Source organism: Sphingoaurantiacus capsulatus, from assembly GCF_042648405.1.
Taxonomy (GTDB): Bacteria; Pseudomonadota; Alphaproteobacteria; order Sphingomonadales; family Sphingomonadaceae; genus Sphingoaurantiacus; species Sphingoaurantiacus capsulatus.
Genome location: NZ_JBHRXV010000004.1, coordinates 1 through 54,898, shown reverse-complemented (window position 1 = coordinate 54,898; position 54,898 = coordinate 1). Strand labels below are relative to the sequence as shown.

The 54,898-nt window shown below is 68.2% G+C and carries 58 protein-coding genes (1 of these 58 cut by a window edge); 20 read left to right on the top strand and 38 right to left on the bottom strand.

Annotation, left to right across the window (positions count from 1 at the left end; all coding sequences use genetic code 11):
• Positions 1-252 carry the 3' end of a cytochrome b/b6 domain-containing protein gene (locus tag ACFOMD_RS05475; protein ID WP_380858072.1) on the top strand. 558 nt of this gene lie to the left of the window's left edge, so only the last 252 of its 810 coding nucleotides appear in the window; its start codon lies off the left edge, out of view; the stop codon is at positions 250-252.
• Complete coding sequence (locus ACFOMD_RS05470; RefSeq protein WP_380858069.1) at positions 249-989, top strand: molybdopterin-binding protein; 741 nt, start codon at positions 249-251, stop codon at positions 987-989. The genes ACFOMD_RS05475 and ACFOMD_RS05470 overlap by 4 nt, the downstream gene beginning before the upstream one ends.
• A 90-nt stretch (positions 990-1,079) precedes the next feature.
• Here ACFOMD_RS05470 and ACFOMD_RS05465 read toward each other — a convergent pair whose 3' ends face one another.
• The 4 genes from ACFOMD_RS05465 to ACFOMD_RS05450 form a co-directional block, all read right to left on the bottom strand.
• Positions 1,080-2,042 (bottom strand): alpha/beta fold hydrolase, encoded by a 963-nt coding sequence (locus ACFOMD_RS05465; RefSeq protein WP_380858066.1) that lies wholly within the window; start codon positions 2,040-2,042, stop codon positions 1,080-1,082.
• A complete protein-coding gene (locus ACFOMD_RS05460; RefSeq protein WP_380858063.1) occupies positions 2,042-2,950 on the bottom strand; it encodes a glutathione S-transferase family protein in 909 nt (302 codons plus the stop codon). Before ACFOMD_RS05460 ends, ACFOMD_RS05465 begins: the two co-directional genes overlap by 1 nt.
• Positions 2,951-3,057: 107 nt before the next feature.
• Complete coding sequence (locus ACFOMD_RS05455) at positions 3,058-3,375, bottom strand: hypothetical protein (RefSeq protein ID WP_380858060.1); 318 nt, start codon at positions 3,373-3,375, stop codon at positions 3,058-3,060.
• A 17-nt stretch (positions 3,376-3,392) separates the two neighbouring features.
• On the bottom strand, positions 3,393-4,304 hold the full coding sequence (locus ACFOMD_RS05450) for an EamA family transporter (RefSeq protein ID WP_380858057.1): 912 nt from the start codon (positions 4,302-4,304) through the stop codon (positions 3,393-3,395).
• 134 nt (positions 4,305-4,438) lie between these two features.
• Here ACFOMD_RS05450 and ACFOMD_RS05445 point away from each other — a divergent pair, with 134 nt between their 5' ends.
• A complete protein-coding gene (locus ACFOMD_RS05445) occupies positions 4,439-7,129 on the top strand; it encodes an adenylate/guanylate cyclase domain-containing protein (protein WP_380858054.1) in 2,691 nt (896 codons plus the stop codon).
• 97 nt (positions 7,130-7,226) lie between these two features.
• Entirely contained in the window at positions 7,227-7,775 is a 549-nt protein-coding gene (locus ACFOMD_RS05440; RefSeq protein ID WP_380858051.1) for a hypothetical protein, read from the top strand.
• Here the strand turns inward: ACFOMD_RS05440 and ACFOMD_RS05435 are convergent.
• From ACFOMD_RS05435 to ACFOMD_RS05370, 14 genes are all read right to left on the bottom strand, one after another.
• Positions 7,756-8,451: an ATP12 family chaperone protein gene (locus ACFOMD_RS05435; protein ID WP_380858048.1), complete on the bottom strand. Its 696-nt coding sequence runs from the start codon at positions 8,449-8,451 to the stop codon at positions 7,756-7,758. The genes ACFOMD_RS05440 and ACFOMD_RS05435 overlap by 20 nt on opposite strands.
• Positions 8,448-8,678, bottom strand: coding sequence for a hypothetical protein (locus ACFOMD_RS05430; RefSeq protein ID WP_380858044.1), 231 nt, complete (start codon positions 8,676-8,678; stop codon positions 8,448-8,450). The genes ACFOMD_RS05435 and ACFOMD_RS05430 overlap by 4 nt, the downstream gene beginning before the upstream one ends.
• A complete protein-coding gene (locus ACFOMD_RS05425) occupies positions 8,675-9,340 on the bottom strand; it encodes an HAD-IA family hydrolase (protein WP_380858041.1) in 666 nt (221 codons plus the stop codon). The genes ACFOMD_RS05430 and ACFOMD_RS05425 overlap by 4 nt, the downstream gene beginning before the upstream one ends.
• Positions 9,337-9,948 (bottom strand): FMN-binding negative transcriptional regulator, encoded by a 612-nt coding sequence (locus ACFOMD_RS05420; protein ID WP_380858039.1) that lies wholly within the window; start codon positions 9,946-9,948, stop codon positions 9,337-9,339. Before ACFOMD_RS05420 ends, ACFOMD_RS05425 begins: the two co-directional genes overlap by 4 nt.
• Positions 9,949-9,963: 15 nt before the next feature.
• Positions 9,964-11,061: an RluA family pseudouridine synthase gene (locus ACFOMD_RS05415; protein WP_380858037.1), complete on the bottom strand. Its 1,098-nt coding sequence runs from the start codon at positions 11,059-11,061 to the stop codon at positions 9,964-9,966.
• Positions 11,058-11,426: a CrcB family protein gene (locus ACFOMD_RS05410; RefSeq protein WP_380858035.1), complete on the bottom strand. Its 369-nt coding sequence runs from the start codon at positions 11,424-11,426 to the stop codon at positions 11,058-11,060. The genes ACFOMD_RS05415 and ACFOMD_RS05410 overlap by 4 nt, the downstream gene beginning before the upstream one ends.
• A 153-nt stretch (positions 11,427-11,579) precedes the next feature.
• On the bottom strand, positions 11,580-12,425 hold the full coding sequence (locus ACFOMD_RS05405) for a hypothetical protein (protein WP_380858032.1): 846 nt from the start codon (positions 12,423-12,425) through the stop codon (positions 11,580-11,582).
• 5 nt (positions 12,426-12,430) lie between these two features.
• Positions 12,431-12,769 carry an MmcQ/YjbR family DNA-binding protein gene (locus ACFOMD_RS05400; protein ID WP_380858029.1) on the bottom strand — a complete coding sequence of 113 codons (339 nt, stop codon included), beginning with the start codon at positions 12,767-12,769 and terminating at the stop codon, positions 12,431-12,433.
• On the bottom strand, positions 12,762-14,081 hold the full coding sequence (locus tag ACFOMD_RS05395; RefSeq protein WP_380858026.1) for a replication-associated recombination protein A: 1,320 nt from the start codon (positions 14,079-14,081) through the stop codon (positions 12,762-12,764). The genes ACFOMD_RS05400 and ACFOMD_RS05395 overlap by 8 nt, the downstream gene beginning before the upstream one ends.
• 30 nt (positions 14,082-14,111) lie before the next feature.
• Positions 14,112-15,602 carry a GGDEF domain-containing protein gene (locus ACFOMD_RS05390; protein ID WP_380858023.1) on the bottom strand — a complete coding sequence of 497 codons (1,491 nt, stop codon included), beginning with the start codon at positions 15,600-15,602 and terminating at the stop codon, positions 14,112-14,114.
• A gap of 129 nt (positions 15,603-15,731) precedes the next feature.
• Positions 15,732-16,337 (bottom strand): 50S ribosomal protein L9, encoded by a 606-nt coding sequence (gene rplI / locus ACFOMD_RS05385; protein ID WP_380859567.1) that lies wholly within the window; start codon positions 16,335-16,337, stop codon positions 15,732-15,734.
• A gap of 16 nt (positions 16,338-16,353) precedes the next feature.
• Entirely contained in the window at positions 16,354-16,578 is a 225-nt protein-coding gene (gene rpsR, locus ACFOMD_RS05380; RefSeq protein WP_380858020.1) for a 30S ribosomal protein S18, read from the bottom strand.
• Between the two features lie 6 nt (positions 16,579-16,584).
• Complete coding sequence (gene rpsF / locus ACFOMD_RS05375; RefSeq protein ID WP_380858017.1) at positions 16,585-17,073, bottom strand: 30S ribosomal protein S6; 489 nt, start codon at positions 17,071-17,073, stop codon at positions 16,585-16,587.
• 156 nt (positions 17,074-17,229) lie between these two features.
• Complete coding sequence (locus tag ACFOMD_RS05370; protein ID WP_380858014.1) at positions 17,230-18,345, bottom strand: tetratricopeptide repeat protein; 1,116 nt, start codon at positions 18,343-18,345, stop codon at positions 17,230-17,232.
• 279 nt (positions 18,346-18,624) lie between these two features.
• Between ACFOMD_RS05370 and fabD the strand changes: the two genes are divergently transcribed.
• From fabD to mltG, 5 genes are all read left to right on the top strand, one after another.
• Entirely contained in the window at positions 18,625-19,563 is a 939-nt protein-coding gene (gene fabD / locus ACFOMD_RS05365; RefSeq protein WP_380858011.1) for an ACP S-malonyltransferase, read from the top strand.
• 118 nt (positions 19,564-19,681) lie between these two features.
• The gene (gene fabG / locus ACFOMD_RS05360) at positions 19,682-20,419 is read left to right on the top strand and encodes a 3-oxoacyl-[acyl-carrier-protein] reductase (RefSeq protein WP_380858007.1); all 738 of its coding nucleotides are present in this window, start codon (positions 19,682-19,684) and stop codon (positions 20,417-20,419) included.
• A gap of 88 nt (positions 20,420-20,507) precedes the next feature.
• Positions 20,508-20,747 (top strand): acyl carrier protein, encoded by a 240-nt coding sequence (locus ACFOMD_RS05355; RefSeq protein ID WP_380858004.1) that lies wholly within the window; start codon positions 20,508-20,510, stop codon positions 20,745-20,747.
• A 93-nt stretch (positions 20,748-20,840) separates the two neighbouring features.
• The gene (fabF, locus tag ACFOMD_RS05350) at positions 20,841-22,109 is read left to right on the top strand and encodes a beta-ketoacyl-ACP synthase II (protein ID WP_380858001.1); all 1,269 of its coding nucleotides are present in this window, start codon (positions 20,841-20,843) and stop codon (positions 22,107-22,109) included.
• A gap of 144 nt (positions 22,110-22,253) precedes the next feature.
• On the top strand, positions 22,254-23,219 hold the full coding sequence (gene mltG, locus ACFOMD_RS05345; protein ID WP_380857998.1) for an endolytic transglycosylase MltG: 966 nt from the start codon (positions 22,254-22,256) through the stop codon (positions 23,217-23,219).
• Here the strand turns inward: mltG and ACFOMD_RS05340 are convergent.
• From ACFOMD_RS05340 to serS, 7 genes are all read right to left on the bottom strand, one after another.
• Positions 23,214-24,056 (bottom strand): C40 family peptidase, encoded by an 843-nt coding sequence (locus ACFOMD_RS05340; protein ID WP_380857995.1) that lies wholly within the window; start codon positions 24,054-24,056, stop codon positions 23,214-23,216. The genes mltG and ACFOMD_RS05340 overlap by 6 nt on opposite strands.
• Positions 24,057-24,060: 4 nt before the next feature.
• Positions 24,061-24,462 carry a MarR family winged helix-turn-helix transcriptional regulator gene (locus ACFOMD_RS05335; RefSeq protein WP_380857991.1) on the bottom strand — a complete coding sequence of 134 codons (402 nt, stop codon included), beginning with the start codon at positions 24,460-24,462 and terminating at the stop codon, positions 24,061-24,063.
• A gap of 113 nt (positions 24,463-24,575) precedes the next feature.
• Complete coding sequence (locus tag ACFOMD_RS05330) at positions 24,576-25,967, bottom strand: leucyl aminopeptidase family protein (protein ID WP_380857988.1); 1,392 nt, start codon at positions 25,965-25,967, stop codon at positions 24,576-24,578.
• Positions 25,964-27,310, bottom strand: coding sequence for a 30S ribosomal protein S12 methylthiotransferase RimO (gene rimO / locus ACFOMD_RS05325; protein ID WP_380857985.1), 1,347 nt, complete (start codon positions 27,308-27,310; stop codon positions 25,964-25,966). Before rimO ends, ACFOMD_RS05330 begins: the two co-directional genes overlap by 4 nt.
• 109 nt (positions 27,311-27,419) lie before the next feature.
• Positions 27,420-28,430: a peptidoglycan DD-metalloendopeptidase family protein gene (locus tag ACFOMD_RS05320; protein WP_380857982.1), complete on the bottom strand. Its 1,011-nt coding sequence runs from the start codon at positions 28,428-28,430 to the stop codon at positions 27,420-27,422.
• A 2-nt stretch (positions 28,431-28,432) separates the two neighbouring features.
• Complete coding sequence (gene surE / locus ACFOMD_RS05315; protein WP_380857979.1) at positions 28,433-29,221, bottom strand: 5'/3'-nucleotidase SurE; 789 nt, start codon at positions 29,219-29,221, stop codon at positions 28,433-28,435.
• A complete protein-coding gene (serS, locus tag ACFOMD_RS05310) occupies positions 29,218-30,498 on the bottom strand; it encodes a serine--tRNA ligase (protein WP_380857976.1) in 1,281 nt (426 codons plus the stop codon). The genes surE and serS overlap by 4 nt, the downstream gene beginning before the upstream one ends.
• Positions 30,499-30,592: 94 nt before the next feature.
• Between serS and ACFOMD_RS05305 the strand changes: the two genes are divergently transcribed.
• From ACFOMD_RS05305 to ACFOMD_RS05295, 3 genes are all read left to right on the top strand, one after another.
• The gene (locus tag ACFOMD_RS05305) at positions 30,593-31,054 is read left to right on the top strand and encodes a host attachment family protein (protein WP_380857973.1); all 462 of its coding nucleotides are present in this window, start codon (positions 30,593-30,595) and stop codon (positions 31,052-31,054) included.
• Between the two features lie 219 nt (positions 31,055-31,273).
• Complete coding sequence (gene dksA, locus ACFOMD_RS05300) at positions 31,274-31,750, top strand: RNA polymerase-binding protein DksA (RefSeq protein WP_380857970.1); 477 nt, start codon at positions 31,274-31,276, stop codon at positions 31,748-31,750.
• A gap of 320 nt (positions 31,751-32,070) precedes the next feature.
• The gene (locus ACFOMD_RS05295; RefSeq protein ID WP_380857967.1) at positions 32,071-32,691 is read left to right on the top strand and encodes an outer membrane protein; all 621 of its coding nucleotides are present in this window, start codon (positions 32,071-32,073) and stop codon (positions 32,689-32,691) included.
• A gap of 74 nt (positions 32,692-32,765) precedes the next feature.
• Here ACFOMD_RS05295 and ACFOMD_RS05290 read toward each other — a convergent pair whose 3' ends face one another.
• The gene (locus ACFOMD_RS05290) at positions 32,766-32,930 is read right to left on the bottom strand and encodes a YdcH family protein (RefSeq protein WP_380857964.1); all 165 of its coding nucleotides are present in this window, start codon (positions 32,928-32,930) and stop codon (positions 32,766-32,768) included.
• 298 nt (positions 32,931-33,228) lie between these two features.
• Between ACFOMD_RS05290 and ACFOMD_RS05285 the strand changes: the two genes are divergently transcribed.
• Together ACFOMD_RS05285 and ACFOMD_RS05280 are read left to right on the top strand one after the other, a co-directional pair.
• Positions 33,229-33,426: a YdcH family protein gene (locus ACFOMD_RS05285; protein WP_380857961.1), complete on the top strand. Its 198-nt coding sequence runs from the start codon at positions 33,229-33,231 to the stop codon at positions 33,424-33,426.
• 55 nt (positions 33,427-33,481) lie between these two features.
• Entirely contained in the window at positions 33,482-34,051 is a 570-nt protein-coding gene (locus tag ACFOMD_RS05280; protein WP_380857958.1) for a hypothetical protein, read from the top strand.
• A gap of 165 nt (positions 34,052-34,216) precedes the next feature.
• On the opposite strand, the gene ACFOMD_RS05275 is transcribed toward ACFOMD_RS05280, so the two are convergent.
• From ACFOMD_RS05275 to ACFOMD_RS05240, 8 genes are read right to left on the bottom strand one after another with little or no spacing between them, the layout of a single operon-like run.
• Positions 34,217-35,194, bottom strand: coding sequence for a type II secretion system F family protein (locus ACFOMD_RS05275; protein WP_380857955.1), 978 nt, complete (start codon positions 35,192-35,194; stop codon positions 34,217-34,219).
• Positions 35,194-36,147 (bottom strand): type II secretion system F family protein, encoded by a 954-nt coding sequence (locus ACFOMD_RS05270; protein ID WP_380859564.1) that lies wholly within the window; start codon positions 36,145-36,147, stop codon positions 35,194-35,196. The genes ACFOMD_RS05275 and ACFOMD_RS05270 overlap by 1 nt, the downstream gene beginning before the upstream one ends.
• Positions 36,148-36,164: 17 nt before the next feature.
• On the bottom strand, positions 36,165-37,844 hold the full coding sequence (locus ACFOMD_RS05265; protein ID WP_380857952.1) for a CpaF family protein: 1,680 nt from the start codon (positions 37,842-37,844) through the stop codon (positions 36,165-36,167).
• 21 nt (positions 37,845-37,865) lie between these two features.
• Positions 37,866-39,137 carry an AAA family ATPase gene (locus tag ACFOMD_RS05260; RefSeq protein ID WP_380857949.1) on the bottom strand — a complete coding sequence of 424 codons (1,272 nt, stop codon included), beginning with the start codon at positions 39,135-39,137 and terminating at the stop codon, positions 37,866-37,868.
• Positions 39,138-39,148: 11 nt separating this feature from the next.
• Positions 39,149-39,769, bottom strand: a complete 621-nt coding sequence (locus ACFOMD_RS05255; RefSeq protein WP_380857946.1) for a CpaD family pilus assembly protein — start codon at positions 39,767-39,769, stop codon at positions 39,149-39,151.
• Between the two features lie 11 nt (positions 39,770-39,780).
• Positions 39,781-41,337: a type II and III secretion system protein family protein gene (locus ACFOMD_RS05250; protein ID WP_380857943.1), complete on the bottom strand. Its 1,557-nt coding sequence runs from the start codon at positions 41,335-41,337 to the stop codon at positions 39,781-39,783.
• The gene (gene cpaB / locus ACFOMD_RS05245) at positions 41,337-42,317 is read right to left on the bottom strand and encodes a Flp pilus assembly protein CpaB (protein ID WP_380857940.1); all 981 of its coding nucleotides are present in this window, start codon (positions 42,315-42,317) and stop codon (positions 41,337-41,339) included. The genes ACFOMD_RS05250 and cpaB overlap by 1 nt, the downstream gene beginning before the upstream one ends.
• A 36-nt stretch (positions 42,318-42,353) precedes the next feature.
• The gene (locus ACFOMD_RS05240) at positions 42,354-42,827 is read right to left on the bottom strand and encodes an A24 family peptidase (protein ID WP_380857937.1); all 474 of its coding nucleotides are present in this window, start codon (positions 42,825-42,827) and stop codon (positions 42,354-42,356) included.
• A gap of 48 nt (positions 42,828-42,875) precedes the next feature.
• Between ACFOMD_RS05240 and ACFOMD_RS05235 the strand changes: the two genes are divergently transcribed.
• Positions 42,876-43,808 carry an alpha/beta fold hydrolase gene (locus tag ACFOMD_RS05235; protein ID WP_380857934.1) on the top strand — a complete coding sequence of 311 codons (933 nt, stop codon included), beginning with the start codon at positions 42,876-42,878 and terminating at the stop codon, positions 43,806-43,808.
• On the top strand, positions 43,805-44,902 hold the full coding sequence (locus ACFOMD_RS05230) for an NAD(P)/FAD-dependent oxidoreductase (RefSeq protein WP_380857931.1): 1,098 nt from the start codon (positions 43,805-43,807) through the stop codon (positions 44,900-44,902). Before ACFOMD_RS05235 ends, ACFOMD_RS05230 begins: the two co-directional genes overlap by 4 nt.
• 3 nt (positions 44,903-44,905) lie before the next feature.
• Here ACFOMD_RS05230 and ACFOMD_RS05225 read toward each other — a convergent pair whose 3' ends face one another.
• The gene (locus ACFOMD_RS05225; RefSeq protein WP_380857928.1) at positions 44,906-45,361 is read right to left on the bottom strand and encodes an outer membrane protein assembly factor BamE; all 456 of its coding nucleotides are present in this window, start codon (positions 45,359-45,361) and stop codon (positions 44,906-44,908) included.
• A gap of 103 nt (positions 45,362-45,464) precedes the next feature.
• Between ACFOMD_RS05225 and ACFOMD_RS05220 the strand changes: the two genes are divergently transcribed.
• The 3 genes from ACFOMD_RS05220 to ACFOMD_RS05210 are packed head-to-tail and all read left to right on the top strand — an operon-like array spanning position 45,465 to position 48,020.
• Positions 45,465-45,989 (top strand): ubiquinol-cytochrome C chaperone family protein, encoded by a 525-nt coding sequence (locus ACFOMD_RS05220; RefSeq protein ID WP_380857925.1) that lies wholly within the window; start codon positions 45,465-45,467, stop codon positions 45,987-45,989.
• The gene (locus ACFOMD_RS05215; protein ID WP_380857922.1) at positions 45,986-46,534 is read left to right on the top strand and encodes a YceD family protein; all 549 of its coding nucleotides are present in this window, start codon (positions 45,986-45,988) and stop codon (positions 46,532-46,534) included. Before ACFOMD_RS05220 ends, ACFOMD_RS05215 begins: the two co-directional genes overlap by 4 nt.
• A 46-nt stretch (positions 46,535-46,580) precedes the next feature.
• Positions 46,581-48,020: an AMP nucleosidase gene (locus ACFOMD_RS05210; RefSeq protein ID WP_380857919.1), complete on the top strand. Its 1,440-nt coding sequence runs from the start codon at positions 46,581-46,583 to the stop codon at positions 48,018-48,020.
• A gap of 153 nt (positions 48,021-48,173) precedes the next feature.
• Here the strand turns inward: ACFOMD_RS05210 and ssb are convergent, their stop codons facing one another.
• From ssb to ACFOMD_RS05195, 3 genes are all read right to left on the bottom strand, one after another.
• Entirely contained in the window at positions 48,174-48,752 is a 579-nt protein-coding gene (ssb, locus tag ACFOMD_RS05205) for a single-stranded DNA-binding protein (RefSeq protein WP_380857916.1), read from the bottom strand.
• Between the two features lie 125 nt (positions 48,753-48,877).
• Positions 48,878-50,722, bottom strand: coding sequence for a ferrous iron transporter B (gene feoB, locus ACFOMD_RS05200; protein WP_380857913.1), 1,845 nt, complete (start codon positions 50,720-50,722; stop codon positions 48,878-48,880).
• Complete coding sequence (locus tag ACFOMD_RS05195) at positions 50,719-50,973, bottom strand: FeoA family protein (RefSeq protein WP_380857911.1); 255 nt, start codon at positions 50,971-50,973, stop codon at positions 50,719-50,721. The genes feoB and ACFOMD_RS05195 overlap by 4 nt, the downstream gene beginning before the upstream one ends.
• A gap of 159 nt (positions 50,974-51,132) precedes the next feature.
• Between ACFOMD_RS05195 and ACFOMD_RS05190 the strand changes: the two genes are divergently transcribed.
• Positions 51,133-54,843, top strand: a complete 3,711-nt coding sequence (locus ACFOMD_RS05190) for a PAS domain S-box protein (protein WP_380857908.1) — start codon at positions 51,133-51,135, stop codon at positions 54,841-54,843.
• The last annotated feature ends 55 nt before the right edge of the window (positions 54,844-54,898 follow it).

Below are 54,898 nucleotides of genomic sequence, written 5' to 3'. Positions count from 1 at the left end.
GTGATCTTCGGGCTGCTGCCGCTCGCCATCCTGACGGGGTGGACGATGTCGCCGGGGCTCAATGCGGCGTGGCCGTGGCTGGTCGACCTGTTCGGCGGGCGGCAGTCGGCGCGGACGATCCATTTCATCGCGGCGACATTGATCACGCTGTTCATCGCCGTGCATCTGGCGATGGTGCTGCTGGCGGGGCCGGTAAACGAGGTACGCTCGATGATCACCGGGCGCTTCCGGCTGCCGAAGGAGCGGTCATGATCTCGCGGCGCGGGCTCCTGATCGGTGGCGGGCTGATCCTTTCGGGGTGCGATCACGTGAACGAGTCGCCGGCGTTCCGCGAGCTGCTGTTCGGCACCGAGAAGCTGACGATGGCGGGGCAGCGGCTGGTCACCGACCGCCATGCGCTGGCGCGCGAGTTCGGCGCTGCCGACCTGTCGCCGGTGTTCCGCGCCAATGGCACGATGCGGCCGGGAAGCGACCTCTACCGCCGCCTCGTCGACGGCAATTTCGCGGACTACCGTCTGCGCATCGACGGGCTGGTGCGGCGGCCGATGGCGCTGTCGCTCGACCAGCTGCGACGCGCGCCGGCGCGCACGCAGATCACCCGTCATGATTGCGTCGAGGGGTGGAGCGCGATCGGCAAGTGGACGGGGGCGCGGCTCGCGCCTTTGTTGAATAGCGCGGGGCTGCTGCCGGCGGCGCGCTACCTCGTCTTCCACTGCGCCGACGATTTCAGCGGCACGCCCTATTATGAGAGCGTGGACCTGATCGACGCGCTGCATCCGCAGACCATCCTCGCTTATGCGATGAACGATGCGCAGCTCCCCGTCGCCAACGGCGCGCCGCTGCGGCTGCGGGTCGAGCGGCAGCTCGGGTACAAGCATGCGAAATATGTGATGCGCATCGAGGCAGTGGACCGGCTTGACCGCATCGGGCTCGGCAAGGGCGGCTTCTGGGAAGATCGCGCCGGGTATGAGTGGTATGCGGGGATTTGAACGCCTCCACCGTCATACCGGCGAAAGCCGGTATCCAGACCAGCCGTTCGACTGGATACCGGCTTTCGCCGGTATGACGGGTTGGAGTGGTTAGAGGCTCTTCAGCCAATCCAGCAGTAGCTTCGTCACCTCCTCCGGCCGCTCCTGCTGCGTCCAGTGACCGCAACCCTCAAGCATATGCGCGCCGCGAAGATTGGGGACGTGGCGGCGCATCACCTCGATCGGGTCGCTGCGGCCGATCATGCTGAAGGCGAGGTCGCGCGTGCCGCCGATGAACAGCGCCGGCTGCTCGATCTTTCGGTCCTTGTAGGCGGTGAGAAATTCCCAGTCGCGACGGTGATTGCGGTAGCGGTTGAGCGGGCCGCGGAAGCCCGAGTGGTTGAACTCGGCGGCGTAATAGTCGAGGTCGGCCTCCGACAGCCACGGCAGCGGCATGGCGCAATCGGCGAGGCCGTCGAGCATCGTCGCGTCAGCGGTCTTGTCGGCGGGCCAGCTGCCTTCGAGGACATCGCCCGACAGCGCATAGATGAACTGGCGCAGGAAGCGGCGCGGGTCGGCCTCGGCCTCGGCTTCGGCGACGCCTTCGGCCTGGAAATAGGCTTGGTAGAAGAAGCGGTTCTTCTGGGTGAAGGCAAGGTCGAACAGTTCGGCGAACGGGCGCGGCGACACGCCCTGATAGGGGATCGACAGCGCCGCGACGGCGCGGAAGCGATCGGGGCGGATCAGCGCCGAGTTCCACACGATCGGCGCCCCCCAGTCATGGCCGATCAGGATCGCGGGCGCACCCGGCGACAGCGCGTCGGCGACGCCGACGTTGTCGGCGATCAGCCGCTCCATCGCATAGGCGTCGACGGCGTGCGGCTTGTCGGAACCGCCATAGCCGCGCACGTCAATCGCGCAGGCGGTGAAGCCGGCGGCAGCAATCGCGCCGATCTGGTGGCGCCACGAATACCAGCTTTCGGGAAAGCCATGGACCATCAGCACCAGCGGGCCGCTGCCCTCGACCATGGCGCGTAGCCGCACCTCGCCGGCGTCGATGATGCGCTCCTCCATCAGCCGCGCACCACGAAGCCGAGGCGCGGGGTGTGCACGACGACGGTGCCGACGCGCGGGTCTTCGCGGCGCAGCGACATATGGTGCGGCGACGATCCGACCAGAACGCCGCGGATCGGATCGCGGCCATAATCCTCGGCGGAGACGGTGACCTCCTTGCCCGCAAGTGCGGCGTCCTGCTCCGCAACTTCGCTGCCAATCGGCGTCGCATCGCGTGCGATGTCGAGCGCCTGTTCGGGCGTCGCGCTCGACCGCTCGCCATGGCCAACGCCAGCGACGCGCGACAGCCAGCCGGCGATCAGCGGATCGGCCTCGAAGCCGGCGGCAGCGGGCGGGAATGCGGAGCGGATGAACCACAGGTTGTAATAGGCGCTGGCGTCGGCGAGGCCGGGCTGCGCGCCGGTCAGGAACTTACGGCCGTCGCCCAACTGTTCGGCGATCAACGCCACCTGCGCCGCCAGCTGCGCCGTCATGTGCGGCACCGCCGCCTTCATCGCCACCACATCGAACGGCCGCCCGCTCAGCGCCTCGCGGTCGCGGATGAAGGCCTCCGGCACCTTGTCGCCGAGACCGCCGAAGATGATCGCCACCGCCGCCTGGAACATCGTCCGGTCGGTCCACAAGGCCAGCGCCGCGCCGAGCCCGCGGTCGCCCGCCGGGAAGAGCGTCGGCTCCGGAAAGCGCCGTTCGAGCTCGCGCACGATCAGCACGCTGTCGAGCCAGATGTCGGCGCCGATCTGCATGACCGGGATGCGCCGGTAGCCGCCGGTCAGCGGCAGCAGATCGGGCTTGGGCATGATCACTGGCTGGTCGACCGCGCGCCACGCGAGCCCCTTGATGCCGAGGCAGACGCGCACCTTCTCGGAGAAGGGCGAGGTGTCGTACTGGTGGAGGAGGATGTCGGTCATGGGCGCAGTGTAGCGGTGCGCCGTGGCCATGCGAGCGCTCTACTCTGCTAGCCCCATAATTGAAGCCAAGCTTCGTTCCCGACTTTCCTAGGCTGATGCTGCAACTTTTAGCGAGTTAGATCTGCGCGGATCGCTTCCGCCAAAGGGCTCTCCAGGCGGCCCACCAACTCTAAGATCGCGTCGATGCGACTATCGGTCAGCCGCTCATCTGCCTTAGTCAGGGCCATCATATATCCCGCGAGATAGTGAATAGAATTGTTTATGCGGCTCCTCTCTTCGGCGGACGTATCGGGATCACGCGCCATAATGGTGAAGCCGTGGATTGCAGAAGCAATGTAGCGGAGCAGTCGCCAAGGTTCAGCAGCGCCGAGTTCGCTTCTCATATCGATCATGCGCCGAGCATGCCCTGTTTCGGTATCTGCCATCTAACCCTTCGCTCAGGCTAACCCGCCATAGGCGTCCGCCCCGCTGCGCGCATCGCCGCGATCCTTGCCCACAGCACGTTGATCGCCAGCCCCGCCAGGATCAACCCGCCCGCCGCGAGCTTCCACAGCGGCAGGTCTTCGCCCAGCCACCACGCGGACGCGGCCATGCCGAATACCGGCACCAGCAGCGACATCGGCGCGACCGTTGCCGCCGGGTAGCGGGCCAGCAGCCAGCCCCAGGCGGCGTAGCCGAACAGGCTGTTGCCGACCGACTGCCAGAGCACGACGCCCCAGGTGACGGCGTCGGCGTTGGCGAGGCCGGCGGAGATGGCCGCTGAGCCTTCGAAGATCAGCGACAGCGCGAGGAGCGGCGGCACGGCGAAGACGCTCGACCAGACGACATAGGCGAGCATGTTGGCCTTGGGATTGGCGCGCGCGACAGTGTTGCCGCCGGCCCAGCTCAGCGCCGCCAGGAGCACCAGCGCGAGGCCGAGCGGGGTCGCGTCGCTGTCGGCGCGGGCGGCGATCAGCGCGACGCCGCTGGCCGCCAAGGCGACGGCGAACCACTGCACCGGCTGCACCTTCTCGCCGGTGGCGCGCATGGAGAGGGCGATGGTGAAGAAGACCTGTGACTGAACGACCAGCGAGGCGAGGCCGGGGGAGATGTTGCCGCTCATCGCGATGAACAGCAGCCCGAACTGCCCGGCGCCGATCAGTACGCCATAGGCGGCGAGGCGGCGCCACGGCACATCAGGGCGGCGGATGAACAGCGCGGCGGGCAGGAAGGCGAGCGCGAAGCGCAGGGTCGCGAACAGCAGCGGCGGCAGATCATCGAGCCCCAGCCGGATCACCACGAAGTTGGTGCCCCACACCGCGGTGATCGCGATGGCGAGCAGCGCGTGCGGCCAGGAGAGCGACGTGATCGGCATGACGCCGCTTTGGCGGGCGGCGAGGCCGGCGCGCAACCGCTTTCTTCACCCATATCGGGCCATGTCGTTGATTTGCCGGGTGGCGCCGACCGGCACGGGCGGTAAACTCCGGCGCAGGGTGGGATTTGCGTGACATGGCTTCGGTCGAACTGACGAGGGATGCCGCACCGGCGGCGGGCGATTCGGGTCGCGCGCTGTTCTGGCGCATGGTCGTCGTCTACCACCTCGCCTCGCTGGCGGCGGTGGTGGTGACTCTGCTGCTGGTGTTCCTCGGGCTCGAGTTCACCGGCTGGCAGTGGGCCTGCATGTTCATCATGCTGGCGCCCGGCATCGCTTTCTACACCTCGCTCGATGTGGTGGTGATCCGGCGGCACCTGAAGCCGATCGGCGATGCGCTGGCCTATGTGGATCGCGGCGAGACGCCCCCGGGGCTGATAGCGATCGACGGCGTCGTCCGGGCGCTCAACCTGCCCTTCATGTCGGCGCTGCGCGTGACCCTGCTGCACGGGCCGGCGGCGACCTTCGCGGCGTCGATGGCGCTGGTGCTGTCGAACCTCGTGCTCGACGGCAATTTCGCGCTCTGGCAGATCGTCACCTTCGCCGCGACGGTACTGTTCTTCGCCTCGCCGACGCACGCGATCTTCGAATATTTCGTGGTCAGCCGCGACGTCGAGCCGATCATCGGCCGGCTGACCCGCGCGGCCGGCGGCGCGATCCCGGCGGCGGAGCAGCACCGGCTGATCGCGGTGCGGCTGAAGACCAAGCTGCTGTATCTGGCGATCTTCGTCACTTCGCTGCCGCTGCTGTTCTTCGCCGCCTCCTTCCTGTTCAAGCTCGACCGGCTGCTGATCTCGCGCGGCGTCACCGTCGACGCGGCGGGGATGATGCCGCTCTATGTGTGGATCGGCGGCGTCATGCTGCTGTGCATGGCAGGGTCGGTGATCATGGCGGTGCTGACCGCCAACGAGGTGTCGCGGTCGGCGGCGCGGATGATCGACGCGATGCGCGAGGTCGAGGGCGGGCGGCTCGACGAGGCGCAGCTCGACGTCATCTCGACCGACGAATATGCCGACCTCTATCGGGGGTTCAGTTTGATGCTTGCGTCGCTGCGCGAGGAGCAGCGCATCCTCGAGATCAGCCACGACCTCGTCGGCGAGCTGAAGCTCGACCTGCTGATCGCGCGGATCATGAAGGCGACCGCCGAGCTATTGGGCGCCGAGCGATCGACCTTGTTCGTGCACGACGCGAAGAACGACGAGCTGTTCTCGGTCTATGCCGCCGGGGTCGAGATGCGTGAGATTCGCATCCCTTCGACGCAGGGTATCGCCGGGTCGGTGTTCGCCAGCGGCGCGTCCGAAAATATCGACGACCCCTATGCCGATCCGCGCTTCAGCCCGGAAGTCGACCGGCAGACGGGCTTTCGCACCGAGAGCATCCTCTGCGTGCCGATCAGCAACAAGGCGGGGGTGCGCATCGGCGTCGCGCAAGTGCTCAACAAGCGCGGCGGCGCCTTCACCTCGAGGGACGAGGCCAGGCTGCGCGCCTTTTCGGCGCAGATCGCCGTGTGCCTTGAGAATGCGCAGCTGTTCGACGACGTGCTGTCGATGAAGAACTACAATGAGAGCATCCTGAAAAGTACCTCGAACGGCATCGTCACGCTCGACGCCGATGGGCGGATCGTCACCGCCAACGATGCGGCGCTGGCCGTGCTGGCGGCGCAGCGCGACGGGCTGGTGGGCGCGCCCGCCAACGACGTATTCGCGGGGGTGAACCGCTGGGTGGCGGAGCGCCTCGAGAAGACGCAGGCGACGGGCGAGACCTCGCTGGCGGTCGATGCGCAGATCGAGCGGACGGCCGGCGGCACCGCCTCGGTCAACCTCACCGCCATGCCGCTGATCGATGCCGCCGAGCAGCGGATCGGCTCGATGCTGGTGCTGGAGGACATCACCAGCGAGAAGCGCGTGCGCTCGACGATGGCGCGCTACATGTCGAAGGAGGTCGCCGACCAGTTGCTCGCCGGCGGCGAGTCCGAGCTGGGCGGCAAGGACCAGAAGGTGTCGGTGATGTTCTCCGACGTGCGGAGCTTCACCACGATCTCCGAAGCGCTCGGCGCGCGCGACACGGTGACGATGCTCAACGAGTATTTCACCGAGATGGTCGACGTGATCTTCCAGCACGGCGGCATCCTCGACAAATATATCGGCGACGCGATCATGGCGCTGTTCGGCGCGCCGTTTAACGGCCCGCAGGACGCCGACAACGCGCTCGCCGTCGCCAACCAGATGATGGTGAAGCTGGCCGAGCTGAACGAGCGGCGTGCCGTGGTCGGACGGGCCGCGATCGACATCGGCATCGGCATTTCGACGGGCGAGGTGATCGTCGGCAACATCGGCTCGGCGAAGCGCATGGAATACACCGTCATCGGCGACAATGTGAACCTCGCCTCGCGGCTGGAGGGCGCCACCAAGCAATATGGCGTGAAGATATTGCTGTCCGAATCGACAGTGCGCGAGCTGACGCAGCCGGCGCTGCTGCGCGAGATCGACGTTATCCGGGTGAAGGGCAAGGACCGGCCGGTGGCGGTGTATGAATCGCTCGGTTTCCGCGACGAGGCAGCGATCGGCGACCTGCTCGGTGAGTATGGCGCGGGGCTCGCGGCGTATCGGGCGCGCGACTGGAAAGCGGCAGCGAAGCGGTTCGAGGCGGCGCTGAAGCTGATGCCGGGCGACCGGCCCTCGGCGATGTATCTCGACCGCGCTCGCGCCTATGCCGCGGCGCCGCCCGCCCCCGACTGGGACGGCGTCTGGACGCTGACGAGCAAATAGCGCCGTATTTCGTGGCGACCCCGGAATGAGGTAGATTGGCACTGCCGCGACCAGCTTGCGCGCACGACGCAGGCCTGCGGCGAGGGGAGGATACGTCATGCCTAAGCTGATTTTGGGCAGCCTGCTCGGCGCCCTGTTCATGTTCCTGATGGGCTTTCTCGCCTACGGCACGCCGCTCATGGAGACCGGCTACAAGTCGGCGAGCCTCGAGCAGCAGCTCGCGGTGCAGTCGGCGCTCAAGGGGTTGCCGACCGGTACCTACACGATCCCCGACGGCCATTCGCCCGAAGGCATGGCCGCCTATGCCGCCGGGCCGATCGCCATCGTCCAGGTGAACAGCAACGGCTTTGTCGCCTATGATCCGATGGTCTTCCTGTCGGGCTTCGTCCACATGGCGATCGCGGCCTTCATCCTCGGCCTGATGCTGTGGGCGGTGCGCGACCGCATCACCGACGTCGGCACGCGATTCCAGCTCGTCATGCTGGCCAGCCTCGTCGCGGTGTTCTTCACGCGGCTCGGCGAGCCGATCTGGTTTCACACCGACTGGCCGAACGCGCTCTATGTCGCGGGGATCGAATGGATCAGCCTCGTCGGCGCGGGCTATGTGCTCGCGCGCTGGTTCGTCCCTACGACGCGGACAGCCTGACGAAGCACATCGCCGCGTCGAAATCGGCGCGGCGATGGTCGCGCGCTGCCGTCGCCAGCGAATCCTCGCCCCATTTCTCGACTTGGTAAAGCTCGTCGAGATGCGCGGCGGTCCAGCCCGTCTCGGCGTCGATCGCGCTTTCCAGGAGCGCCAGCGCGATGACCAGCGAGCCGGTGATCGTGACCAGCGGCTGCATCGCGGTCAGCGTGAAATCGTCGAGCCCGGCGAGCGCCGCGCGCAGCGTCGCGACGGTGCCGGCGGGCTGCGGCTTGTGCATGATGCCCTGCACGAGCGTGAACTCGACGCCGTAGCGGCGCTCCGCCCAGTCGAGGATGGGGTTCCAGGCGGCGACCTGCCGCTGCAGCAGATCGTCGGGATGCTCGGCGCGATAGGCGAGCACGTCGCCGTCGCCATAGGCGGCGAGGCTGTCGATGAAGGCTTCGCGGCCGGCGCTGACGCGGTCGATGGTGGCGTTGGCGAGGCCGGTCAGCGGCATCGAGCCGGGCTTGATCTCCTCGCCCTGCGCCGCCCATTCGCCGGCGATCGCGCGCGCCATCGCCTCGCCCGGCACCACCAGCGGGGCCTTGGCGGGCGTGCGGATGGCACGGCCGTCGAGCGTCACCTGCCAGCCACCGTCGACCGGCGCGGCGGCGGCCTCCTTATAGAAGCGCTTCACCGGTCGTTGAGCGGGCTGCGCCAGGCGCGGCGCAGGATCGGCGGCACGACCATCATCATGAACAGGCCGAGCGCCAGCAGCGCCTTGCCGTAGCCGGGCATCGGATAGGGCGTCAGTCTGTCGGTCTGCCAGACGAGGCCGCCGGCCGCTGCGACGATCAGGCCGGCGAGGCGGAAGAGCTGGAGGGTGAGAAAGCGGCGCTTGGCGACATTTTCCGGGACGGTCATGCGGGTGTTTCCTCCAGCAGGGCGAACAGCGTGTCGAAGCGGTCGATCACCGCGACGGCGCCGGCGGCGTACAGCTCTTCGGGGTCATGATAGCCCCAGTCGACGCCGATGGCGCGAACGCCGGCGGCGACGCCCATCGCCATGTCGAAGCGCGTGTCGCCGATCATCAGCGTGGTCCCGGGCGCGGCGCCGGCCTCCGCCATCGCGGCTTCGAGCATCGCGGGATGCGGCTTCGACGGGTGGCGGTCGGCGGTCTGCAGGGTGACGAAGCGGTCGGCGATGCCGTGGTGCGTCAGGCAGAGGTTGAGGCCGCGGTCGGACTTGCCGGTGGCGACGCCGAGCAGCCAGCCGCGCGCCTCCAGTTCGGTGAGCGCCTCGACGACACCAGCATAGAGCGGCTCCTCGAGCAGCGCGCTTTCGGCGCGCAGCCGCTGGAAGGCGGTCTTGTAGTCGTCGGCGAGACTCGTGTGCAGCGCTGCATCGGCCTCGGGCAGCAGCGCCTGCATCGCCTCGACGAGGCTCAAGCCGACGATGCGGCGGGTGGCGTGATGGCAGGGTGGGTCGAGCCGGTGGCGTTCGAAACAGGCCTCCATCGCGCGCAGGATGTTGGCCTGGCTGTCGACGAGCGTGCCGTCACAGTCGAACACGGCGAGGCGGTTCATGCCTTGGCCTCGGCATGCCGGCGCATGAGGTCTGCGACGACGGTCTGGCCCGATTCCTCCAGCCCGGCGACGGCGCCGAGCATCTCGGCAGCCGTCTTGTTCTGGCCCATCTTGTCGGTGCCGCGCAGCGTTTCGACGGTCAGCTCGAAGCCGACGATGGCGGGCAGCATTGCCTCGAAGCGGCCGGGGGTCATCTTGGCGCGGGTCCACGGCTTCTTGGGCAGCAGCCGCGCCTCATGCGCGGCGGAGAGGTCGTCGAGCAGGGCGACGAGATCGTCGTCGCTGAGGCGCGCTACCCGCCCCTCGGCCTCGACGGTCTGGTAGTTCCATGTCGGCACCTGATCGGCGCTGCCGTACCAGTCGGGGCTGATGTAGGCCTCCGGTCCCGCGATGCTGGCGACCATCGCCGCGCCGTCGAGATGCGCGGTAAGCGCGTTCGCGCGAGCGAGGTGGAAGCGCAAGTTTCCGGCGCGCGTCACCACCAGCGGCGCGTGCGCAACGCGTGGGCCGTCAGGCGTCATCGCGAAAAGATGCGCGAACGACACCTCGGCAACGAAGGTGAGCAGGGCGTCCTTGTCGCCCCAGTGGAAGCGGCGATTGGGTTGCATGTCAGTCCAGACCCCTTAGCCCCGCGTGCGGGTGCGCCGCTCGCCCTTGCGCTCCTTGCGGCGGGACTTGGCGGCGGCGGCTTCCGCCTTGGCCTTACCCTCGGGCGTCTCGGAGAATTTGATCGGGTCGATCGGCAGCGCGTCGCCGAGCGTCATGTCGAAGGCGAGCGTGTCGAAGCTCTCGGCGATATGTGCGGGCAGCTCGGCCTTGATGTCGAGCATGCCGCCGTCCGGGTGCTCGATGACCAGCCGGCGCGCGTGCAGATGCATCTTGCGGCTGATGCCGCCGGTCAGGAAGGCGTCGCGGCCGCCATATTTGGCGTCGCCGACGATCGGGTGGCCGATCGCCGCGGCGTGGACGCGCAGCTGGTGGGTGCGCCCGGTCATCGGCTGCATCTCCAGCCAGACGCCGGTGTTGCCGGCGCGATCGACGGTGCGATAGCGGGTGCGCGCGGGCAGGCCTTCCTTCGGGTCGACGTACATCTTCTCGCCGCCGGTGCCCGGCTGCTTGGCGAGCGGCGCGTCGATGGTGCCATGCTCGGGCGAGGGGACGCCCGTCACCAGCGCCCAATAGACCTTGCGCGCGGTACGTTCCGAGAAAGCTTTCGAGAAGAAGCCGGCGGCGCGCGCGCTGCGCGCGAGCAGCAGCACGCCCGAGGTGTCCTTGTCGAGCCGGTGGACGAGCTTCGGCCGGGTGCGCGCATCGAACTGCAGCGCATCGAGCAGCCCGTCGACATGCGTGTCGGTGTTGGTGCCGCCCTGCGTCGCGAGGCCGGGGGGCTTGTTGATGACGATGGCATGCTCGTCGCGGTGGATGACGAGGCTGCGCGCGAAGTCGATCTCGTCCTCGCTCAGCTCGCGCTTGGGGCGCACCTCGGCGGACATGATCGCCGCCGTCGGCGCCGGCGTCTCGGCGGGCGGCACCCGCAGCACCTGCCCGGTGGCGACGCGGTCGCCCGGCTGCGCGCGCTTGCCGTCGATGCGCAGCTGGCCGGTGCGCGCCCAGCGCGACACGATGTTGAAGCTGGTGTCGGGCAGATGCCGCTTGAACCAGCGGTCGAGGCGGATGCCGTCGTCGTCGGCGGCAACGGTGAACTGGCGCACGTCGGTCATGCGAGGACCTTTCCAAGCGAGACGCCGACGAGCAGCGCGATAACCGATCCGGCGACCGACGACACGGCATAGGCGGCGCCCAGCACCGCCTCGCCGCGCGCGACCATGTCGAACAGCTCCAGCGAGAAGGCGGAGAAGGTGGTGAAGCCGCCGAGGATGCCGACGCCGATGAACAGCCGCCACGTACTCGAGCTGTCGGGCACGAAGGCGAACAGCAGCCCCATCAGGAAGCCGCCGACGATGTTGACGCCCCAGGTACCCCACGGAAAGGCGGCGCCCATCGCATCGGCGGCGGCGATGCCGAACAGGAAGCGCGCGCCGGCGCCGACGGCGCCGCCCGCCATCACGAGGAGGAGAGGGGACATGGGGCGCTTCTAGCGGGAACGGGGCGTTGCCGAAAGCCCGGTGGGCGCGGACGCCCTTACATCCCCAAGCCGTCATTCCGGCGAAGGCCGGAATCCATATCCACGGCCGGCATGGATCCCGGCCTTCGCCAGGATGACGGGTTGTTTCGAGGGCTACAGGATGCCGAACGTCCAGCCTTCGGTTCGGGCGACCTCGGGGGTCATTGGGGCGGGGTGCCAATAGGCGGAGTCGGCGGCAGCGCGGCGCAAGCCCGCGGCGGAGACGAGGGCGTCGCCGACATGGTCGTCGAACTGGTCGGGGAGATCGGTCGCGGGCTTGGAGCCGATGCGGGTGAGCGCCTCGTTGAGCCGGGCGCGGGTGCGGAGCTTGCCGCGGAAGCCGCCGTCGACGGCGAAGGTCTGGCAGTAGATTTCGACGAGCAGCGCGCCCGTCGCGGGCATCGGATCGAACGGCCAGATCGGGATGTTCACCCGCGACAGCAACCGCATGCCCGACAAGGTCGCTTTGCCGACCTGGCTGGCGCCGACCAGCACATAGGGCGAGCAGGGATTGCCCATGCGCCGCTCGCGATGGAGCGCCTCGGGCAGGCGCAGGCGGGAGTAGTTGCGCTGGACGCCGTCGGCGGCGCCGCACCAGAAGTGGCGGCGGCGGGCGTCGATATAGGGGTGGGCGGCGAGGTCGGGTTCGGCGGCGGCGACGCGGTCGATCTCGGCCCAGAGCGCGCGCGGGCCGGAAGGCTCTTGGGCGTCGCCAGGGAAATAGGCGCCCTCGTCGACAAACGGCAGCGAGAAGGAGCAGTCGATGCCGATCAAGGTCGGCTCGCCGCGAGCGGCGATGTCGTCGATCATCTCGGCGATCTCGGTGCGCGACCAGCGGTGGCCGGGGCGGATCAGGCGGGGCGGGCCATCGCCGGCGTCGGCCTCGGCGGCCTGGATGGCGCGGTGGCGCAGGCCTTTCGCGCCGGTCCAGTCGACCGCGACGAAGCGGGTGAAGCGCATGATAGCTAGGGGCGCGGCCCGAACGCCGCGCGCTGCGCCTTCTTCGCCCGGTCCCACCAGGCCCGCTGGATGAGCATCTCGACGCGCTCGCGGGCACGACCGTAGCGCGTGAGCACGGCGGGATAGCCATGATAATGAGGCGTCTCCCAGAAGGTGTCCGGGTCCGTCTCGAGCAGGATCGCCTTCTCGTCGTGCGTCGCGGGCAGGTAGAAGCTGCCCTCCTCCCGGCCCGGGCCGACGAAGGCCTTGCCGTTAATCTTGGGCGCCGGCGTACCGTAGAAGGGCAGCAGCTCGGTGTCGGGCAGCTTCATCGCGAAGGCGACGACATCATCCCAGTCATCCATCGGCGTTCCTCTTCGCGCGCAGGTCGTCCCAATAGGCCAGCCGCTCGCTCACGCGCTTCTCGAAGCCGCGCTCGGACGGGCGATAGAAGGTCTGCGGCCGCATCTCCTCGGGCCAGTAATTGTCGCCCGAAAAGCCCTCGTCGGCATCATGGTCGTAGGCATAGTCCTTGCCGTAGCCGAGGTTCTTCATGAGCTTCGTCGGCGCGTTGACGATGTTCATCGGCGGCATCAGCGAGCCGGTTTCCTTCGCGCTCCGCCACGCCGCCTTCTGCGCCATGTAGGCGGCGTTCGATTTGGGAGCGGTGGCGAGGTAGAGGCAGGCCTGCACGATCGCCAGTTCGCCCTCCGGCGAGCCCAGGAAATCGTAGGCGTCCTTGGCGGCGAGGCACTGCACCAGCGCCTGCGGATCGGCGAGGCCGATGTCCTCGCTGGCGAAGCGCACCAGCCGGCGCAGCACGTAGAGCGGCTGCTCGCCCGCCACCAGCATGCGCGCCATATAGTAGAGCGCCGCCTGCGGGTCGGAACCGCGCAGCGATTTGTGCAGCGCGGAGATGAGGTTGTAGTGCCCCTCGCGGTCCTTGTCATAGACCGCCATGCGGCGGTGGAGCAGGTCGCGCAGCCCTTCGGGCGCCAGCGGCTCGTCGAGCTTCACCGAGAACAAGGTCTCGGCCTGGTTGAGCAGAAAGCGGCCGTCGCCGTCGGCCGAGATGATCAACGCCTCGCGCGCCTCGTCGGTGAGCGGCAGCGGCCGGCCTTCCTCGGCCTCGGCGCGCTGCAGCAGCTTGTCGAGCGCCGGCTCGTCGAGGCGCTTCACGAGCAGCACCTGACAGCGCGACAGAAGCGCGGCGTTCAGCTCGAAGCTGGGGTTCTCGGTGGTGGCGCCGACCAGCACGACGGTGCCGTCCTCGACATAGGGCAGGAAACCGTCCTGCTGGGCGCGGTTGAAGCGGTGGATCTCGTCCACGAACAAAAGCGTCTGCTTGCCGGCGCGGGCATGGTCCCTCGCTTCGGCGAACACCTTCTTCAGGTCGGCGACGCCGGAAAATACCGCCGAGACGCCGACGAAGCGCAGGCCGACCGCATCGGCGAGCAGACGGGCGATGGTGGTCTTGCCGGTGCCGGGCGGCCCCCAGAACACCAGGCTGGCGAGCTTGCCCGCTTCGACCATGCGGCCGATCGCGCCCTGCGGGCCGGTGAGATGCTCCTGCCCCACCACCTCGCCGAGCGCGCGCGGACGCAGCCGTTCGGCGAGCGGCTGGCCGGCGCTGACCGGCGCCGGCTGCGGGGTGTCATCCTTGAAAAGGTCGGCCATGTGCCTGCTTAACGCGTGACTTGAGCGAAGTCAGGCGGCGGTATCGGCGATTCCCGCCGGTTCGGCGCTGCGCACGCAGTTCCGGCCGCCGCGCTTCGCCGTATAGAGCGCGCGGTCGGCGCGCGACAACGCCGCCTCGACCGTCGATTCGCCGGCGCGCAGCTCGGACAGGCCGATGCTGCAGGTGAAGCAGACCCCTTCGGCGACGCCGGTGGCCTCGCAGCTCTCGATGGCCTTGCGCAGCGCCTCCGCCTCTGCGCTCAGGCGACCGCCGCTGAGGCCCGGCAGCAGCGCCGCGAACTCCTCGCCGCCCAGCCGGGCGATGGCCGTTTCGGGCGGCAGCGTGGCGCGCAACTGATCGGCGATCAGCTTCAGCGCGCGGTCGCCGGCGTCGTGGCCGTGGCTGTCGTTGACCCGCTTGAAATGGTCGAGGTCGATCATCATCACGCCGAGCGGGCTGCCGTCGGCCTGCGCGGCGGTCACTGCGGCCTCGGCGGCGTCGAAGAAGTGGCTGCGGTTGGCGAGGCCGGTCAGCGTGTCGGTGCGGGCGAGCTTCGCGAGATTGGCCTCGACGGCCTTCATATGGGTGATGTCGATAACGCCGGTCATCCATGCCGGCTCGTCGCCGACATCGACGCCGATCGTCGAGATCAGCACGTCGCGGATTTTCCCCTTGGGGTCGCGGATCTGCAGTTCATGGCTGTGGACGCTGCCCGTCTCGGCGACCTTGCGCAGCACCGCCTCGCGATCGGCGGGGTTCACGAACAGATGCTGCAGCGACTTCATGCCGAGCGGCGAATCCGCCCCGAAGAAGCGGCGGGCGAGCTGGTTGACGTACATCAGATGGCCGTCGCGGCGGGAGTTGACCACCATCGGCACCGGGCTCGCCATGAACACCGTTTCCAGCGCCTCGGTGCTCCGCGTCAGCCGCTCGTTGGTATAGGCCTCCACCCTGACCAGCCGGTTGTAGCGCTGCTGCACCATCCACAGCATCGCATTGTACATGACCATCGCCATGATGAAGCCGACCGCAGTCGGGTGGTTGGGATCGGGCAGCAGATAGCCGAGCAGCATCATCGCGCTGCAGCCGATCCCCGAGGCGGCGGCGACGGTGAAAGAGGTGGGAACGGCGAGCCAGTAGATCGCCGGCAGCATCATCACCACGAAGAAGGCGATGTCGCTCTGCGAGCTGACCAGCAGGGCGACAGCAGCGGCGTTGACCCACATCCACAGCGCCATCACCCGTTCGGCGGCGATGAAGTCGCGGGCGCGGCCGATGAGGAAGACGCAGACCAGCGCCAGCGCGATGACCGCGAAGCGCGCGGGCACCGCCACCCAGAAATGCGGCGTGCCCTCGAAGCGCCAGTCGCTGATCAGGAAAAAGCCGTTGAGGACGAAGGACAACATGAACAGCAGCCGGGCATGCCGCAGCGTTTCGTGCAGCCGCCCCGTCCTGAATCTCCGCTCGCGTTCTCGGTCGGCATATTCGCCGCCGATCCGCGTCAGCGCCCCCGCCTGCACGCCCTTCTCCCTTGTCGGGAACCTCTCTGACCCGACTACATCATGCCGCCGAAAGGGCGACAAGCCCGGAATGAAGAACGGCCGCGCATCGCTGCACGGCCGTTCTTCAGTTCACCGATCGGGAAAGCCTCAGGCTTCCTCGGTCGCCTCCGGCGCATCGCCCTCGGCATCGTCGGCTTCGACGACGCCCGGCTCGGCGTTCGGATCATAGTCCTCGGTGAAGCCGGCGGCATCACGCTCGAAGAACTCGGCGTTGATGTCGATGCCCTGGCTCTGCAGATCAGCCTCTTCCGGCGAACGCGCGACGTTCACCTGGACGTTCACCGAGACTTCCGGGTGCAGCGCGACGCGAACGTCGTGGATGCCCAGGGTCTTGATCGGCGTGTCGAGCTGGATCTGGTTCTTCGCCACCTTGGCGCCGTCGGCGACGAGCGCCTCGGCGAGGTCGCGAGCCGACACCGAACCGTACAGGGCGCCGGCATTCGACGCCTGACGGATCAGGACGATCTTCTTGCCTTCGAGGCCCTTCGAATCGACCTCGGCCGTCTCACGCCGCTTGGCGTTGTCGGCTTCGATCTGCGTGCGGTTGGCTTCGAACCGCTTGCGGTTCGCCTCGTTGGCGCGCAGCGCCTTGCCGCGCGGCAGGAGGAAGTTGCGCGCGAAACCGGGCTTCACCGCGACGACGTCGCCGATGTTGCCGAGCTTTTCGACGCGCTCGAGAAGGATCACATCCATAGCCATGTCCGCCTCCTTACTTCACGAGGTACGGAAGCAGGCCGAGGTGGCGGGCGCGCTTGATCGCCTTGGCCAGCTCACGCTGCTTCTTGGTGGACACCGCGGTGATGCGCGACGGGACGATCTTGCCCCGCTCCGAGACGAAGCCCTGGAGCAGACGGACATCCTTGTAGTCGATCTTCGGCGCATTGGCTCCCGAGAAGGGGCAGCTCTTGCGACGGCGGAAAAACGGGCGTGCCATTGTCGATTACTCCTCGCCGCCAGCAGCCGCGCGCGGAGCGCGCTCGCCGCCGAAGTCGCCACGCGGGCCACGATCTTCGCGCGGACCACGGTCCTCACGCGGGCCACGGTCGCCACGGAAACCACCGCCGCCACCCGGGCCACGGCCGCCACGGCCGCCGCGATCGTCACGGTCGCTCTTGCGCATCATGGCCGAGGGCTCGCCCTCATGCTCGTCGACGCGGATGGTCTGGAAGCGGATCACGTCCTCGTTGAGGCCGACCTGGCGCTCCAGCTCCGCCAGCGCCGGCGCCGGGGCGTCGACGTTCAGCAGCACATAGTGCGCTTTGCGGTTCTTGCTGATGCGGTAGGCCAGCGTGCGCAGGCCCCAATATTCGGTCTTCGTGACCTTGCCCTGACCTTCTTCGAGGACCTTCGTGAAGGCCTCGGCGAGGGCGTCTACCTGGTTCGTCGCCAGATCCTGGCGCGCCAGGAAGACATGCTCGTACAACGGCATGTGTGCTCTCCTGTTACCGATCGCTGGTGACGGCGGATCCGTCACCCCTCCGGCTTGCTTCAAAACGGAAACCGGCGGCAGGGTTAGCTGCCGCCGGAACCGGTGCGCCCTATGACGCAATCCGGGGTCTAAGGCAACCCCGAGTCCGCCAGAGCGTTAGCCGCGACGGGTGCTCGCATAGAGCGACCACAACGCCGCGACGTCCTTGTACGGGCTGGTCGCGGGAACCGCGCCGAACGTCGTGCGGGCAGCCGCCGCCTGGCCGGCGCGAACCTGCGCGATGCCGAGCTGCACGCGGGCCTGATCAGCCTGCGCGCCGCCGCCGGCGACTGCCTTAGTGTAGGCGGCCGAGGCTTTCGCCCAGTCGCCGGTGCCCATATAGGTGTGGCCCGCGGTCAGGAAGCCCGCCGGCGTCTGCGGCAGCTTCGGCAGCGCGGCAGTCGCCTGCGCCGAGCGCTGGGCCGCGGCGGTCAGCAGCGCGGTGGTCTGCGCGTCGGCGGTGCCGATCGCGTTCGCCGCCTTCGCCTCGTCGAGCGCGCGCTTGGCGACGCCCGGCTGGTTGGCGACGATCGCGAGCTTGGCGTATTCGGCGAAATCCTGCGGATTGCTGATGTTGTTGGTCTCGTCCATCAGCTGGAACAGGGCGAGCTTCGCGTCGCGCGACATCTTTTCCTGCTTCAGGTCGACGAGCAGCGTCTTCCAGCGCGCCGGCGACGGGTCGAACTTGATCAGCCGCTCGGTGGTGGCAAGATAGGACTTCTTGTCGCCCGACTTGTACTGGGCGGCGGCGAGGTTCTCGAGATACTTCGGGTTGCTGCGCGACAGCCGCTCGTAGACACCGACCGCCTTACCGAACTCGCCGGTCTTCAGATATGACTGGCCGACGATCACCTGCATGTCGGTGCCGCCGGCGCGGTTCGCCGCCGAGATCGCCTTGGCGTAGTTGCCCGAGCGATAATAGAGCGGGGCGAGCTGACGCGGCGAGGCGCCGACCGATTCGAGCTCCGAGGCGGCGCGGGCGAACTGGCCGCCGCGCGTGTAGACGTAGGCCGCCATCTCGGCGACCTTCCTGCGCTCATGCGCGCTGCTGGCGGCCGAGCGCGCCTGGTTGACCGCGGCAGTCGCCGCGGCGGTGTTGCCACGGGCAGCAGCGCTCGACGCGCTCTGCAGCGCCTTGCCGACGGCGGGCGAAACCGCCTGAGCGTGAGCGGCACCCAGCGGCGCGGCAAGCCCAAGGGCCGCAACGATGGCGAGACGGGAAACAAGCTTCATGTCTGTCCTCTTCGTTTAACGTGCCGCGGGCCTGGTACGCCGGCACTCCCTCCTCGACGCCACTGCCTCACCAGAGGAGAGGCGTCGAACCTCTCCCTTATAAGTAAGAACGAATGGCCGCTGGATGAACGGCTGAACCGTGCCCGTCCCGCAGATCGGAGCGGACCTTATCCAATCAGGCGCGAGACGCAAATAGCTTGATAGGGCCTTGCCTTGCGAAACGATGTCGCGCGCCGTAATCCGCTCGCCAACCGAAAATAACGAGGGAGCGTCGCCGATATGGCTCGCGCATTCATTTTCCCGGGGCAGGGCAGTCAGGCGGTCGGGATGGGCAAGGCGCTTGCCGAGGCGTCGGCCGCCGCCCGCGCGGTATTCGAGGAAATCGACGACGCGCTGGGGCAGAAGCTTTCGACGCTGATGTTCGAGGGGCCCGAAGACCAGCTGACGCTTACCGAGAACGCTCAGCCGGCGATCATGGCCGCCTCGATCGCGGCGCTGCGTGTGCTGGAGCAGGAGGGCAAGATCCTGCTCGCCGACAAGGCCGACTATGTCGCAGGCCATTCGCTCGGCGAATATAGCGCGCTGTGTGCGGCGGGCTCGCTGACCTTGTCGCAGACGGCGAAGCTGCTGAAGCTGCGCGGACAGGCGATGCAGGCGGCGGTGCCGGTCGGCAAGGGCGCCATGGCGGCACTGCTCGGCCTCGACCTCGAGCCGGCGCAGGCCGCGGCGGCCGAGGCGGCACAGGGCGAGGTCTGCTCGGCGGCGAACGACAACGCGCCGGGGCAGGTGGTCATTTCGGGCCACAAGGCCGCCGTCGAGCGCGCCATCGAGATCGCCAAAGGGAAGGGCGCCAAGCGCGGCATCCTGCTGCCCGTCTCGGCGCCGTTTCACTGCGCGCTGATGCAGCCGGCCGCCGACGCGATGGCAAAGGCGCTGGCCGACGCCGAGATTCGCGCGCCGTTTGTGCCGCTGGTCGCCAACGTCACCGCCGCGGCCGTCGCGTCGCCTGATGATATCCGCCGCCTGCTGGTGGAACAGGTGACCGGCATGGTGCGCTGGCGCGAGAGCGTGTCGGCGATGGCCGGGCTCGGTGTCGACGGCTTCGTCGAGTTCGGCGGCAAGGTGCTCGGCCCGATGATCAAGCGCATCGAGCCCTATACGACGACCACGAGCCTCGTCACCATGGCCGACATCGAGGCCTTCGCGGCCACGCTCTAACCTAAAGGCATGTCATCCTGACGAAAGTCAGGATCTCCAAAGGGTACGCAAAGGTGCCCGCTCCCGATGAGATCCTGACTTGCGTCAGGATGACGGGGGAAAGAAGGAAGGATCGAGAATGTTCGACCTCACCGGAATGAAGGCGCTGGTCACCGGCGCATCGGGCGGCATCGGCTCGGCGGTCGCCAAGGCGCTCGCTTCGCACGGCGCGCGCGTCGCGCTGTCGGGTACCCGCGCCGAGGCGCTGCAGGCGGTCGCCGACGAAATCGGCGGCGATACCGTGATTTTGCCCTGCAATCTGTCCGACGCCGCCGCGGTCGACGCGCTGGTGCCGCAGGCGGTCGAGGCACTGGGCGGGCTCGACATCCTCGTCAATAACGCCGGCGTCACCCGCGACAATCTCGCGATGCGGATGAAGGACGAGGAGTGGGATCAGGTGATCCGCGTCAACCTCGAAGCCGCCTTCCGCCTCGCCCGCGCCTCGATGAAGCCGATGATGAAGGCGCGCTTCGGCCGCATCATCTCGGTCACCTCGGTGGTCGGCGTCACCGGCAACCCGGGGCAGGCCAATTATGCCGCGTCGAAGGCGGGCCTGATCGGCATGTCGAAGGCGATGGCGCAGGAGGTCGCCAGCCGCAACGTCACGATCAACTGCGTCGCGCCGGGCTTCATCGTCTCGGCGATGACCGACGCGCTGCCCGACGCGCAGAAAGAGGCGCTGAACGCGCGAATCCCCGCCGGGCGGATGGGCACCGGCGAGGAGATCGCCGCCGCCGTCGTCTATCTCGCGTCACGCGAAGCCGCCTATGTCACGGGGCAGACCTTGCACGTCAACGGCGGGATGGCGATGATCTGAGCTGTGTGCTTCAGGCAACGTCTGGGGCTTGTCAGCGTTGAGAGGCAAAGCTAGTGGCTGGAGCCAAGATTAACGAAGGGACTATCTCATGAGCGACGTCGCAGATCGCGTGAAGAAGATCGTTGTGGAGCATCTGGGCGTCGAGGCCGACAAGGTCACCGAGGACGCAAGCTTCATCGACGATCTGGGCGCCGACAGCCTCGACACCGTCGAGCTGGTCATGGCGTTCGAGGAAGAGTTCGGTGTGGAGATCCCCGACGACGCGGCCGAGAAGATTCTCACCGTGAAGGACGCGATCAGCTACATTCAGGAGCATGCCGCCAGCTAAGCTGGATGCGTGTTCAACGTGACTTGGGGCGGCTCTCCGGCTAAGGCCGGGGAGCCGTTCGTCTATCTGCCCCCGATAGAAGGGAAAAGCGTCATGCGCCGTGTTGTCGTAACCGGATTGGGCCTCGTAACGCCGCTTGGCGGCGACGTCGAAACCTCCTGGTCGAACATCCTCGCCGGCAAGTCCGGCGCCGGCCGCCTGACCCGCTTCGATGCGTCGGGCGAGGGCTATGTCTGCAAGATCGCCGCCGAGGTGAAGAACGGCGACGGCACCAACGGCACCTGGGACGTGAACAAGCGCGTCGACCACAAGGTGCAGCGCCAGGTCGACCTGTTCATCCAGTTCGGCATCGACGCCGCCGGGCAGGCGATCGAGGATGCCGGCCTCACCGACCTTACCGAAGAGGAATCCTTCCGCGCCGGCGTGTCGATCGGCTCGGGCATCGGCGGCCTGCCGGGCATCGAGAAGGAATCGATCGTCCTTCACGAAAAGGGCCCGCGCCGCGTCAGCCCGCACTTCGTGCACGGCCGCCTCATCAACCTCGTCTCGGGCCAGGTTTCGATCAAATACGGCCTGCGCGGCCCGAACCATGCGGTGGTCACCGCCTGCTCGACCGGCGCCCACTCGATCGGCGACGCGGCGCGGATGATCGCGCTCGACGACGCCGAAATCATGCTGGCGGGCGGCGCCGAGAGCGCGATCTGCCCGCTGGGCATCGCCGGCTTTGCGCAGGCGCGCGCGCTTTCGACCGCGTTCAACGACCAGCCCGAGCGCGCCTCGCGCCCCTATGACAAGGATCGCGACGGTTTCGTCATGGGCGAGGGCGCCGGTGTGGTGGTGCTCGAGGAATATGAGCGCGCCAAGAAGCGCGGTGCTAAAATCTACGGCGAAATCGTCGGCTATGGCCTGACGGGCGACGCCTATCACGTCACCGCGCCGCACGAAGAAGGCCAGGGCGGCTTCCGCGCCATGCAGAACGCGCTGAAGAAGGCGGGCTTCTCGCCGGCCGACATCGACTACATCAACGCCCACGGCACCTCGACGCCGCTCGGCGACGAGATCGAGCTCGGCGCGGTGCGCCGCCTGTTCGGCTCGGCGATGGACAATGTGTCGATGTCGTCGACCAAGTCGGCGATCGGCCACCTGCTCGGCGGCGCCGGCGCGGTCGAGGCGATCTTCTGCCTGCTCGCCATGCGCGATCAGGTCGCCCCGCCGACGATCAACCTCGAGAATCCGTCGGAAGGCTGCCAGGGCGTCGATCTCGTGCCGAACCAGGCGAAGGAGCGGAAGATTCGCGCAGTGCTGAACAACAGCTTCGGCTTCGGCGGCACCAACGCCTCGCTGGCGATGAAACTGGTCTAACCCGACCGGGGCATCGAATATTCTACATCGTCATCCCCGCGCAGGCGGGGATCCATTACCGCCGACGCCTGAGTGAATGGATCCCCGCCTTCGCGGGGATGACGATAGAGGAGCAGGCCGGATGAAGAGTGAGAGGTCCGCGGCGTGAAGCTTCGTTCACTGTTCATCGCTGCCATCGCGCTCGGCGTCGGCGCGCTGCTGTTCGTGCTGGGCGGCTGGTACGGCCCCGGCCCGCATCATCGGGACGTGCGCGTGCAGATCGACCGGGGAAGCTCGGTCTATTCCGCGGCGGCACAGCTCGAAAAGGCGGGGGTCATCCGTTCGGCGAAGCTGTTCCGGGTGAATGCGCGGCTGCTCGGCGGCACCACGCCGATCAAGTTCGGCGAATATGAAATCCCGAAGCGGGCAAGTGCGGAAGCCGTGCTCGACATCCTGCAGGGCGGCGAGGCGCTGCAGTACCGGATCACCGTGCCCGAGGGCATGCCGTCGATCCTCGTCCACGAGCGGCTGATGGCGATCGACACGCTGACCGGCGAGGTGCCGGTGCCGGCGGAGGGCTCGATCCTGCCCGATACCTATGCCTTCGAGCGCGGCGAGCCGCGGGCGAAGGTGGTCGCGCGCATGCAGGCGGCGATGGACAAGGTGCTGACCGACCTATGGGGGACGCGAAAGCCGACGACGGTGGTGAAGACCCCTGAGGAGGCGATCACCTTGGCGGCGGTGGTCGAAAAGGAAACCGGCAAGCCGTCCGAGCGGCGCATGGTGGCGGGCGTCTATTCCAACCGCCTCCGCATCGGCATGAAGCTCGATGCCGACCCGACGGTCATCTACCCGATCACCAAGGGCAAGCCGCTCGGCCGCCGCATCCGCCGGTCGGAGCTGCGCGCCGACAACGGCTACAACACCTATGTGCGCCCCGGCCTGCCCGACGGGCCGATCGCCAATCCGGGGCGCGAATCGATCGCAGCGGTGCTCGACCCGCAGCCGACCGAGGCGCTGTATTTCGTGGCGGACGGCACCGGCGGCCATGTGTTCGCCAACAGCCTGGCCGAGCATAACCGCAACGTCGTGAAGTGGCGGGCGATCCGCCGGGCGCGCGGCGAGCTATAGCCGCCGGAGGCCGATCAGCGGCCGTTGATCGCCGCCCGACCGGGTGGCCACCAGTTCCAGCGGCTCGATGACCGTCGCCATCCAGTACGCGTTGGCGTGCAACAGGTTGGTCTCGTCGATCATGATGCCGACATGGCCCCGGAAGAAGGCAAGGTCGCCGCGCTTCGGCGTCTCGACGGGCTTCCCAAGGGCCGCGAGCTGCATATCGCTGTCGCGCGGTGCCGCGATGCCGCCGGCACCGAGCGCCATTTGCACCAGCCCTGAGCAGTCGATGCCCGAGCGGGTGCGGCCGCCCCAGAGATAGGGCGTGCCGACGAACTGCTCGGCAACCGCGACCCAGTCGGGGGCAGCTTCGCCGATCGGGGTAAGATGCCGATGATGGATGAAGCCGATGTCGGTGACGTGAAACGCGCCCTCACGTCCCGTCGCGACGACCAGCGAACCCATCGGCAACTCGCCGACATGCGCGGCGCGGACATCGGCATTGCCGAAGATCAAGCCGCTCGGTGTCGAGATGCGGTGGGTGGGAGCGGTGGCCGCGCCGATGGCGGCGGCCGGGACATAGCCGACATAGCGGTCGGCGCCGCAATAGCCCCAGGCCCATTCGCCGCCAACCTCCATGGCGAGGAACGGCTCGCCGCGCAGCAGTTCGCTGCCCGCGCCCGCGTCAACGCGCGGCGCCTCGCGCACCATGGCGCGCGAGGCGATGCAGCTCATTTTTTGCGGCTGGGCGTAGGCGGCGGCGGCATAGTCGCCGGCCACCGCCACATCCGCCAGGTCGCGCCGAAAGGCGCAGACCCGGTGGTCGAGGACCGGCGACGCGCCGGCGAGCCGCACCACCCTAGTGGGTGGTACGGGACTCGTCCTGCTTGCTGCGCTGCCGATTGGCGCCATTCTTTTCCGCCCGCTCGATCAGGCCGGCGAACTCCTCGAGGAACTGGGTCCCCGTCTGGGTCCGTTCGACGAAGATGTTGCGCAGGTCGCTCTCGTCCTTCTGGCGGCGAAGGTAGCCGAGCGCGCCCAGCGTATTCAAGGCGCGCGTGACGACGGGCTTCGACACCCGCAGTTTGGCCGCGAGACCACGGACGGTGTGGGGGCCGTCGGTCAGGTAGACCAGCATCAACAGTGCCATCTGGCGATTGGTGAGGTCCGGGCGAGCCGACTGGACGTAGCCGATGAGCGTGCTCATCCACTCCGCCAACGGCTCAAGCGCGTGACCGCTCCGCTGCGTTTCCGAAGCCATATACGCATCCTCTACTCTGGCGCCCGGCAACACAGCCGGAACGCGTTACGCTTACTCAACAGTCAGATGAATAACGGGCCAGCGGCGTTTCCGTTGCGAAACGTCGTTCAGATTCACGCCGGGCGGCGGTAACGCCCTTCAAGGAAGCGGAAAAATGCTCGTAGGGTCATCGCTTCGCCGCCCTTGGGCCGGCCCGGCTTCGAGGCGGGCTGCCACGCGAACAGGTCGACATGCGCCCATTGCGTCTTCGCCTCGACGAACTTCGCGAGGAAAAGGGCGGCGGTGATCGCGCCGGCAAAGCCGCCCTCGCCGGCGTTGTTGATGTCGGCAACCTCCGACTTCAGCATGTCGCGATAGGGCTCCCACAACGGCAGCCGCCACAGGGGGTCGCTCACCTCACGCCCGGCGGTGAGAATGGCGTCGGCGATGCCGTCGTCGTTGGCGAACAGCGCCGGCAGCTCGGGGCCGAGCGCGACGCGGGCGGCGCCGGTTAGGGTGGCGAAGTCGAGGATGAGGTCCGGCTTGTCCTCCTGCGCCAACGCCAGCGCGTCACAAAGGATAAGGCGGCCTTCGGCGTCGGTGTTGCCGATCTCGACCGACACGCCCTTGCGGGTGGCGAGGATGTCGCCGGGGCGGAAAGCGTTGCCGGAGATGGCGTTTTCGACCGCAGGGATGATGAGGCGAAGGCGCACCGGCAGCTTCGCCTGCATGATCAGGCGAGCCATCGCCAGCGCATGCGCGGCGCCGCCCATGTCCTTCTTCATCGTCGCCATGCCGGAGGCGGGCTTGATGTCGAGGCCGCCCGAATCGAAGCAGACGCCCTTGCCGACGAGCGTCAGCTTCGGGTGCGAAGCGTCGCCCCAGCTCAGGTCGATGAGGCGCGGCGCCTTGTCGGCGGCGCGGCCCACGGCATGGACCGCCGGGAAGCCATCCTTCAGCGCCTCGCCCTGCACGACCTTGATCCTGGCGCCGAACTCGGCGGCCTGCGCCTCGGCGGCGGCGGCGAGTTCGGACGGGCCGAGGTCTTCGGCGGGCGTGTTGACGAGGTCGCGAACCAGCGCGGTCGCCTGTGCGAGGCGGACCACATCTTCAGCCGTCGCGGGATCGCTGGTCAGCAGCACGCGGCTGTCGACCGGCTTCTTGTCGGAAAGGTAGCGGTCGAACTTGTAGTGGGCGAGCAGCCAGCCGAGCGCGGCGGCGCCGGGGCGACCATCGGCGAGGCGGTAGCTGCAGGCCGGCAGGCGCGCGACGGCGCCGGCCAGATCCCAGGGGGCGAGCTTGGCGGCATCCTTGACGCCGACCGCGACGGCCCAGTCGTTCGCGCCGTCACCGGGCAGCAGCGCGAACTCGCCCGCCTTGCCCTTGAAGCGCGCTGCCTCCGCCGCGCCGCGCGCCCGCGCCGATTGTGCGCCGAGCCAGGCGTCGAAGCCCTTGGCATCGACGACATGCACCGTCCGCGCCTCCTGCTGGCGATCGGGCTGCAGCAGCGAGGCGAAGTCGGTCATCTCGGTCCTTCCGTGGGAACGCCGAACAGATCGTAGTCGTCGGCGTCCTCGATCTCGGCGCTGATGATGTCGCCGGGCTTGAGGCCGCCCGCATCGCGCAGATGCACCTGCCCGTCGATCTCGGGCGCGTCGGCCTTCGAGCGGCCGGTGGCGCCGCCCTCATCGTCGACCTCGTCGATGATGACGTCGAGCGTGCGGCCGATCTTCGCCTGCAGCTTGGCGGCGGAGATGCGCGCCTGGGTCGCCATGAAGCGCTCCCATCGCGCCTGCTTCACGTCCTCGGGAACGGCGCCCGGCAGCTCGTTGGCCGCAGCACCCTCGACCGCCTCATATTTGAAGCAGCCGACCCGATCGAGCTGCGCTTCCTCCAGCCAGTCGAGCAGGTAAGCGACATCTTCCTCGGTCTCGCCGGGGAAGCCGACGATGAAGGTCGAGCGCAGCGCGATGTCGGGGCAGATGTCGCGCCAGCGGCGGATGCGCTCCAGCACCTTCGCCTCGTTCGCCGGGCGGCGCATCGCGCGCAGCACCGTCGGCGAGGCGTGCTGGAAGGGGATGTCGAGATAGGGGAGGATTAGCCCCTGCGCCATCAGCGGGATCAACTCGTCGACGTGCGGATAGGGATAGACATAGTGGAGGCGCACCCAGGCGCCGCTCTGCCCCAGCTCGCGCGCAAGATCGGTGACGTGGGCGCGGATGTCGCGGCCGTGCAGCGCCGAGGTCGCGTGGCGGATATCGACGCCGTAGGCCGAGGTGTCCTGGCTGATGACCAGCAGTTCCTTCGTACCGGCGCCGACCAGCTTTTCCGCCTCGCGCACCACCGCATTCGCCGGTCGGCTGACGAGATCACCGCGGATCGACGGGATGATGCAGAATTTGCAGCGGTGATTGCAGCCTTCCGAAATCTTCAGATAGCTGTAGTGGCGCGGCGTCAGCTTCAGCCCGCCCTCGGGGACAAGGTCGACGAACGGCGACGGCACCGGCGGCGCCGCCTCATGGACAGCTGATACCACCTGCTCGTACTGGGCGGCGCCGGTGACGGCGAGCACCTGCGGAAACTTGGCGCGGATCACGTCCGCCTCGTTGCCCATGCAGCCCGTGACGATGACGCGGCCGTTCTCGGCGATCGCCTCGCCGATGGCGGCCAGGCTCTCTTCCTTGGCGGAATCGAGGAAGCCGCAGGTGTTGACCAGCACGACGTCGGCGCCGGCATAGTCGGCGGACATGGCGTAGCCGTCGCTCCTGAGCTTGGTCAGGATGCGTTCGCTGTCGACCAGCGCCTTGGGGCAGCCGAGCGACACCATGCCGACCTTCGGCGGCAAGGGGAGGGTGACGGGTAGGGTCATGGGCGCGGGGCTTTACACCATCCGGCTGGCCCGACCAACCGGCGTTTCCGCCGCGCGCCCGCGCAAAATGTCGCCCAGGCGCCGATGCCCGTCCGCGGCGCGACGCGCGTCAGGAAGCGGACTTGGGGAGCAGCGGCACCGGATTGACCGGGGTGCGGCCCCGCCTGATCTCGAAATGAAGCTGCGGCTCGTCGACCGACCCGGTCGCGCCGGCGCGGGCGATGAGATCGCCGCGCTTCACCGTATCGCCGCGCGCGACCAGCAGCTCCTCGGCATGCGCATAGGCGGTGACCCAGCCGTCGCCATGCTTCAGCAGCACCAGCCCGCCGAAGCCCGCGATCCCGTCGCCGGCGTAGGCGACGATCCCGTCGGCGGCCGCCTTGATCGGCGTGCCGGCGTTGGCCTTGATGTTGATGCCGTCATTGTAGCGGCCGGCGGGCTTGGCGCCAAAGCTGGAGAGGATGCGGCCTTCGAGCGGCCAGACGAAGCGGCCGGTGAAAGCAGCGGGTTCGGCGACCGGCTTCGGTGCCGGCGGCCGCGGCGCGCTCGCCGTCGCGGTGGCGACGGGGCGGGCGGGGGCGGCCGGCTCGGAGCCGGTGATCAGGTCGTCGATGTCGAGCGTGTAGGCCTTGGCACGCTCTTCGAGCGTCATCGTCGCCACGACCTGCTTGGCCGGCAGCCGCAACACGTCAGCGACTTCCAGCGTGTAAGGCGGCGACAGGCGGTTGGCGGTGACGACGGTGCTCCAGCGCACGCCGTAGGCCTGCGCGATAGTGATGCCGGTCTCGCCCGGTTTGACGCTGTGATAGCGGCCGGCGGGGATGCGGATCACCTGGCCGGGGCGAAGCGTGAAGGGCGCCGACAGGTTATTCTCGGCGGCGAGCGCGCCGACGCCAGTGCCGGTGCGTTGCGCGATGCGGCTGAGGCTGTCGCCCGCCGCGACGGTGACTCGGCTTGCTGCGACCTCGCGGCCATCGGCGACGACCTTGCGCGGCACCCAGGCGGGCTTCGGGGTGGGCTTGGCGGCGACCGGCGCGGGGCGCGGGGCCGGCCTGGGGGGCTCGGGCGTGCTGCAGGCGGCGAGCCCCAGCAGCAGCGCGAGGAGAAGCCCCCGCGTCATGGTCAGCCGGCCTTGCCCGGCGCGGCGAAGTCGGCGAGCGCGTCGCGCAGGCCGGCGATCGTCGGGTAATGGGTGAGGTCGAGGTGCAGCGGCGTCACCGAGATATAGCCCTCGCGGATCGCCTTCAGGTCGGTCTCGTGCCCCGGCTGCGTCGCATCTGGGCCGAGGCCGAACCAGTAATAGGGCGTACCGCGCATGTCCTGCCGCTCCTCAATGATGAGGCGGCCATAATCATGGAAGCCCTGCTCGGTGACGCGGACGCCGCGCACCTCGCTGGGGCCGATCGGCGGGAAGTTGACGTTGATCAGCACGCCCTTCGGCCAGCCGCTCTTCAACAGCGCGCGCACGACGCTCGCGCCCCAAGCGCGCGCGCAGGCGAAGGGCTCGAACTCGCCTTCCTGGTGCCAGAAGGTCTGGCTGAGCGCGATCGACGGGATGCCGGCAAGCGTGCCCTCCATCGCCGCCGAGACGGTGCCCGAATAGGTGACGTCCTCGGCGAGGTTGGCGCCGCGGTTGACGCCCGACAGCACGAGATCGGGGCGCAGATCCTTCAACACGATGCCGATGCCGAGCATGACGCTATCGGTCGGCGTGCCGCGCACCGCATAGCGGCGATCGGACAGCTGGCGGATGCGCACCGGGTCGGCGAGCGTCAGCGAGTGGCCAGCGCCCGACTGTTCCTCGGCGGGGCCGACGATCCACACGTCATCGGACAGTTCGCGGGCGATCGCCTCGAGGATTTCGATGCCCGGCGCGTGGACGCCGTCGTCGTTGGTGACGAGGATCCTCATGCCGTCGGCTCCAGCCGGTTGAGCCCGCCCATATAGGGGTGGAGCGCGTCGGGGATCGCCACCGAGCCGTCGGCCTGCTGGTAGGTTTCCAGCACCGCGACGAGCGTGCGGCCGACCGCGAGGCCCGAGCCGTTCAGGGTGTGGACGAAGGTGGTGCCCTTGTCGCCGTCGCGCTTGAAGCGCGCGTTCATGCGGCGGCCCTGAAAGTCGCCGCAGTTGGAGCAGGAGCTGATCTCGCGATACTGGCCGGCGCCGGGCAGCCAGACCTCGAGGTCGTAGGTCTTGCGCGCGGTGAAGCCCATGTCGCCGGTGCAGAGCAGCATGCGGCGATAGGCGAGGCCGAGCCGGTCGAGCACCGCTTCGGCGCAGGCGGTCATCCGCTCATGCTCTTCGTCCGATTGCTCCGGCGACGTGATCGACACCAGCTCGACCTTCTCGAACTGGTGCTGGCGGATCATGCCGCGCGTGTCGCGTCCGGCGGCGCCGGCTTCGGAGCGGAAGCATTGCGTCAGCGCGGTGAAGCGCAGCGGCAGCTCGTCGCCCGACAGGATGCGCTCGCGCACCAGGTTGGTCAGCGACACCTCGGCGGTCGGGATCAGCCAGCGGCCGTCGGTGGTGCGGAACAGATCGTCGGCAAACTTCGGTAGCTGGCCGGTGCCGAACACGGCTTCGTCACGCACCAGCAGCGGCGGCATCACCTCGGTATAGCCATGCTCGCGCGTCTGCAGGTCGAGCATGAACTGGCCGAGCGCGCGATGGAGCCGGGCGATGCCGCCCTTCATCACGGCAAAGCGGCTGCCAGAGATCGCCGCGGCGGCGTCGAAATCGAGGCCGAGCGGCGCGCCGATCGCATCATGGTCGCGCGGCTCGAAACCGAGGTCGCGCTTCTCGCCGCGGGTGTGGACGAGCTGGTTGCCGGCCTCGTCGCTGCCCTCGGGCACCTCGGCGACTGGGATGTTGGGCAGCGCGGCCAGTTCTGCTTGCAGAGCCTCGGTCAGCGTGCGCTCGCCCATTTCGAGCTCGGGCAGGCGCTGCTTCAATGCGGCGACCTCGGCCATCAGCGATTGCGCCGTCGCTTCGTCCTTCGAGGCCTTGGCGGCGCCGATCGCCTTCGAGGCCTCGTTGCGGCGCGCCTGGCCGGCCTGAAGCTCGGTCAGAACGGCGCGCAGGCCGGTATCATAAGCGAGGATGCGCTCGGCCGATGGCTCGACCCCACGGCGCGCAAGGCCGGCGTCGAACGCCTGAGGTTCGGCCCGAATGTAGCGAATGTCGTGCATGGGCCGACGCTATGACGGGCCGAGCCGTTCTTGCCAAGCGGCAACCGCTCCGCATCGCGGTGCGTTGTTTCCTCTGATCGATTGGAGGTTCGTAATGCAGATTCCGCGTGATGCGATGGTCGTGGTCGCCGATGGCCGCAAGATGCTGCTGTTCCGCAATGACGGCGATGCGCAATATCCGAAGCTGGAAGTCGTCACCCACGAGGAGAAGGACATTCCGGCCACCCGCGACATCGGCACCGATGCGCCGGGCCGCAACCAGCAGGCGGGCGGGCTCGGCGGTGTCGCCGGCTATGAGCAGACCGACTTCCACCAGCTGGAGGAGGACCGCTTCGCCGCGGAAACCGCCGAGATGCTGCGCATGCGCGCGCTGAAGAACGAGTTCTCGCAGTTGATCGTGGTGGCGCCGCCGAAGGCGCTCGGCGAGCTGCGCAAGCATTATCACAAGGAGGTCGAGGCGCGGATCATCGGCGAGATCGCCAAGGACATCACCAACCGCCCGACCAACGAAATCGAGAAGCTGATCGCCTCGACGGAGACCAAGGGCACGGCTTGAGAGAGCCGGAGTCCTGTGGGGACGGCCGCTGTGGACGAAGGTTCGCAGCGGTCGTTTTCCTGAGAGCGTTCATCGCCGAGTCACGGCCGTTGTTTCACCATCGAACCGTCACTTGTTCCCGCCTTGCGCAATCGCTATAGGCCGCGGCGGGGAGGCCGTCCTGCGAGCGGGGCACGGAGCGCCGGTCACAGACGGTATGTCGTGGCAGGGAGTATGCGGATGGAAGTCGTGGGGAGCGGGGCCGTCGTGGTGAGCGACGAGGTCGAGCCATCGGTGTTCGACGACGTTGAACTACCGACGGGGTATCGGCCGAGCGCCGATGAAGAATTCATGGGGCCGCGTCAGCTGGCCTTTTTCCGCGGGAAGCTGCTCGACTGGAAGGACGACATCCTTCGCGAGGCCCGCGAGACGCTGCAGACCCTTCAGAGCGAATCGCTGCGCGAGCCGGACGTTACCGACCGCGCGTCGAGCGAGACCGACTGGTCGATCGAGCTGCGCACGCGCGACCGCCAGCGCAAGCTGATCTCGAAGATCGACGCGGCGCTGCGTCGCATCGAAGACGGCGAATATGGCTATTGCGAAGTGACCGGCGAGCCGATCTCGCTGCAGCGGCTCGAAGCGCGGCCGATCGCGACGATGACCCTCGAAGCGCAGGAAAAGCATGAACGGCTCGAGAAGGTGACGCGCGACGAATAGTCCGCAACACAATATCATTGCGCCTATTTGAACGGGCTCGCATCGAAAAGATGCGGGCCCGTTCCGCGTTTTGAAAGATGTTTGCGCGCTGAACCGAAGATGAACGAAATGCGGCGCCAAGCATCCAAATTGAAGCCACTTTTCATTAAGTATCGGTTCACGTTGCGGGCGCGAAATCATCGTCCACGGCCGCAACATCCTCCCCGATTGCGGTCTGTGACTTTCCGGCACCATCTCACCCCCCTTGGGTGGTGCTGGCAGGAACTTTCAGGATGTCATGGCGTCTTGAGGGCGTTCGTCCGAGTAAGAAGGAGTTGGGAATGAACACCAAGTATTTCGTTGCTGCCGCGGCCCTCGCGTTGCTTCCCGTTACCGCGCCGGCCATGGCGCAGGATGTGGGCGACAGCTTCACCGGTCCTTACGTCGGCGGCCAGATCGGCTGGGGCCAGCGCTCCATCGATGAAGATTTCGGCATTCCCGGTGTCGCGGCGTTCGACCGCGATCGCAGCAGCTTCGACTATGGCGCCTATTTCGGCTTCGATGCGCCGGTCGGCACCGGCTTCGTCCTCGGTGGCGAAGCGGAGATCGGCGCGGGCGGCCGCACGCTCCGCCAGACCCTGGCGCCGGGCATCACCGCTGCGGTCAATCCTGACTGGAACTATATGTTCTCGGGCCGCGCCGGCTTCGTCGCCGGTGACCGCGCGCTGGTCTATGGCCGCGTCGGCTATGGTGCCGAGCGTATCCAGGTCAGCGTGACCGATTCGGTGACCCCGGCCAATTCGTTCAGCGACAAGGATTGGGCGGATGGCGCGGTCTATGGCGCGGGCGTCGAATATGCGCTGAGCCCGAGCACCTCGGCGCGCGTCGAGTACCGCTACAAGGACTTCGACGGCAGCTACAATCCGCAGCAGGTGCTGGCGGGTATCTCGTTCCGCTTCTAACGAACGGATCGAGCTGAAAAGGAAAGGGCCGGGAGCATCGCTCCCGGCCCTTTCTCTTGCGATGTGCGCGACGGCTAATGGGTGCCTTCGCGCTCGATCTGTTCCTTCAGCCGCAGCTTTTCCTTCTTCCACTGCGCGAGGCGGAACGAGTCGGGCATGGGTCGCTGCATCTCGTTGAAGATCGTGCTCTCCAGCGTAGCGTGCCTGGAGGCGAGAGCGTCGAGATGTGCGGTAGCCATGGGTCCGTATCCTTCCTTCGTTAAAGGTCGGTCGCCGAAGGCTGTCCCAGCATCGGATGCGTAGAACGCAGGCCCTCGGCAATCGGGATGGTCGAGTAGATCACAGCTTTCCGGGGTCGTCAGCCGAATTTGCGACCAACTTGTTTCACCACAAGACGTAGCGTTCCCGATACGAAATGGCCGCTAGCTGTGGAGGCGGCGGCGCGGCGTATTCGCCCGGCGGCGCTGCTGGCCACTTACGCGCGAGTCGCGCTGTGCTACGACTCGGCCACCCAAACTGAGTCGCGAGTTGCCGGTGGTGGACGACAAGGAATTGCTGAGCCGCCTCGAGGCGCTGACCGAGGAGCATCGCGACCTCGACGCGGCGATCGAGGCGTTGCGCTCGCTGCCCGGCCACGACCAGATCCAGCTTGCCCGGCTGAAGAAGCGCAAGCTGAAGCTGAAGGACGATATCCGCCAGCTCAACGACCAGCTGCTGCCCGACATCATCGCCTGAGGCGCCGACTCCCGATCGATGCTATGATGGCCGCTCCTTGGGGAAGGAGACTGCCATGTCCACGCACAAGCTGCTGGCCGGCGCCCTTATCGCTGTTGGGTTTTTCATTCCGGATACCGCGCATGGCGCCGTGAGCATCATCGGCGCGGGCTTTTCGCGCGTCTGCTACGAGCTCGCCGAGTCGGGCCGGGCCAGCGACGAGGCCTTCGAGAATTGCGACCGCGCGCTGAGCGAGCAGGCGCTGAGCGTCCGCGACCGCGCCGCCACCCTCGTCAACCGCGGCATCCTCTATATGCGGAAGAAGGAACATGCTGCGGCGATCGCCGACTATGAGGCGGCGATCCGGCTGAAGACCGACCTCGCCGAGGCCTATGTGAACAAGGGCATCGCGCTGGTGCATGTCGGCGGCCGCGACGGCGAGGCGGTCAATTTCCTCAGCCAGGGGCTCGACCTCAATCCCGTCCGCCCCGAGGTCGCCTATTACACGCGCGGCGTCGCCAACGAGGCCTTGGGCCGCACACGCGCCGCCTATGACGATTATCGCCAGGCGGCGGCGCTGAAGCCCGGATGGGCCGAGCCGCAGAAGCAGTTGAAGCGGTTCAGCCTGGTCAGCAAGCCCGCCTGACGCCCCCTCGCCCGCTTGCGGGAGAGGGAGGGGCCCGCCGCGAAGCGGTGGGAGGGTGAGGGTGTTCCGCCCTCAACGCTTCACCACCGGCGCCGAAAGCTCGTTGGCGCTCGCACACCCTCACCTAGCCTCTCCCGCAAGCGGGAGAGGGACTTGGTCGGTGCCTTACAGCGAGTCGGAGATCGAGCAGGCGGCTGGCCCCAAGATCACGATGAACAGCACCGGCAGGATGAACAGGATCAGCGGCACCGTCATGATCGCGGGCAGCCGCGCGGCCTTTTCCTCGGCGCGCATCATCCGCTCGTTGCGGAATTCGGCAGAAAGCACGCGCAGCGCGCTCGCCAGCGGCGTGCCGTACTTCTCGGTCTGCACCATCGTGGTGACGACGCCGCGGATGCTTTCCAATGCGACGCGCTGCGAGAGATTGTCGAATGCCTGCCGCCGGTCGGTGAGGAAGCCGAGCTCGATCGAGGTCAGCGCGAACTCGTCGCCGAGCTCGGGGTAGCCGGCGCCCAGTTCGCGCGCGACGCGGCTGAAGGCGGCATCGACGGTGAGGCCGGCCTCGGCGCAGATCACCAGCAGGTCGAGCGCATCGGGCAGGCCCTTGCGGATCGCCTCCGACCGCTTCGACACGAGGTTTTGCACGAACAGGTCGGGGGCCTTGTACGACCCGAACAGCGAGCCCGCGGCGATCAGCATCTGGGTGAAGTTCGAATAGCTGTCGAACAGGTGGAAGACATAGACGGCGAGTACCATGCCGCCGCCGAGAAACAGCGGCATCGTCAACCGCGCGAACAGCAGCGCCACGATCGCGTCCTTCGATCGGATGCCGGCCTGCGCCAGCTTGGTCGCCGCCGCCTGCGTCTGCTCGTCCTGCAGCACCGCCAGCTTTTTCAGTACGGTACGCATGACGTCGGTCGCCTCGGCCTTGGCCGTGACGCTGCTGCGCCTGCGCGAGGCGGTGATGCCGGCCTTCAGCTGCTCGCGCCGCTCCTGCAGCGCCTTCACCCGGCCGCGCATCGGGTCGCGCACCGTCGTCGCCGCCCAGACGGCGACCATCACCGCCAATGTCGCGAAGGCCGCCAGCAGCGTGGCGATATCCGTCGGCGCGAGGCCGAGGACGGTCATCTCTTCCTCGCCCATCAGATCTCGAACCTCACCATCTTCGACATGATGAAGGCGCCGATCGACATCCAGACGAAGCCGATGGTGCCGGCGATCATCAGCCGCTGATCCTCGAAGAAGGGCATCAGGTAATTCTTGTTCGCCATCCACACGAGGCCGAACACCGCGAAGGGCAGCGAGCCGACGATGTAGGCCGACGCCTTCGATTCGGACGACATCGCGTTGATCTTCAGCTTCATCTGCGCGCGCTTGCGCAACACTTCGCCAAGGTTCGCCAAGGTTTCGGCGAGGTTGCCGCCGGTCTCGCGCTGGATCGACAGGGTGATGACGAAGAACTGGAACTCGGGCGTATTCATGCGCGCCGCCATCTCGTGCAGCGCCACCTCCATCGTGCGGCCGATGCGGATCTTGTCGGCGACGATGCGGAATTCGCTGCCGACCGGCTCGGCGATCTCCTTGCCGACGACGCCCAGCGATTCGGAAACGGGCAGGCCCGAGCGCAGGCCGCGGACGAGCAGGTCGATGGCGTCGGGGAAACGCGTGGTGAAGGCGGCGACGCGGCGCTTGATCAGGAAGCCGACCACCGCGTGCGGCAGGCCGATGCCGAGGAAGCTGCCGACGAGCAGCGCGAGCAGCGGCGGGGCGCCGGCGCTGATCAGCACCAGCGCGGCGCCGGTGAAAGTGCCGGCGCAGGCGAGCGCATATTGGCCGAGCGTCCAGCTCTTGCCGCTGCGCTCCAGCCGCGCGCGCAGCTCGGCGGGGCGGGGGATGAACTGGCCGACGACGCTGTCGAGCTTGTTGTCGCGCTGGGCGATCAGCCGCTTCATCTGCGCGCGCGCCAGCATCTCGCGCGATCCGGAATGGCGCTCGCGCAGGGCTTCGAGCCGCTTCGACGCCTTCTTGGCGCTGCCGTCACCGGCGAAGGCGAAAACGCCCAAGCCCAGGGTCAGCGACAGGCCGACGAACAGCATCAGGAAGCCAAGGTCGGTCACATGCACTCCATGAGCGCGCGGCCGAGGCCATAATATTCGGCACGCTCGTAGAAGGCGGGGCGCAGGCCCGACGAGACATGCTCGCCGCGCAGGTTTCCGCCCTCGTCCTCGCCGTCGTAGCGGTAGGTGTAGAGGTCTTGCATGGTGATGACGTCACCTTCCATGCCGACGATCTCCGAGATGTAGGTGATGCGGCGCTTGCCGTCGCGCATGCGGCTGATCTGGATGATCATGTTCACCGCGTCGGAAATCTGCTGGCGGATCGCCTTCGCCGGTAGGTTTAGGCCCGCCATGTTGATCATGTTCTCGACACGGGTCAGCGCCTCACGCGGGCGGTTGGCGTGCAAGGTGCCGAGCGAGCCGTCGTGGCCGGTATTCATCGCGGCCAAGAGGTCGAACGCCTCGGGGCCGCGCACCTCGCCGAGGATGATGCGGTCGGGGCGCATGCGCAGCGCGTTCTTGACGAGGTCGCGCATGTTGACCTGGCCGTTGCCTTCAAGGTTCGCCGGGCGGGTTTCGAGGCGGACGACGTGCGGCTGCTGAAGCTGAAGCTCGGCGGCGTCCTCGATGGTGACGACGCGCTCGTCGGGGTCGATGTTGCGGCTGATCGCGTTGAGCAGCGTGGTCTTGCCCGAGCCGGTGCCGCCCGAGATGATGATGTTCATCCGGCAGCGGCCGGCGATGTTGAGCAGCTTGCACATCTTCGGCGTCAGCGAGCCGAATTCGAGCATCTTCTCCAAGGTCAGCTTCGACTTCGAAAATTTGCGGATGGTGATCGTCGAGCCGTCGATGGCGAGCGGCGGGATGATGACGTTGACGCGGCTGCCGTCCAAAAGACGCGCGTCGCAGATCGGCGAGCTTTCATCGACGCGGCGGCCGACCGCCGAGACGATGCGCTGCGCGATGTTGAGCAGATGCTGCTCGTCGCGGAAGGTGACATCGGAGAGCGTGATCTTGCCCTTCCGCTCGATGAACACCGTCTTGTAGCCATTGACCATGATCTCGGTGATCGCCTCGTCGGCGAGCAGCGGCTCGAGCGGGCCGAGGCCGAGCATGTCGTTCAACAGCAGCGTGACGAGGTCGCGCTGCTCGCTCTGGTTGAGGTGAATCTTCTCCGACACGAGGATTTCGGAGACGACCTCCGACACCTGCTCGGCGAGCTCGCCGCGGCTCATCTCCGCCATCACCGAGGCGTCGATGCGCTCCATCAGCAGCGGGTGGACACGCTCCTTGGCGGTAACGACGCTGTTCTTGCTAAGCGCCGCGGCGCGCTGCGTCCGCGCCGCGGCCTCGCCGAGGGGGTCGGGCTCGAGCCCGCCGAAGGCGGCGACAAGTTCGTTGAGCAGGACGGTGACGGTGTCACGGACGCTGCCCTCGTCGACCATGAGCCCGAGATCGCGCGCCACGCGGCGGACCATCTGCTCCATCTGGGCGGCCAACTCACCCCGCGTCTGGGTACGGCTGCTATTCGGGAAGAGGTTGAGCAACTCCGGCGCGATTACCGCGTGAATTTCGGCGATACAGCCGGCGGCCTCGGCCGACATCGAGGCGCTCAGCCGCCCTTCCGGGGTCACCGGCTCGTTGACGAGCGGACGCCGCGCCGTCTGCGCCGAGCCGAAGCTCGCCGTCGAGGGCGGGGTCAATCCGCTGCGTTTGCCGAACCCGATCACAGCCATCTACGCACACTCACTGGGCCGTCAGCTGCCCTTGGACAGCAGGCCCTTCAGGTTGAACTTGTCGATCAGCGACTTCTTCGGCCCACTGTGGCCAGCGTCCGCCTCGAAGTCGCTGGTGGCGAGCGCCGACAGCTGGTCGAACGGGGCGCTGAGCTTGCTTCCCTTGGCGACGGCGGCGAGGCATTTGCCCTGCCGCGCCGCGCTGACCGCGAGCTTGGCGTCATAGGGAATGACCACGTCGATCCTGCGCTCGATCGAGGTCTCGAAATCCTTGCGCGACACCTCGGGCGCCGGCGCGGTGAGCAGCTTGTTAACGACGATGGTGACGCGCGCGTTCGGCGCCTGGCTCTTCAGCCAGCCGAGCAGGCGGATAGTGTCGCGGGTCGCGGCCAGCGACTGTTCGGTGACGACGATCACCTGCTGCACCTCGCCGACGAGATGCGGATGCTGCACGGCGAGCGTGCGCGGCAGATCGACGACGACGCCTTCGAACGCACCGCGCATCTCCTCCTGCAAATGGAACAGCGCCGAGCCGTCGACCATCAGCGGCTGGGCGATCGGCGCTTCGGCCGACAGCACCGCCAGCCGCTCGGTGGCACGGACGATGGCGCGTTCGATGAACAGACCGTCGATGCGGCTGGGGTTTTCCAGCGCGTCGGTAAGGCCGCGCCCCGGTTCGAGATCAAAGGCGAGCGCGCCGGTGCCGAAATGCACGTCGAGGTCGAGCAGCGCGGTCGAGCGCTGCTGGCGCTCCGCGAGCATCCAGGCGAGCGAGGTGGCGAGCGAGGTCGCGCCGACGCCGCCGCGCGCGCCGATCACCGCCACCGTCAGCCGCGGCTTGTCGGCACCGGCGACATCAGCGGCCTTCGGGCCGGCCAGCGCTCCTTGCGCATTGAGCAGTGACTCGCGCACCGCTGCGGGATCGAGCGGTTTGAGCAGATAATCCTGCAGGCCTGACGCGATCAGGTCGCGGTAGAGGCGCACGTCGTTGACGAGGCCGGCGGCGATGACGATCGTCCCCGGCTCGCACACCTCGGCGAGCGCGTTGATGTCGTTCAGCGGATCGCTCGAATCGCCGAGATCGACGAACAATATCTGCGGGCCGGCGGAGACCGACAGCGCCTGCACGGCGTTGCGCACCCCGCCCTTGTTGATCTTGTCCGCCGGCCAGCCGACCTCGGCCACGACGGGGCGGATCGCCTCGGCAGTGGCGTCGTCGCAGACAAAGGCGGCGAAGGGCTCGCGCAGCGCGAGGCCGCCCGAGCGCTTGTTGGGATTCCAGGGGGCGTTCATGTCCGTCTCCCCTAGTTGCCGGTGGTCGCGATGTCGGACTTGGGCAGCTTGCCCGTGCCCGTCGGCTTGCGCTCGCGATAGACGTTGATCGCCTTCGACGTCGTGTGGCCGTCCGCGCCGGTGTAGGTCTGGCCGTCGATCAGGTCGTTCGGGTCGGCGATCATCGCCGCGAGATTGCTGACCGAGGCGCAGCCATAGTTGCTCATGCTCGAATTACCGGTCGTCGGGTTCGACGGCCGCCGCCAGTCGGGGCAGTCGGGCACGCTGACCTGCGTGCGGGTGATGACGACGCGCGCCGTTCCGGCCGGCAGCGCGGCGGTGACGGGGGCGGTATCCTGCACGAGCAGGCCGAAGCGCGCGACGACGCCGGCGATGGCGGCGCGGCGGCTGACAGCCCCGGCGGCGATCGGATCATCGACGCCGATCCGGTCGCCATATGCGACGCCGACCGCGCCAAGCCATTGTTCGAGCGCGGCGGCCTGATCGGCGGGCAGCGAGTCGGTGTCCGAGAATCGCACGTCGAAGGCGAAGCTGCTGCGCGCGATCTCGGGCGCCTTCATCGTATTGACCGAGCGATTGTCGGGCATGCAGGCGGCGAGAAGCGCGAGCGGGATCAGCAGGGCGATACGCATCGGGCGGCTCCTCAGTTGAGCGCGAAGCCGGGGGCGGGCTGCGCAGGGGTGGCGGGAACGGGCGCGGCGGCGGCCGGCGCGGCCCTGGCGGGCTCCACGACCGTCGGCTGCGGGCGGGTATTGGCGCTCTTGCCGTCGAAGGTCTTGCCGAGCAGCCAGCGCTGCAGATCGGTCGGGGCCTGGTAGCCGTCAGTCGGCAGGCGGACCTGCGCGGCGTTCATCGGCTTCACCAGATAGGGGGTGATGACGATGACCAGCTCGGTCTCGTTGCGCTGGAAGCGGTCCGACTTGAACAGCGCGCCGATGATCGGCAGGTCGCCGAGCAGCGGCGTCTTGTCGGTCGAGGTGTTGGTGCGGTTGCGCAGCAGCCCGGCGATCATGAAGCTCTGGCCGGAGCCGAGCTCGACCGTCGTCTCGGCGCGGCGCGTGGTCAGCGCCGGGATGACGAAGTTGTTGAGGCGCACCGCACCGTCGTCGGTCAGCTCCGACACTTCCGGGCGGACGCGCATCGAGATGCGGTTGCCGTCGAGCACGGTTGGCGTGAAGGCGAGGCCGACGCCATATTCCTTGAACTGGATATCGACGCCGCCGTTGGTGTCGAGCGTCGGGATCGGGAATTCGCCGCCGGCGAGGAAGCTCGCCGTCTCGCCCGACAGCGCGGTGAGGTTCGGCTCGGCGAGCACGCTCACCACGCCGTCCTGCTCCAGCGCATCGATGGCGGCGGCAAGGTCGAGGCCGAACAGCTTGCCCGCGAGGTTGAAGGTGGTGTTGGCGGTCGCCGGGTTGACGAAGTTGTAGCTGGTGCCGCCGACGAGAAATTGTCCCGTCGCGGGGTCGAAGGGCAGCGACAGCGAGTTGGCCGGCAGGCCGTACAGCCCCGACGCATCGACCTTCGGGAAGCGCGAGAAGTCGGTCGGCGCGATCGTGCCGATGTTGCGCCCGCGGCTGATACCGAAGCCGAAGCCGCTGCCGATGTCGCGCGACAGCAGGTTGACGCCGAGCTCCTTTAACAGCCCGCGGCTGACCTCGGCGATCTTCACCTGCAGGTTCACCTGCACCGGCATCGCGGTCTTCAGCTTGGTGACGACGGTGGTCTTCTCGCCGACGAAGGCCTGCGTCAGTCGTGTGGCTTCCTCGACCTCGCTCGGGTTGGCGACGGTGCCGGTCAGCAGCACCAGGCCGTTCATCGGGGTCACCTCGATCGCGGCGGCGGGCATGGTCATGCCCAGCATCGATTTGATCTGGTCGATGTTCTGCGCGACGCGGACGTTGGCCGAATAGACCACCTTGCCGCCGGCGTCGGTGGCGTAGAGCGAGGTCTCGCCGCCGCTGATCCCGAACACGTAGATGTGAGTCGACGACTTCACCTGCACATCGGCGATCTTGTCGTTGGCGACGAACACATCGGTAACGGCGCGGGGCAGGCGGACGAGCGTGCCCTTGCCGACGCCGAGCGCGATGCCGCTTTCGGCTTCCTGAATGACCGGGCCGGTCTGCGCCACCGCTGACGGATCGGCGAGCACGAGGCCGGCGGCGAGCACGCCGGCGCGCAACAGATTGTGCTTCATCATCGGCCCCCTACCGAAACGGTCGAAACGTCCTTGCCGCGCGCGACGCGGACGACCGGCCCGGCGGGCCGCGCGGCGGCAACGGCAGGCGCCGGCTTGTCGCCGCCGTCGTCGCTGCTCTTCGACGACGGCATCGAGGACCGCTGGAAACGCGAGACCTCGCCGCCGGTAGTGTAGGTCGGGTTCACGTCGGACGGCATGCGCGCGACCGCCAGTTCGAGCGCGCGGTCGGCGGCGGCGTCGTTGCCGTCGACGTTCACCTCGCCCGCGGCGATGGCGCGCTCCAGCTCGGCGGCGTTGTCGGCGATCGAGCGCAGGCTCAGCGACAGCGTGCCGATCTTCTCCGCCACCGTGATCTTCTCGGCGAGCTTCGGCGTCACTTCGAGCGTCGCGGTGCGGCCGACCTTCGCCTCGGTGCTGGTGTCGTCCATGCGCTGGTCGACGGCGAGCACGCGCAAATTGCGCACGATGGTTTCCGAGGTGCGCAGCGACGGGCCGTCGCCGCTGACTTCTTGCGTCAGGATCACATCGACGCGGTCGCCCGGAAACAGGAAGCCGGCGATGCCGCTGGTATCCGACAGCGAGATGGTGGTGGCGCGCATGCCGGGTCCGAGCGCGGCGGCGAGGAAGCCGTTCTCGCCGGGGCCGATCAGCGCGCCGTGCGCCACCGGCTGGCCGGCCATGACGGTGTGGCGCACGACCTTGCCGACCAGCGTCGCCGGATCGACGGTTCCTTTGAGGAAATAGGCCTTCTCGACCATGTCCTTCGGCCACGGCTGGAACACCAGCATGTCGGCGACGATGATGGTACCGAGCGGCAGCGGCTTCGCGGCGACCAGCACCTCGTTGCCGATCGGCTCGACGGGCGCCGGCGCCGCGACTGCGGCCCCGCCACCCGAAAACATGCTGCGCGCCATGAAGGCGGTGACGCCGGCGACAAGCAGCGCGCCGACCAGCAGAATCAGCTTACGGACATCCATGACCCCAAGCACCTCAAACGCATCCCCAAGGGTCCGCTATGCCGGGAATTGTTTAACAAGTGGTTCGGCGAGGATGAGGAAGGCGCCGGCGGCGATGGCGAGGCCGTAGGGAATCTCCGGCCGCCCCTCGGCGCGGGCGACGCGGTGACGCACCAGCAGCGCGAGGGTGAGGAGGCCGCCGGCAACGGCGACGAGCATCATCAGTTCGAGATAGGCGCGCGGCGGAAACCACAGGGCGAGCGCCGCGAGCAGCTTCACGTCGCCGCCGCCCATCACCCCGATCGCGAATAGCGCGGCGAGCCCCGCGAACACCGCGACGGCGAATCCGGCCTGCCAGAGAAAGCCGGGCCAGAAGGCCGCGCCCGAGGCCCACCAGTAAGGCAGGCTCAGCAGCGCAACGGCAAGGCACAGCCAATTGGGAATGGTGAAACGGCGCACGTCGCCGACCGCTGCCACGATCAGCAACAGCGCCAGCGTCGCAAGGCTTCCCCAAGAGACCCAGTCGACCATCGCGGCGCACGCTAGACGGCATGGTTGAAGAAAGCGTAACCAACGGCCGTGTCCGCCGACCCGCTTTCCCGCCGCCGCACGCTGCCGCCCGATCCGATCCGGGATACGCTCGCCGTCGACGGCTGGCCGCTGCGCACCGTGCACTGGGCGGGGGGCGACGCGGGGTCGATCCTGTTCGTCGGCGGTCGCGCCGATTTCATCGAGAAATATGGCGAGGCCTATTGGGCGTGGCGCGACGCGGGGTTCGGCGTCGCGACCTTCGACTGGCGCGGGCAGGGGCTGTCGGGCCGTACCGGCGTCGCGCCGTCGGTCGGCCATGGCGACTTCAACCGCTGGACCGACGATCTCGACGCGGTGGTGGCCTGGTTCGTCGCGACGATGCCGGCGCCGCATTTCGTTGTCGGTCATTCGATGGGCGGGCACCTGACCTTGCGGCATCTTGCGCGCGGCAGGAGCCCGCTCCAGCGCGGCGTGCTGCTGGCGCCGATGGTCGGCATCCGTGCCGTCGGCGTGGCGCCGCGGGTGATGCGCTGGCTGGCCGACCGCGCGACCGGCATCGGCTGGGGCGGGCGCTTCGCCCTGGCGCAGCGGCCCTATGGCGCGTGGCAGCAGCGGCCGGAGCGGCAGGCGCTGCTCACCGGGTCGCCCGAGCGCTTCGGTGACGAGCGCTGGTGGATCGACGGCGACCCCGACCTCGCGATCGGCGGGATCAGCTTTGGGTGGCTGTCGAGCGCGCTCGCCTCGATCGACACGTTGTTCGCGCCCGGCGCACTGGAAACGGTGAAGACGCCGCTGCTCATCCTGATGGGCGCGCGCGAGGGGCTGGTCGACGTGGCGGCGGTGCATCGGGCCGCCGAGCGCTTGCCCAACGCGACGCTGCACATCATTCCCGACGGGCGGCACGAACTGCTGCGCGAGGTGGATTCCATCCGGGACGAGACGCAGGCGCGGATCGTCAATTTCCTGAAGGCGGCGGCATGACCCCTGAAGTCGCGATTATCGGCGCGGGCATCGCGGGGGCGAGCGTCGCCTATTTCCTGGGCGACCGCGCGCGGGTGACGATCATCGAAGGCGAGTCGCACCCCGGCTATCACACCACCGGCCGGTCGGCGGCCTTCTATGCCGAAACCTATGGCGGGCCGGTGATCCAGCCGCTGACGACGGGATCGAAGGACTTCTTCGAGGCGCCGCCGGCGGGCTTTGCCGATGCGGCGCTGCTGACGCCGCGCGGCGGGCTGCACATCGCCAATGAAGCGTCGCTTGGCGAGCTCGACGCGCTGGCGCGCGAGTTCGCCGACACCGGCGTGGTAATCGAGCGGCTCGACGGCTCGACGGTCGCGGCGCGCTGGCCGCAGCTTCGCCCTGAATGGCTGGCGGGGGCGCTGTGGGAGGCCGATTGCCGCGACATCGACGTGGCGGCGCTGCACCAGGGTTTCCTCGCGCAGGCGCGGCGCGGCGGGGCCAAGCTGCTGACCGATGCGCGGGTGACGGCGCTGACGCGACAGGGCGAGCGCTGGCGGATCGAGACCACTGTGGGCGAGGTCACCGCCGATATCGTCGTCGACGCCGCGGGCGCCTGGGGCGATGTGATCGCGGCGATGGCGGGCGCGAAGCCGGTCGGGCTGATGCCGCTGCGGCGCACGGTGGCGGTGGTCGAGGTGGCGCCCGAGGCGCCCGCCGACCTGCCGCTGGTGATCGGCGCCGACGGCAGCTTCTACTTCAAGCCCGACGCCGGCCGTCTCTGGGCGAGCCCGCACGATGAGATCTCCTGCGAGCCCGCCGATGTGCAGCCCGAGGAATATGACGTGGCGCTGGCCATCGACCGGCTGGAGACGGCGACGACCTGGCAGGTGAAGCGGCTGCAGCGCGCCTGGGCGGGCATCCGCACCTTCGCGCCCGACCGCGCGCCGGTCTACGGCTACGACCCGGTGGTACCCGGCTTCTTCTGGTGCGTGGGGCAGGGCGGCTTCGGCATCCAGACGGCGCCGGCTGCCGGAAAGCTGGCAGCGGCACTGCTGCTGGGGGACGTGCCGTCGACCGATGCGACGGCCTATGCGCCGGGGCGCTTCAGCTAGGCGTTATTGCGGCGGCCCGCCGGCGCTGCCGGCCGATCCGAAGCGGCCGATGTTGCCGAACAGATCCTCGAGCACACCCGTTTCGCGACCGAGCGTCGGCGTCTTGTCGTTGACCGGATCGACGTTGGCGACCTGCTCCAGCCCGCGACGATTGACGCTGGCGACATTGCCCTTCGCGTCGAAGCTGACCGCGATGATGCTCTGCTCGGTCGGCTTCGGCATCAGGAAGGCGGTCTGCTTGGTGTTGCGCGAGACATAGTACCAGGTCTTGTCGTCCCACTGGCCGGCGATCGACGGTTTGCCGAGCGCCTTTTCGACCGAGGCGCGATTGTCGATGCCCGGCTTCACCTCGGCGACGAGAACCTCGTCGACGATATAGCCCATCGTGTTGGTCGTGCGGGTGCAGGCGGGCAGCACGCCCAAGCCGATCAGCATCGAGACCATCACCAGCTTACGCATTCGAACCGCTCCCACCGCGGCATCGTTGAAAGCCGCTTTACGCGCCTCAATATGCGGAATAGCCGGGACCGCACAAGCGGCGCGAGCGCCGCAGGGAGCAGCGATGGCCTTCAATCTGTTCGACCGCCTCTTCAATCGCCACCCGGCGCCGCCGCCGATGGACGCGCTCTACCGCAGCGTCGTCGCGGTCGCGCGCGAGCCGCGCTGGTATACCGCCGGTACCGTGCCCGACACGCTGGACGGCCGGTTCGACATGGTGGCGCTTGTGCTGAGCCTCGTGCTCATCCGCCTCGAATCGGCGCCGGGGCAGGAGCAGAACCTCGTCAGCCTGACCGAGCGCTTCGTCGCCGACATGGATGGCAGCCTGCGCGAGATCGGTGTCGGCGACCTCGTTGTCGGCAAGCATATCGGCAAGATGATGGGCGCGCTCGAAGGCCGCCTCGGCGCGTATCGCGCCGCGTTCGCCGGCAACGAAGTGCTGGCCGACGCGCTGGCGCGAAACCTCTATCGCGGCGCGCCCGTCGACGGTGACGCGCTGGCGTGGGCGGCGGCCGAGGTCGTCGACCTCAACCGGGTGATCGACGGCGTGCCGCTCGACCGGCTGCTCGATGGAGAGATCCCGCGGTGACACCTGAATTCTCGCGGCTGGTCCGGCTGTCGGAGATCGGCGGCGTCGCCAAGGCGGAGTGGATCGAGGCGTCGGCAGCCGAGCGCGCGGCGCTGGTCGCGCGCTTCGCACTCGCCTCGCTCGACAGCCTGCGCGGCGAACTGAGCGTGCGGCGCGAGGCGGCGGGCATTCGCGTGAAGGGGCGGGTTATCGCCGAGGGCGCGCAGCTGTGCGTGGTGTCGGCGGAGCCGGTGCCGATGGCGATCGACGAGCCGGTCGACCTGCTGTTCGCCGCGCATGCGACCGAGCCGAAGCCCGATGAGGAAATCGAACTGGGCGAGGGCGATCTCGACGTGCTGCCCCTGGAAGACGGCGCGGTCGACCTTGGCGAGGCGGCGGCGCAGACCTTCGGCCTCGCGCTCGATCCCTATCCGCGCGCGTCCGACGAGGTGCTGGCGACCGCGCGCCAGCGGCTGCTAAGCGAGGAAGAGGCGGCGGCGCGGGCAGCGGCCGAGAAGACCTCGAACAACCCGTTCAGCGTGCTGAAGGGCAGCGGTTCGGACTAAATGGGGCTTGCCTTGCTCTGGTCACATCCGGTGATTATTCGAGGCCATGTCTAGCCAAGCTTCCCACATCGTCGATGAACTGCAGCGCCGGTATGACCAGTCGGTCCTCGCGCTGCGCAACGCCCTGCGCGCTTACTCCGACCGCGGCGCGCGCCCCGATCCGCAGCAGCGGGCCGAGGGCCTGTTCGCCTATCCTGAGCTGCGCGTCCATTATGCCGGCGACGGGCCGCGCCCGCAGCTGGCGCGCGCCTATGGCCGCCTGACCGCGCCGGGCGACTATGCCACCACCGTCACCCAGCCGGAGATGTTCCGCGAATATCTGACCGAGCAGATCGGCCTGCTGATCGACGACTTCGGCGCCGAGGTGTCCGTCGGATCGAGCCGCCAGGAAATTCCCTTCCCCTATGTGCTCGACGGATCGACCGATCCGCAGTTCGACGGGGCGAGCGAGCTGGCGTCAATCTTTCCGGCGACCGAGCTGGCCTCGATCGGCGACGAGATCGCCGACGGCGTCTGGCGCACCCCGCCGGGCGCGGCGCGGCCGCTGGCGCTGTTCGACGGCCTGCGCGTCGACTTCAGCCTCGCCCGGTTGCGCCACTACACCGGCACGCCGCCGGGGCACATCCAGAAGTACATCCTGTTCACCAACTACCATCGCTACGTCGACGAGTTCGTGCGCTGGGGCTGCGCGCAGCTTCGTGCCGGCGGCCCCTATGAGGCGCTGTCGGGTGCCGGCGGCGTCTACATCACGCCCGAGACCGCCGACCCCGAGCGCGCGGTGGCCGAGGGCGCATGGCGGCGGCACCAGATGCCCGCCTATCATCTGATCGCGCCGGGCGGGCAGGGGATCACCCTGGTCAACATCGGCGTCGGCCCGTCGAACGCCAAGACGATCACCGACCATCTGGCGGTGCTGCGTCCCGAGGCGTGGCTGATGATCGGCCACTGCGGCGGCCTGCGCCCGTCGCAGAAGATCGGCGATTATGTGCTGGCGCATGCCTATCTGCGCGACGACCATGTCCTCGACGAGGTGCTGCCGCCGGAAATCCCGATCCCGGCGCTCGCCGAAGTACAGCAGGCGATGAGCCAGGCCGCCGAGATCGTCACCGGCGAGGATCGCGACGCGCTGAAGCGCCGCCTGCGCACCGGCACCGTGGTCACCACCGACGACCGCAACTGGGAGCTGCGCTACGCGCTCTCCGCGCTGCGCTTCAACCAGTCGCGCGCGGTCGCCATCGACATGGAATCGGCGACGATCGCCGCGCAGGGCTATCGCTTCCGCGTGCCCTACGGGACCTTGCTCTGCGTGTCGGACAAGCCGCTCCACGGCGAGATCAAGCTGCCGGGGCAGGCCAACCGCTTCTACGAACGGGCGATCTCCGAGCATATCCAGATCGGCATCGCCACCTGCGACGTGCTGCGCCAGCACGGCTCGCGCCTGCACAGCCGCAAGCTGCGCGCGTTCGACGAGCCGGCGTTCAGATAGTTCTCTCTTATCGTCATCCCCGCGAAGGCGGGGATCCATTGCCGCCGACGCTTCGGAGTATGGCCCCCCGCCTGCGCGGGGGTGACAATGAAGGGAACAAAGAAAAAGGGCGCCGGATCGCTCCGGCGCCCTTTTTCATTCAGGCCTGACGGCTCAGAATGGCACGTCGTCGTCGAGATCGTCGTCGAACGAGCCGCCCGCGGGCTTCTTGGCCGCGCCGCCGCCGCGGTTGCCGCCGCCGAAGTCGTTTCCGCCTCCGCCACCACCATAGCCGCCGCCGCCACCACCGCCGCCGCCGTAGCCGCCACGGCTGCCGCCGCCGCCGCCACCGAAGTCGTCGGCGCCGAAGTCGTTGCCGCCGCCACCGCCGCCGCCTTCACCGCGCGCGTCGAGGAGCACCAGCGCGCTGTTGAAGCGCTGCAGCACGACCTCGGTCGAATATTTGTCGGCGCCCGACTGGTCCTGCCATTTGCGGGTCTGCAGCTGGCCTTCGAGATACACCTTCGAGCCCTTGCGCAGATATTGTTCGGCCACGCGCGCCAGATTCTCGTCGAAGATCACCACGCGGTGCCACTCGGTCTTGTCCTTGCGCTCGCCCGAGTTCTTGTCGCGCCAGGTTTCCGATGTCGCGACGTTGAGGTTGACCAGCTTGCCGCCGCTTGGCAGCGACCGGGATTCAGGGTCGCGGCCGAGGTTGCCGACGAGGATGACCTTGTTCACGCTTCCAGCCATGCGGTTTCATCTTTCTTGTTTCACATGGAACATATAGGGAACGCCTGTCTTCAGGGCAACCGAATCGCCCCGAGCGTTGCGCGGGCAAGCCTAGGCGGGTTGTGGCCGAACAGGGAAGCGCGAATCTAGAGGAGTGCGCTCGATATCCAGAAGGTCAGGCCGGCGGCGATGTAGGCCATCGCGAACAGGTAGACGAACATGAAGATCGGCCACTTCCAGCTGTTGGTCTCGCGCTTCGCGACCGCCAAGGTCGCGAGGCACTGCGGCGCGAAGACGTACCAGGCGAGGAAGGCTAGCGCAGTGGGCAGCGGCCAGGCGCCGCGCAGTCGCTCGACGAGCGACTGCTCGACCTCCGCCTCGTCGCCCTGGATGGCGTAAACGGTGCCGAGCGCCGCCACCGCCACCTCGCGCGCGGCGAGGCCGGGGATCAGTGCGATGGCGATCTCGTCGTTGAAGCCGATCGGGCGGAAGATCGGCTCGATGGCGTGGCCGATGCGGCCGGCGAAGCTGTTGTCGATCTGCGTCGCGCCGTCGGTGCCCTCGGGCGACTGCGGGAAGGCGACCAGCACCCAGAGCACGACGGTGATCGCCATGATCAGCGTACCCGCGCGCTTCAGGAAGGCGCCGGCGCGCTGGTAGAGGCCGATGGTGAAGTCGCGCAGCGCCGGGGCCTGATACTTCGGCATCTCCATCAGGAAGGTCTGGCTGGTGCCCTTGGTCAGCGTCTTGCGCAACACGAAGGCAGCGGCTAGCGCGCCGAGCACGCCGAACGCGTAAAGGCCGAACAGCACGAGGCCCTGCAGGTTGAAGATGCCGCCGACCGCCTGATCGGGAATGAAGGCGGCGATGATGACGGCATAGACCGGCAGGCGCGCCGAGCAGGTCATCAGCGGCGCGATCAGCATGGTGGTCAGCCGGTCGCGCGGTTCGTCGATGGTGCGCGCCGCCATGATGCCGGGAATCGCGCAGGCGAAGGACGACAGCAGCGGGATGAAGGCGCGGCCGTTCAATCCGACGCGCGACATCAGCCGGTCCATGAGGAAGGCGGCGCGGACCATGTAGCCCGACTGTTCGAGCGCGATGATGAAGGCGAACAGGATGAGGATCTGCGGCAGAAACACGATCACCGCGCCGACGCCCGCGAGCAGGCCGTCGTTGATCAGCGACAGCAGCAGGCCTTCAGGAATCCCCGCGGCGGCCCAGCCCTGAAGCACGGCGATGCCGTCCTCGATCCAGGTCATCGGCGCCTCGGCCCAGGCGAATACCGACTGGAACATCAGGAACAGGATGGCGGCGAGGATGATCGGGCCGGCGACCGGGTGCAGCACGATGCGGTCGATGCCCTGCGTGGTACGGCGCGCAGTGCCTTGCGCAACGGTCACCGCCTTGGCCATGTCGCGCGCCTCATGCTGCAGATCGACGATGTCGGCGGGTGGCAGCGGCGCCACGACCTGCGCCTGCCCCAGCAGCGGCGCCAGCTCGGCGGCGAGCGCGTCGAGGCCACGGCGGCGGACGGCGACGGTCGGGACCACGGGCACGCCCAGGCGCGCCGACAGATGTTCGACGTCGATCTTCAGCCCGTCGCGCTCGGCGAGGTCGAACATGTTGAGCGCGACCAGCATGGGCCGGCCAAGCCGCTTCAGCTCGAGCACGAAGCGAAGGTGATTGCGCAGGTTGGTGGCATCGACGACCGCGATGATCGCTTCGGGCACGCGCTCGCCTGCCTGGTGGCCCATCACCACGTCGCGGGTCACCGCCTCGTCGGGGCTGCGCGGATCGAGGCTGTAGGTGCCGGGCAGGTCGATGATGTCGACGGTGCGGCCGTCGGCCAGCGTCAGCGGCCCGACCTTCCGTTCGACGGTGACGCCGGGATAGTTGCCGACCTTCTGCCGCGCGCCGGTCAGCGCGTTGAACAGCGAGGTCTTGCCGGCATTGGGATTGCCGACCAGCGCGGCGACGGCGGTGCTCATGCGGCGGTCGCCGGCAGGTTCGTGTCGACCCTGATCAGGCTGGCCTCGGCCCGGCGGATGGCAATGGTCATGTTGCCGACGCGCAGCGCCATCGGATCGCCCAGCGGCGCCTTGTGCAGCACCTCGACATCGACGCCCTCGTCGAAGCCCATCTCGTGCAGGCGGCGCCAGACATTCTCGCCGCAGGCGGCGCGGTCGATGCCGGTGATGATGGCGGGCATGCCCGCCGGAAGCTGATCGATGCGCGTCACGCGGCCCCCGTCTAAAGTTGCGAACGGTTATCATGACGCCCTCGGCAAGGCCAGCGTCGCGCATGCCGCACCCGTTTGTCCTTGGCCGAAAGCCTGTTATCAATTGCTTGGGGCATGTGCCGGCGGGCAAGCGGGACCCCCGGGTGGGGAGTGAGGCGTTTGGCAACCGATGGCGGGTTGATCGGCGGGGAACGCGACCTCGCCGCGCGCGTCGCCCGGCTGGAGCAGGAGCTCGCCGAGGCAAAGGCGGCGCTTGCGCAAAAGCCGATCGTCGACCGCGCGCAACTGTTCGCGCTCACCGATTCCATGCCGGTGCTCGTCTCGGTGCTGTCGCTCGATCACCACTATGAATTCGCCAACAAGGCCTATGAGAGCTGGTTCGGGCCGGAGGACGGCAAGGTCATCGGCCGCCATGCCCGCGAGGTGCTGGGAGACGAAGCCTATGCGCAGCTCGTGCCGCCGTTCGAGCGCGCGGCGAAGGGCGAGCGCGTCACCTTCGAAAGCGACATTCCCTACAAGTCGGGTGGTACGCGCCACGCGCATGTGACCTTCGCGCCGCGCCGCAATCCGGCGGACGAAATCACCGGCGTTGTCGCGATGGCGGTCGACCTTACAGGACGCTTCGTCGACGAGGTGGCACTGCGCGAAAGCGAGGATCACTACCGCCACGCCGTCGAACTCAATCCGCAGACCAGTTGGACGGCAGGCGCCGACGGCCAACTGGACCATGTGAACAGCCGCTGGGAGGAGTGGACCGGCACCAGCGGACTCGGCAGCGGCTATCTCGACGGGCTGCACCCTGACGATCAGGCGCGCACGCTCGCGGCGTGGCAGGCGTCAACGACGACCGGCCAGCCCTATGACATCGAGCACCGCGTCGCGATGCGCGACGGTAGCTTCCGCTGGATGCACTCACGCGGCTATCCGCGGCGCAACGAGGCGGCCGCCATCGTCAAATGGTACGGCACCACCGAGGATATCCACGACCGTAAGGCGGCCGAACAGGCGCTGGCGGGCGAGGCGGCGGAGCGCAACGCCATCCTCGGCCAGCTCGCGGAAGGCGTGATCGTCACCGACGCCGAGGGTCGCATCACCTTCGTCAACGATGCGGCAGCGCGCATCCACGGCATGGCGCGACTGCATGTCGGCGCTGGCGACTATGCACAGACCTATCGGCTGTTCACCGAGGAGGGCGAGCCCTATCCGTCCGCGGAGTTGCCGCTGTCGCGTGCGGTGCGCGGCGAGACGGTCAGCGAGGCGCGCTGGCTGATCCGCCGGCCCGACGCCGAAGTGTTGGCGGTGGGCAGCGCGCGGCCGGTGCTCGACGACAAGGGCGCGCAGATCGGCGCGGTGCTGACCCTGCGCGACGAGAGCGCGCGCGAGATGGCCGAGGCGATGGTCCGGCACAGCGAGGCGCGATATCGATCCCTGTTCGAATCGATCGACGCGGGCTTTTGCGTCTTCGAGATGAAGTTCGAGGGCGACAAGGCCGTCGATTACCGGTTCATCGAGGTTAATCCGGCGTTCGAGCGGCTGACCGGCCTGCACAATGCCGAAGGTCGCTGGATGCGCGATCTCGTGCCCGAACATGAGCAATATTGGTTCGATGTCTACGGACAGGTGGCACGCACAGGCGAGCCGGTGCGGGTCGAGAACCATGCGGCCGCGCTCGGCTATTGGTATGATATTCAGGCCTATCCGGTGGGCGAGCCCGGCGACAACCGCGTCGCGGCGCTGTTCAACGACGTGTCCGACCGCAAGCTCGCCGAGGCGGCGACGCATGCCGAAACCGAGGCGCTGGAGACGCTCAACCGCTTTGGCGCCGCCGTGGCCGCCGAGCTGGACGTCGAGCGCGTCGTGCAACTCGTCACCGATGCCGGCGTCGAGCTGACCGGCGCGCAGTTCGGCGCCTTCTTCTACAATGTGCTGGCCGACAGCGGCGAAGCGATGATGCTCTACACGCTGTCGGGTGCTGAGCGGGCGGCGTTCGAGAAATTCCCGATGCCGCGACCGACGGCGGTGTTCCGGCCGAGCTTCGAGGGTGAGGGCATCGTCCGCGCCGACGATATCCTCGTCGATCCGCGCTACGGCCAGAACGCGCCGCTGAAGGGCATGCCAGAGGGGCATCTGCCGGTGCGCAGCTATATCGCGGTACCGGTGGCGTCGCGATCGGGCGAGGTGATCGGCAGCCTGCTGTTCGGCCACCCCGAACCCGGCCGCTTCGCCGAGCGCCATGAGCGCGTGCTGACCGGCCTTGCCGCGCAGGCGGCGGTGGCGATCGACAATGCGCGCCTTTACCAGTCGCTCGAACGCGAGCTCGACGAGCGGCGCCGCGCCGAGGCGGCGGTGCGCGAGAGCGAGGCACGCTTCCGGCTGATCGCCGATTCGGCGCCGATCCCGATGTGGGTCACCCGGCTCGATCGCCAGCGTGAGTTCGCCAACAGCGCCTATGTCGGCTTCCTTGAGCTGCCGTACGAGGAGGCTCTGGCGTTCGACTGGCGCCACATCATTCATCCCGACGACATCGCGCGCATCTATGCCGAGCAGGTCGCGAAGGAGGCTGCGCTCGAGCCGTTCACGCTGGAGGCGCGCTACCGCAACGCCAAGGGTGAGTATCGCTGGATCCGCTCCGAATCGCAGCCGCGTTGGGGCGCGAACGGCGAGCATGCCGGCTTCATCGGCGTCGCCTATGACGTGACCATCGCCAAGCAGGGCGAACTGGAGCTGCAATCGCTGGTCGAGGAGCGCACCGCCGAGCTGCGGCAGGCGCAGAAGATGGAGGCGGTCGGGCAACTGACCGGCGGCATCGCGCACGACTTCAACAATTTGCTCACCCCGATCATGGGCAGCCTCGACATGCTGCGCCGCCGTCTCGGCCCCGACGATGTGCGGGCGCAGCGGACGGTGGAGACGGCGCTGCAGGCGACCGAGCGGGCGGCGACGCTGGTGCAGCGGCTGCTGGCGTTCGCGCGGCGGCAGGATCTGCAGGCGCGCGCGGTCGATGTCGCCGAATTGCTGACCGGCATGGACGATCTGCTGGCCCGCTCGCTCGGCGGCACGGTGCGCGTGTCGATCGAGGCGCCCGACGGGCTGGCGCCGGCGCGCGTCGACCCGAACCAGCTCGAACTCGCCATCCTCAACCTGTCGATCAACGCGCGCGACGCGATGCCGGGCGGCGGCGCCCTGACCCTGACCGCCCGAGAGGGCGAGGTGACCGCGGCGGAGGCCGATCTGAAGCCCGGGCGGTATGTGCGGATTGCCGTGGCCGACACGGGCGTCGGCATGGATGCCGAGACGCTGCGCCGGGCGGTCGAGCCCTTCTTCTCAACGAAGGGGGTCGGCAAGGGCACGGGGCTCGGGCTGTCGATGGTCTATGGCTTTGCCGCACAGCAGGGCGGCGCGCTTCGCCTGAGCAGCGCGCCGGGCGTCGGCACCATCGCCGAACTGTGGCTGCCGGTGTCCGACGAGGCGGCGGCGGCCGGGGCCAGCGGCCGCGCCACGCCGCGCAAGGCGGGCCGCGAGGCGACGATCCTGCTGGTCGACGACGAGGAACTGGTCCGCGCCGGCACGACCGATATGCTGACCGACCTTGGCTACACGGTCGTCGAAGCGCGGGCGGGGGCCGAGGCGCTGAGCCTGTTCGATGAGCGCGACGACATCGACCTGGTGGTGAGCGACTATCTGATGCCCGACATGAACGGCGCCGAACTGGCGTCGGCGCTGCGCGAGCGGAAGCCGGCGCTGCCGATCCTACTGGTCACCGGCTACACCAATCTCGCCGAGGGCGTGGCAGCGGACCTGCCGCGACTCGCCAAGCCATTCCGCCAGGACGATCTGGCGGTGCAGGTGGCGGCGCTGCTGAAAAGCTAGAGCGGGATGACGCTACACGGAAGCATACCCTGAGTTGGCGAGATAGTTGGCGCAC

Coding starts and splice junctions, on each gene's coding strand:
- ACFOMD_RS05470 (WP_380858069.1), top strand. CDS start 249: ATGATCTCGCGGCGCGGGCTCCTGATCGGTGGCGGGCTGATCCTTTCG.
- ACFOMD_RS05465 (WP_380858066.1), bottom strand. CDS start 2,042: ATGGAGGAGCGCATCATCGACGCCGGCGAGGTGCGGCTACGCGCCATG.
- ACFOMD_RS05460 (WP_380858063.1), bottom strand. CDS start 2,950: ATGACCGACATCCTCCTCCACCAGTACGACACCTCGCCCTTCTCCGAG.
- ACFOMD_RS05455 (WP_380858060.1), bottom strand. CDS start 3,375: ATGGCAGATACCGAAACAGGGCATGCTCGGCGCATGATCGATATGAGA.
- ACFOMD_RS05450 (WP_380858057.1), bottom strand. CDS start 4,304: ATGCCGATCACGTCGCTCTCCTGGCCGCACGCGCTGCTCGCCATCGCG.
- ACFOMD_RS05445 (WP_380858054.1), top strand. CDS start 4,439: ATGGCTTCGGTCGAACTGACGAGGGATGCCGCACCGGCGGCGGGCGAT.
- ACFOMD_RS05440 (WP_380858051.1), top strand. CDS start 7,227: ATGCCTAAGCTGATTTTGGGCAGCCTGCTCGGCGCCCTGTTCATGTTC.
- ACFOMD_RS05430 (WP_380858044.1), bottom strand. CDS start 8,678: ATGACCGTCCCGGAAAATGTCGCCAAGCGCCGCTTTCTCACCCTCCAG.
- ACFOMD_RS05425 (WP_380858041.1), bottom strand. CDS start 9,340: ATGAACCGCCTCGCCGTGTTCGACTGTGACGGCACGCTCGTCGACAGC.
- ACFOMD_RS05420 (WP_380858039.1), bottom strand. CDS start 9,948: ATGCAACCCAATCGCCGCTTCCACTGGGGCGACAAGGACGCCCTGCTC.
- ACFOMD_RS05415 (WP_380858037.1), bottom strand. CDS start 11,061: ATGACCGACGTGCGCCAGTTCACCGTTGCCGCCGACGACGACGGCATC.
- ACFOMD_RS05410 (WP_380858035.1), bottom strand. CDS start 11,426: ATGTCCCCTCTCCTCCTCGTGATGGCGGGCGGCGCCGTCGGCGCCGGC.
- ACFOMD_RS05405 (WP_380858032.1), bottom strand. CDS start 12,425: ATGCGCTTCACCCGCTTCGTCGCGGTCGACTGGACCGGCGCGAAAGGC.
- ACFOMD_RS05400 (WP_380858029.1), bottom strand. CDS start 12,769: ATGGATGACTGGGATGATGTCGTCGCCTTCGCGATGAAGCTGCCCGAC.
- ACFOMD_RS05395 (WP_380858026.1), bottom strand. CDS start 14,081: ATGGCCGACCTTTTCAAGGATGACACCCCGCAGCCGGCGCCGGTCAGC.
- rplI (WP_380859567.1), bottom strand. CDS start 16,337: ATGGATGTGATCCTTCTCGAGCGCGTCGAAAAGCTCGGCAACATCGGC.
- rpsR (WP_380858020.1), bottom strand. CDS start 16,578: ATGGCACGCCCGTTTTTCCGCCGTCGCAAGAGCTGCCCCTTCTCGGGA.
- rpsF (WP_380858017.1), bottom strand. CDS start 17,073: ATGCCGTTGTACGAGCATGTCTTCCTGGCGCGCCAGGATCTGGCGACG.
- ACFOMD_RS05370 (WP_380858014.1), bottom strand. CDS start 18,345: ATGAAGCTTGTTTCCCGTCTCGCCATCGTTGCGGCCCTTGGGCTTGCC.
- fabD (WP_380858011.1), top strand. CDS start 18,625: ATGGCTCGCGCATTCATTTTCCCGGGGCAGGGCAGTCAGGCGGTCGGG.
- fabG (WP_380858007.1), top strand. CDS start 19,682: ATGTTCGACCTCACCGGAATGAAGGCGCTGGTCACCGGCGCATCGGGC.
- ACFOMD_RS05355 (WP_380858004.1), top strand. CDS start 20,508: ATGAGCGACGTCGCAGATCGCGTGAAGAAGATCGTTGTGGAGCATCTG.
- fabF (WP_380858001.1), top strand. CDS start 20,841: ATGCGCCGTGTTGTCGTAACCGGATTGGGCCTCGTAACGCCGCTTGGC.
- ACFOMD_RS05335 (WP_380857991.1), bottom strand. CDS start 24,462: ATGGCTTCGGAAACGCAGCGGAGCGGTCACGCGCTTGAGCCGTTGGCG.
- ACFOMD_RS05330 (WP_380857988.1), bottom strand. CDS start 25,967: ATGACCGACTTCGCCTCGCTGCTGCAGCCCGATCGCCAGCAGGAGGCG.
- rimO (WP_380857985.1), bottom strand. CDS start 27,310: ATGACCCTACCCGTCACCCTCCCCTTGCCGCCGAAGGTCGGCATGGTG.
- ACFOMD_RS05320 (WP_380857982.1), bottom strand. CDS start 28,430: ATGACGCGGGGGCTTCTCCTCGCGCTGCTGCTGGGGCTCGCCGCCTGC.
- surE (WP_380857979.1), bottom strand. CDS start 29,221: ATGAGGATCCTCGTCACCAACGACGACGGCGTCCACGCGCCGGGCATC.
- serS (WP_380857976.1), bottom strand. CDS start 30,498: ATGCACGACATTCGCTACATTCGGGCCGAACCTCAGGCGTTCGACGCC.
- ACFOMD_RS05305 (WP_380857973.1), top strand. CDS start 30,593: ATGCAGATTCCGCGTGATGCGATGGTCGTGGTCGCCGATGGCCGCAAG.
- dksA (WP_380857970.1), top strand. CDS start 31,274: ATGGAAGTCGTGGGGAGCGGGGCCGTCGTGGTGAGCGACGAGGTCGAG.
- ACFOMD_RS05295 (WP_380857967.1), top strand. CDS start 32,071: ATGAACACCAAGTATTTCGTTGCTGCCGCGGCCCTCGCGTTGCTTCCC.
- ACFOMD_RS05290 (WP_380857964.1), bottom strand. CDS start 32,930: ATGGCTACCGCACATCTCGACGCTCTCGCCTCCAGGCACGCTACGCTG.
- ACFOMD_RS05280 (WP_380857958.1), top strand. CDS start 33,482: ATGTCCACGCACAAGCTGCTGGCCGGCGCCCTTATCGCTGTTGGGTTT.
- ACFOMD_RS05275 (WP_380857955.1), bottom strand. CDS start 35,194: ATGGGCGAGGAAGAGATGACCGTCCTCGGCCTCGCGCCGACGGATATC.
- ACFOMD_RS05270 (WP_380859564.1), bottom strand. CDS start 36,147: ATGCTGTTCGTCGGCCTGTCGCTGACCCTGGGCTTGGGCGTTTTCGCC.
- ACFOMD_RS05265 (WP_380857952.1), bottom strand. CDS start 37,844: ATGGCTGTGATCGGGTTCGGCAAACGCAGCGGATTGACCCCGCCCTCG.
- ACFOMD_RS05260 (WP_380857949.1), bottom strand. CDS start 39,137: ATGAACGCCCCCTGGAATCCCAACAAGCGCTCGGGCGGCCTCGCGCTG.
- ACFOMD_RS05255 (WP_380857946.1), bottom strand. CDS start 39,769: ATGCGTATCGCCCTGCTGATCCCGCTCGCGCTTCTCGCCGCCTGCATG.
- ACFOMD_RS05250 (WP_380857943.1), bottom strand. CDS start 41,337: ATGAAGCACAATCTGTTGCGCGCCGGCGTGCTCGCCGCCGGCCTCGTG.
- cpaB (WP_380857940.1), bottom strand. CDS start 42,317: ATGGATGTCCGTAAGCTGATTCTGCTGGTCGGCGCGCTGCTTGTCGCC.
- ACFOMD_RS05240 (WP_380857937.1), bottom strand. CDS start 42,827: ATGGTCGACTGGGTCTCTTGGGGAAGCCTTGCGACGCTGGCGCTGTTG.
- ACFOMD_RS05230 (WP_380857931.1), top strand. CDS start 43,805: ATGACCCCTGAAGTCGCGATTATCGGCGCGGGCATCGCGGGGGCGAGC.
- ACFOMD_RS05225 (WP_380857928.1), bottom strand. CDS start 45,361: ATGCGTAAGCTGGTGATGGTCTCGATGCTGATCGGCTTGGGCGTGCTG.
- ACFOMD_RS05220 (WP_380857925.1), top strand. CDS start 45,465: ATGGCCTTCAATCTGTTCGACCGCCTCTTCAATCGCCACCCGGCGCCG.
- ACFOMD_RS05210 (WP_380857919.1), top strand. CDS start 46,581: ATGTCTAGCCAAGCTTCCCACATCGTCGATGAACTGCAGCGCCGGTAT.
- ssb (WP_380857916.1), bottom strand. CDS start 48,752: ATGGCTGGAAGCGTGAACAAGGTCATCCTCGTCGGCAACCTCGGCCGC.
- feoB (WP_380857913.1), bottom strand. CDS start 50,722: ATGAGCACCGCCGTCGCCGCGCTGGTCGGCAATCCCAATGCCGGCAAG.